The organism is Flavobacterium sp. CECT 9288 (assembly GCF_918731615.1).
Classification (GTDB): Bacteria; Bacteroidota; Bacteroidia; order Flavobacteriales; family Flavobacteriaceae; genus Flavobacterium.
This window is the reverse complement of the sequence record NZ_OU957226.1, coordinates 865,072-922,742: the sequence shown is the minus strand read 5'-3', so window position 1 is coordinate 922,742 and position 57,671 is coordinate 865,072. Positions and strand designations below refer to the sequence as shown.

Here is a 57,671-nt window from a genome sequence, read left to right as displayed (position 1 = left end):
CAAGAAGAAGTAAAAAAACACACCAAAAAAATTTACAAAACCATGACAAATAAAGAACACACTTTGGGAGAGAAATCAAAAGAAATCATAATGGAAATTTTCATAATTGTTTTTGCTGTAACACTTTCAATATGGTTACACAGTTGGAGTGAACACAGACATCAACAAGAAGAAGTAGCCGTGTTTCTTGGTAATTTAAAGAATGATATTAAGAATGACATAAAAAATATCGACATTGAAAAGAAAGGATACCAAAATTCAAACAAAGGCTATGAAAAAATTTTAGCACTAACTACTCTCCAACTTGACAGTATTTATAAGTCTAAAAATGTGGTTGATTTTCCAATTTATTCACATGGACAAATAATGAGTATTGGTAATTATGAAGGTTTTAAGTCAAGTGGCAAAATAGGCTACATTGAAGACGAAAAATTAAAACAGAAAATCTTAAATTATTACCAAATATATCTACCGGCAGTTAACGAAGTTAATAAAATTTATAATGATTTTCTGTTTAAGTGTTTTGACAAAATGATAGAAAATGCAGATAAGCCTGAAGAAAAAATGTATGCAGACCCAAAATTTAAAAAGACAATAGAATTTCTTGTCAAACTAGGTAAGAATAACATAAGGGTTTATGACCAAAACACAAAACCAGAGGCATATGAGCTTATTAAAGAAATTGACAATGAACTTCAAAAATAATAACGGCACATAACCGCCGTATGGCAATATGGCGGGTGTAAAATTAATATGAAGTTGGCTTTGCCTTTAGGATAATTTTTTTTGGATGTTTGCTATCGATTGGGTGGCAAAACCCAATGTTGCGGCTAAAAAAATCATCTCATACACGCATAACGCTACATTGCATTAGTTGCCCAAAAAACAAGTAACCGCCCTTCGGAAATGAAATAGTTCTTCCTTATACTACGCAAATATCCAACTTTTCGCTCACAAACATACTCACAAAGAAAAACTCAACAAACCCCACCCCAAGTTCATAATCGTAACTTGGGATGGGGTTTTTCGTATGGATACATTAACAGAAAATTAGCACAATTATACTACTTGAGTATTGAAATAACGTATACATTTGACAATCAATTTCAATCATCAAACTGTAAATCAACTCAAATGAACGTAAAATCTGCAAACGCAACCATCAAAAAAAAATCTAAATTCATACCATACCTGCTCTTGTTGAGTACGATTATGTTTTTTCAATATTCTTGGTCACAAAATATTTCAGTAAAAATAATTGATGCCACTACTAAAGAGCCCATACCTTACGCCACCATCAATATTGATAAAAAAGAACATTTGATCTCAAATGCCGAAGGTTTTTTTAACTTATCTGAAACTGCAATTCAAGACGAAAATACACTAACCATTACCTATCTAGGCTACAAAAATCTTGAAGTTAAAGTAAGTCAATTATCAAAACTAGATTACATAATAGCCATGACTCCTACTATTTTTGAATTAGATGATGTACAAGTAAATGGTGAAAAACCAAATCCTTATTCAATCATGGCTACCGTTAAAGCAAATCTTTCTTTGAATTACAGCAATACCGATAATCCCATCAAAGACATGCTATTTGTGCGAAAATCAACAGCGACCAATCCTCAGGAAATTGTAGTTGATGTAAATAAGTCTACAGGTTTTTCAAAACAAGCGCTCAAACAAGTAAATAGTGATATACAAAACTTCACAAATACCTTAGTTAAATCACCTCCAAAAGAGTACACAGACATGTTGTGTAATTTATTTACTCATACTATTAAAAAAGACAGTAAGTCATTTGTATCACATAAAATGAACGTTCTCAAAGCAACGGTTCTCAAAAATGAAGGAAGTGCAACCTCATCAGAAGAGTTGAAACAAATAGGCATAAAAACAATGCTAAAACACTTAGATTCTACTAAGTATTACCGCATTAAAAGTGGACTTTTTGGTTCCCAAGACACCATTTCATTGCGGAAAGATTTCAATAAAAAGAAAACAAAAAATAAAAAAACAGATCAAAGTACGCTGCTTACAACCACAAAATACAATTTAACACAATTCATCCAGAACAATAATTTAGGGAAATCTTCTGAGCATGATTTTATCAATAACCCAGAACTGTACCGTTACAAGTTTGAAGGAACTACTTTTACAGAGGATAACGATTATGCATTTGTACTTTCATTTTCACCAAAAAAAGGCAATGCAAAATTTACAGGTAAACTCTACATTAATGAGTCTGACTATGCCGTTCTTAGAGCTGAATACCAACTTGATGAGGGAGAGAAACTTAACAATGTTAATTTAAAATGGCTTTTAGGCATTAAAGTAGCTCAGAATACTAAAAAAGGAATTTTAATGTTTCGCAAAAAATCTGAAAACAAGAATTACTACTTGCATTATGCCTCTGAAGAAAATGGCAATTATTTTTATGTAAACCGACCTTTGAAATTTATTGAAATCACAAAAGAGGACAAAGACATTCTATCATTAGACATAAAATTTGAAGGCAACTCTTTAACTAAAACTGAATTTTTAAATCTATCACATTCCCTTGTAACAGATGCTGATGTTGCAAAAGTTGTTGAGAATGAATTCAACATTGTAGCCTTAAAATCATACGACCCTAAAATATGGAAAGGCTACCATGCAATTGAACCAGTAGCTGAATTAAAGCGATTTAGAGTAAACGATTAATTTAATAATGCAACTTTATGTTTTTATGCTCTAACAGTAAATAATTTTAAAAATAAAATGGCTGTACAACAATACAGCCATTTTACTAACTAACTAAAAAAAAAAAACTAACTAAAAACTATTTAACAAAATCACTTAACAATTATTTTTACAACTTCATAGGATGAAGTAGAGCTGATTATTTTACTAAAATAAATACCTGAAGTCAACATTGATTTTGAAATCTGAACTTCATTATTTCCTACTTGAGTATCGTGGTAAATGGTGGAAACTAACTTTCCATTTATATTATAAATTTCTATTGCAACTCTTTCTGCATCCGTTGCTGTAAAACGCAGTTTCGAATTATCATCTATTGGGTTTGGCGATATCGACACTTTGTTTCCTTGTGATGCCAAATCAAATTCTGCTGTGTCTAATGTGAGATTCTTAGAAAATTGAATGGTTTGTAAATCCATCTCTTTTACTGTTGGTTTCCCATCAAGAGTAGTCATTTTAAACACTATTGTTTTTATGTCATTCAAAACTAATGGATTTCCTGTACTAGAAACAAATGCTGTAAACGGTATGGCAAAATCCTGTAAATCTCCAGTAAGAGTAATTGTTGCTTTGTACTGTTGTTCCCAGTTTGCAATACTATTTTTTACAAAAACTATTTCTAGGATACCTGTACCTTTACCACGCAAATGCAAACTTTTATATGTTGATAAATCTACTGCTTTAAACCTAGGAGTTAGCGCTCTATAAGCTGAAACATAATCTGTAGTGGTAGCTGTAAGGCTTATATTGCGCTCTACAGGAAAACTTCCAGCATCATACTCTCGTGTATTTACGCCTACAGTATAATTAGTTACGGTCGTTGTACTTGCTGGTGCGTCAATTCCCCAAGGTCCATCAGACAAGAATAAATCATCTGGAGTGGCAACCCCATCCCCTATTCTAAATCCAATGTCAAACAAATTACCCGTTGGCACCACAATATCCGTTACATATTTTTTATTCAAATTAATAGAACTGTTTATTTTTTGCTCAATACTGGTTTCTGTTTTTCTCAAACCTCCATCAAAAGTTACGGCGCTTGTAGCATTTGTATTGATAACTTGTAACTCCAAGTTTCCGTTGCTATATCTTCCTTTTTTGACGAATACTGTTGGTGGCTCTGATAAGGTATAACCAATAATTGGTTTTTGTTTTTGAATTAAATTAACAACTTCTTGCCCTATTTTAAACAAATCATCGATTGAATTTGTCCAAATTTGAAAATTATAAAAGCCAATATTCTTTTCATATTTATCAAGATTCCAATGGCTTTCTAGCGCATAATTCGCATCTGTATTTACTTTCTTAGCAGAGAAACTCAATACATACTCAATACTATTATCTGCATTTTTTATAATCGTTTTGATAAAAGGCTGCTCGTTAATTTCTATAGTTGATACTGAAAGAATTTGTGCTCCTAACAATCTATCGCAAATAAACTTAGTATGTTCATACACGCCATTATTTGTTTTCAAGGCGAGAATAGAGGCAATTGTTTTATTATTTTTAATGTAATCTACTGAGTATACTTCGGATGCATTGGTAATAGAAAGTAAATCTGTAGGAGTAGACTCTACTACTGATTGCTCATTAATAACACCAAATGGAATAAAATCTTTGAGTACTGTACCCGATGCCTTTCTAGAAAATAAACTTGGTTTTGTAACTTTTCTTGCTGTGGCAACATCAAACTTGTACGCTGTTTTTACTCTATTAAAATTTCGTTTGTTAATTTGTTCTGCCAATCTATTGTTACTCTCTAATCCACCTTCATTAGCTCCAGAAATTGAAGCATTATAAACAGGACAACTAGCATATCCTGAACAAGATGGATCATCGCAATCAATCAAATTATCGCCATCATCATCAATCCCGTTATCGCAAATTTCTTGCGGTACTGGAGCAGTTGGGCATCGTGCTCCATCATTACTTGAACTTGATGGACCAAAGGCAAATAAATTAGAATTCATCCCAATTACACCATCTAAATCTTTAACATCACGGATCACATAAACGGTCCCTGTTTGATTAGCAGACACATAAAAACTTCCTGCTAAATCAAAATATACAGCTCCATAGGTATAATTATTACCTAACATTGCCGGTACAACTCCTAAATTTGTAACTACTCCATTTAATGGATTAACACGATACAATATATTAGTAGCTTGTTCCACAGTATATAAATTACCGTCAACAGCATTGAAAGCCCAATCGTGAACATTGATGCCTTGTGATAATTCAAAAGAACCTAAATACTGCAAATAAGATTGTGAGGCTGGATCCAAATCAATTTTGTAATAGGTACTCCCACCAGATTTAAAAAAATAAATACCATCTGGACTCACATCACCTACAAATCTACTCGCATCAGGTAATGCGCTAATGGTGTAAATGGTGGTGTTAAAATTTTTACCAATCCTAACTATAGATTTAGAAGGAGAGGTTAAATAGCCCCAAATATATCCATCCTTAGCATTATAACCTGCTCCATTTATACTTCCAGTTGTAATATTTTGTGCTACCGAAATAGAATTTCCCGAAGCCAAATCAATAGCAAACACATCATTATTTTGAATCAAATACGCATTGAAATCACAATTAAAGGGTATATCTTGTGCACTTGATGTAGTGGTTAAAAGTAGCAAAAAAAACAAAAATGCTCTTGGTCCTTGACAATGTAGAATTTTAATCATATCTATTTCCTTTTAAATAATCAACATTGTAAAATTAATTCAATGATCTACAAGAAAATAAATATTTAGATATAGGATGGAGTAACTATCGATGAATGGTCTATTTCTATAGACCATTCAAAAAAAATACGTAAACCACTATCTACCAAGGAATAGGATTGTAATCTTTTAAAAACTTACCGCACCAATGTTTACCGGTATTGATGCCGTCAAATAGCGGATCCATAACTCTTGCAGCGCCATCTACAATATCTAAAGGAGGTTGGAAATCTTGCTCTTCCTGTTTTCTTTTGGCCAATTCAGCGGGATCTTCATCGGTAACCCAACCGGTATCAACTGCATTCATAAAAATTCCGTCTTTTGCCAAAGTTCCAGAGGAAGTGTGCGTCAGCATATTCAAAGCGGCTTTTGCCATGTTCGTATGCGGATGTCGGTCTTCCTTGAAAAAGCGGTGGAATTTCCCTTCCATAGCCGATACATTAATGATGTGTTTTTTACCCGTATTGTCTTTCTTCATGACTTCCGAAAGGCGATTACACAATACAAATGGTGCTACGGAATTCACCAACTGCACTTCGATCATTTCAGTAGTTTCTATTTGTCCCAATCGCAAGCGCCAGCTATTGGTTTTTCGCAAATCTACTTGCTGTAAATCGGCATCGAGTTCTCCTTCCGGAAAAACTTCTTGTGCTACCAAGGCATTGTCAAACGAATACGGAATCTGCGATAATTTGGCGGATGCCCGCAACCCAATTCCAGGTTCTGGTCCGTGCCAAGTTACAGGCATATTCTCATTAGATGAAAAACCAGTAGTCAACACTTTTAATTCATCCAAACAATTAATATGATCCAGCAATAACTCCTGTGCGTGTTGCGGTAAAGTGTCTATGGAACGCTCCTCGTTTTCCATTAAATGCGTATAGAATCCAGCAGGACGTCTCACGGTTTGGGCTGCATTATTAATTAAAATATCCAAACGCTCGTACTTTTGCTCTATAAAATTACAAAAAATCTCCACACTCGGAATATGTCGTAAATCCAATCCATGAATTTTCAACCGATGTCCCCACTCCATAAAATCGTCTTCCTTAGAAAAACGCAAAGCCGAATCAACTGGGAAACGAGTGGTAGCAATAACGGTTGCGCCTCCTCGTAAAAGCATCAACGTAATGTGATAGCCTATTTTTAAGCGAGAACCAGTAATTACAGCAACTTGCCCCTTTACATCGGCGGTTTGGAAACGTTTAGCATAATTAAAATCACCACAATCCGTACACATGGTATCATAAAAATGGTGCATTTTAGTAAACTCCGTTTTACATACGTAACAATTTCTTGGCGTTTCCAGTTCTAATTGTTCTTTGTTTACGAGATCATTGTACGCCAATAATTTGGGCGCCATAAACACACTGGCCTCTCGTGCATGTCGGATTCCGGTCTCTTTCCTTGCGATTCTATCTTGCTTTTCTTTTTTACGTTTGGCTACTAATTTTCCATCTTTTTTTCTTCGAGATAGTTCGTCACGATCCGGTCTGGAAAACATTCCAGCCGCTTTGATTAAAGCCGTTCGTTGCTCTTTTGGGATATCAAATATTTGGTCGGTATCAGTATTCAGTTGTGCTAAAATAGCGATACATCGGTCAATTTCTTCTGAGCTTATAGCCGTTTTATGTTCTATTTGTTCCATCATCATCGTAAAAAAGGGATATTATTCTTGTGCAAATTTCAAGGGCGCAAATATAGCCTTTTTAAAGTCGGAACGTCTCAAGATAAAACAGTCGAAAATCCAAGTGCCAAGATGGTAGTTTTGCATTTTGGGTTTCGGCTTTAATCTTACTATCTTCGCACCTACGATGTTCTTTCACAAAGACGCACGAAGCACCCCAAAGCGACACAAAATTTCAGAAAAACTGCGTCCTTTTGTGTTTTATCTTTGAGAATCAATGTGTAAAAAAAAAGTACTATGCTGTTTCAACTCCAATCATATTTAAAATTTCTTTGGCACTCCAAAAATGAGCATGCAGTACATTCTCCGTTTGTATTTAGTTTATTGACGAAATGTTTTTATGATAAAAAATCAAAATCCGAATATGCAATTTTAAGAAAATACAGAAACACGCTTTTAGCAAATAGTAATTCGATTGAAGTAACTGATTTTGGTGCAGGATCCAAAGTTTTCAAATCGAATACAAGAGTCGTTGCAAAGATTGCGAGAACAGCAGGAATTTCTTCAAAACGAGCCGAATTATTATTCCGAATTACCCATTATTTTCAACCTGAAACTATTTTAGAAATTGGAACTTCATTAGGATTAGCGACTTCGGCAATTGCTATGGCAAATCTAAAATCAAAAATCATAACGCTCGAAGGTTGTTCAAGTACAATGGCAATTGCAAAAAGTCAATTTCAGGTATTCCATTTTGATAATGTAAATCCAATTGTAACAGAATTTAGTAATTATTTAAGTGACTTTCGACTTCAAACTTTAAACTTTAAACTCATTTATTTCGATGGCAATCACTCTAAGAAAGCAACTTTAGATTATTTTGAAGCCTTACTTCCAACTATAACAAATGATACACTTTGGATATTCGATGATATTCATTGGTCGCCAGAAATGGAAGAGGCTTGGCAAATCATAAAAAACCATCCAAAAGTAACGGTAACAATTGATACTTTTCAATGGGGATTGGTTTTTTTTAGAAGAGAACAACCCAAACAACATTTTATAATTAGAACCTAAAAAAAAATGACAGCCAATACTGACTGTCATTTTCAACATTGAATTAATTATTCCTTACTCTTTAGCACTCTTCATTTCACTTGTTTTTGCTCCCATACGGTTTAACGTATACATAGGTGCAAATTTTAATTTTAAACCTGCAATTTTATTATTATCTGCACTGGTAAGACCTTCTTTTTCAACAGTGTTTTTACGGCTATCAAGTGCTTCATACATCAATTTTACTTCATCCCAATCCTCACGAGAGTAGGCATCTTTATTGCTTTCAACAGTATCCACAAATTGTTGGTACACATTCAATATATTGTTTTTATTAACCCATACAAAACTCATGTCATCACCTACTTTTCCTTCGCCAAAAAGTGCATTACGCATTTGTTGTTTTTGATTTACTGGCATTGCAGCAAGTGCTTCGGCTCTCATTTTTTCAAGATTCGCTCTCATCGTTTCATACTTAACTCTACTTGCCTCAATTCGCGCTTTAGCTTCAGCGTCATCAGCCATGTCTGCTAGAGCTGCTTCGGCTTCGGCACTTTTTAATTTAAACTCAGATTCTATTTCCATCCAGTTGTCCTTAGTGTCCTCTGCAGCTACATTGCTCAAAGAGTCTACATACATTACATAATTGTCTACTTTACCTTTAGCTTGCTCTGTTTTTTCATCTTTACAAGCTGTAAATCCTATTGCAATTACAGCAAGTCCTAATACTAGTTTTGTATTTTTCATTTTTTTATGTTTTAGTGGTTAATACGTGACAAATGTATAGGCAAACATTTCATTTTCAATTTAAAACAAAAAATTATGCAACTAATTACTATAATTGTGCAAAACCGACTAAAATAATGAGAATGCTTTACAAACAGTAATTATAGAGATTGTCTTGCAAAGTTTTAGCTGAGGATTTCATGTCATTGTATAAGGTACTGATTCCCGCATTTAGACATCCTAGTTTATAAAAACGAAAACCAAAACAAATTACTACATCAATTCGTGTAACAAATAAAAAAAACTGCTACTTATTACTCAAATAAAACTTTTATACCTTTATATCTCAACTTAACAGCATCTTTCAGGTAACGAAAGAATAAAATTTAATAAAGAATGGCAAACCCACTAATTCAGATCACCGATATTAAGCGAAATTTTGTTCTAGGAAATGAAATTGTATATGTACTTAAAGGAATTAATTTACAAATCAATAAAGGAGAATATGTTGCATTAATGGGACCTTCAGGATCAGGTAAATCTACTTTAATGAATTTATTAGGCTGTCTTGACACTCCTACATCTGGAAATTATATTCTTAACGGAAAAGATGTGAGCCAAATGCGTGATGATGAACTAGCCGAAATTAGAAATAAAGAAATAGGTTTTGTGTTTCAAACCTTTAACCTATTACCAAGAACGACTGCCTTAGACAATGTAGCCTTGCCTATGATTTATGCTGGTTTTTCAAAATCAGAAAGAAATAAGCGTGCCACCGAAGTACTAGAACAAGTAAACCTTTCTGACAGAATGGACCACCAACCCAATCAACTCTCTGGAGGTCAAAGACAGCGTGTGGCCATTGCAAGAGCATTGGTAAACAAACCTTCTATTATTCTTGCTGATGAGCCTACAGGAAACTTAGATAGTAAAACCTCTGTAGAAATCATGAAGCTTTTTGGCGATATTCACGCACAAGGAAACACCGTAATATTAGTAACGCACGAAGAGGAAATTGCTGCTTATGCACACCGTGTCATTCGTTTACGTGACGGCCTCATAGAAAGTGATATTTCAAAGTAATCAGTATTCTGTTGTAGTTTACAGTTTTATTCAATAAAAAGTAGGTCCTTACCAAACAATGATCCAGTATTATTTTGACAGTATTTTTTAGAAAAAAACTTAAATTCAATTACAGTAAAACGAATTAGAAATTCCCCTACGAGTGCTAATCTAGAGTAGAAAAATATAATTTCAATTTCTTTTTAATGCACCGTATAAACTTTCCCATACATGAAAATCGCTTTACTTACCTGCGAAAAACTTCCTGATTTAAATCTGGAGGACCAAAAACTAATTCCAGCACTGGCACAATATAACATTCAGGCAGTTGCTGCAGTTTGGGACGATGCTAGCATCAATTGGTCTCAATTTGACTGCTTGGTATTTAGAAATACTTGGGACTATTTTGAAAAAGAACAAGCGTTTATACTTTGGCTTGACCAGATTAAAAAATTAGGCGTTAAAACACTAAACACCATTGATACGGTAAAAAATAACATCCATAAATTTTATTTAAAAGAGCTAGAGCAAAAGGGAATTCCCATCATTAAAACTATATTTATTGACAAAACCCAACAGCTGGATCTTGCAAAACTTATCCCAAATCACTGGAATATAGCAGTCATAAAACCCGCTTTTTCGGCAGGATCTTATCTCACCGAAGTGTTTGACCGAACACAAATTCAAGCTATAAACAATCAATATCAATCTATAGCTGCAGATAAAGAATTACTCCTTCAGGAATTCATGCCAGAGATTCAAACATTGGGTGAAACATCATTCATTTTTTTTGACAAGAAATTCTCTCATGCAGTGAATAAAAAACCCGTTTCTGGTGATTTTAGAGTACAATCACTCTACGGAGGAAAGTATACGCTGGTAGAACCATCAGCAGAACTCATACAAAAAGCACAAAAAGTAGTTAACACTTTTCAAGAAGATTTACTATATGCCCGTGTAGATGGAATTGTCATTGAAGAGGAACTTTATTTAATGGAAATAGAATGCATAGAACCTGATTTATATTTTAACTTAAGTGCTAATTCATTAGACCAATTTGTTGCAGCATTAATAAAATTAATAGCTTAAATTTGTTTTTTTTATAAAACTAAGATATCATTAATGAAAGTATATACAAAAACTGGCGATAAAGGTACTACAGCCCTTTTTGGCGGTACACGAGTAGCCAAAGATCATGCTCGTATAGAAAGTTACGGAACTGTTGACGAATTGAACTCTCACATAGGTCTTATTCGGGACCAAGACATGAATGCCCATTACAAAGATATTTTAATTGAAATTCAAGACCGTCTTTTTACGGTAGGTGCCATTCTTGCAACGCCGCCAGAAAAAGAAGTTAAGAAAAACGGTGAATTACGTTTGCAAAACTTAGGCATTATTGAAACGGATATAGAATTATTAGAAAATGAAATAGATGCTATGGAAGAAGCACTCCCACCAATGACACATTTTGTATTGCCTGGTGGTCATACCACTGTGTCATATTGTCATATCGCACGCTGTGTATGCCGGAGAGCAGAGCGCCTAGCCGTACATTTAAGTCATGACGAACCTGTAGTTGAAATCGCAATTAAGTACTTAAACCGACTTTCTGACTACCTTTTTGTGTTGGCACGAAAGTTGTCCTACGACTTAAAAGCGGATGAAGTTCAATGGATTCCTAGAAAGTAATATTCAGTTTACAGTCGCAATTTTTTCATAAAAACTTCAAACTTTAAACCTGAAACTTTAAACTAAAAAAAACGTTCTTAACTTTAACTAAAAATAAATCGTTTTTTACTTGTATTTTTCAGTAAAAAATTTATTTTTGCACAAAACTAAATCGACAACAGATGTATTGGACATTAGAATTAGCATCGTATTTAAGTGATGCACCATGGCCTGCTAACAAAGACGAACTTATTGACTACGCTATTAGAGCTGGAGCTCCATTAGAAGTAGTAGAAAACCTTCAATCTATTGAGGATGAAGGCGAAATATATGAATCAATGGAAGAAATATGGCCAGATTATCCCACAGACGAAGATTATCTTTGGAATGAGGATGAATATTAAAAAGCAAACCAATTAAAAAGTCTCAAAAGAGGCTTTTTTTTGGTTTAAATTTACAGAAATACACAATTAGAAATATAAAAATATCATGAGTTTCATAAACAGCATAATCAAGGTTTTTGTGGGCGACAAGTCTCAAAAAGACGTCAAAGCACTACAACCCTATCTCACTAAAATTAAAACATTCGAGGAACCCCTTAAAGCTTTATCACATGATGAGTTAAGAGGTAGAACTGTTTTTTTTAAAGAAAAAATCAAACAAGATCGCGCAGACAAAGACGCTAAAATTGCTGCTCTAAAGGTAGAAGTAGAAAACATTGTAGATATTGACAAGAGAGAGGATATTTACGTGGCTATTGACACCCTTGAAAAAGAAGCTTACGAAATTTCAGAAAAAACATTAATGCAAATCCTTCCTGAGGCTTTTGCAGTGGTAAAAGAAACAGCTAGACGTTTTAAAGACAACACCCAAATTGAGGTAACTGCTACCCCAAAAGACCGTGAACTATCTGCCACAAAAACATACATAACGCTAGACGGAGACAAAGCTATCTGGGCTAATTCCTGGAGCGCTGCAGGTAAAGAAATCACCTGGGACATGATTCACTATGACGTGCAACTAATAGGTGGAATGGTATTGCACGAAGGTAAAGTTGCCGAAATGCAAACCGGTGAAGGAAAAACATTAGTAGCTACATTGCCTCTTTACTTAAATGCCTTGACTGGAAACGGAGTTCACCTTGTAACGGTGAATGATTATCTTGCAAAAAGAGATAGTACTTGGAAAGCACCATTGTTTGAATTTCACGGTATGACGGTGGAATGTATTGACAATTACCAGCCAAGCTCTGAAGGTCGTAAAAAAGCCTACGATGCAGATATCACGTATGGTACCAATAATGAATTTGGTTTTGATTATTTAAGAGACAACATGGCTCATTCTCCAGATGACCTTGTACAAAGAAAACACAATTACGCTATTGTAGATGAGGTCGACTCCGTATTGATTGATGATGCTAGAACACCTTTGATTATCTCTGGACCAGTTCCACAAGGAGATCGTCACGAGTTCAATGAATTAAAACCAAAAATTGAAAACCTAGTAAGTCTTCAACGTCAATTAGCAAACGGATTCTTATCTGAAGCTAAAAAACTAATCAAAGAAGGAAACACTAAAGATGGTGGATTTCAATTGCTAAGAGCTTACAGAAGTTTACCTAAGAATAAAGCATTGATTAAATTTTTGAGTGAAGAAGGTATCAAACAACTGCTTCAAAAAACCGAAAATCAATACATGCAAGACAACAAAAGAGAAATGCACAAAATTGATGAGGCATTGTATTTTGTTATCGAAGAAAAAAACAATCAGGTAGAATTAACAGATAATGGAATCCAGTACCTCTCTGGAGATACAGATGCTGACTTTTTTATCCTACCAGACATTGGAACTGAAATTGCCAATATCGAAAAGAAAAAATTAGAGAAAGACCTTGAAGCCGAAGAGAAAGAAAAATTATTTCAAGACTTCGGGATCAAAAGTGAGCGTATCCATACATTAACACAGCTTTTAAAAGCCTACGCTTTATTCGAAAAAGATGTAGAGTATGTAATCATGGACAACAAAATCATGATTGTAGACGAGCAAACAGGTCGTATCATGGACGGTCGCCGTTATTCTGACGGATTGCACCAAGCCATCGAAGCCAAAGAAAATGTAAAAATCGAAGCAGCTACACAAACTTTTGCAACGGTTACTTTGCAAAATTATTTCAGAATGTACAACAAGCTAGGTGGAATGACTGGAACTGCAGTTACAGAAGCGGGTGAGTTATGGCAAATATACAAGCTTGATGTAGTAGAAATCCCTACTAACAGAGGCATTTCTAGAAAAGACAAAGAAGATTTCATCTACAAAACAACTCGTGAAAAATTCAACGCTGTTATTGAAGATGTAACCGAATTGTCTAAAGCCGGTAGACCAGTACTTATTGGAACAACATCGGTTGAAATTTCAGAATTACTAAGCCGAATGTTGAAAATGCGTGGCGTAGCACACAATGTCTTGAATGCAAAAATGCACAAACAAGAAGCACAAATTGTGGAGGAAGCTGGAAAACCAGGCGTAGTAACCATTGCTACAAACATGGCTGGTCGTGGTACCGATATTAAATTATCTCCAGAGGTAAAAGCTGCTGGCGGACTTGCCATTGTAGGTACAGAGCGTCATGACTCGCGTCGTGTAGACCGTCAATTACGTGGTCGTGCAGGACGTCAAGGTGATCCAGGAAGCTCTCAGTTTTATGTTTCGCTTGAGGACAACTTAATGCGTTTGTTTGGTTCTGAACGTGTAGCCAAAGTAATGGACCGCATGGGATTACAAGAAGGCGAAGTGATTCAGCACTCTATGATGACCAAATCTATAGAACGCGCTCAAAAGAAAGTAGAAGAAAACAACTTTGGAGTACGTAAGCGTTTGTTAGAATATGATGATGTAATGAATGCACAGCGTGAAGTAGTCTACAAGCGTCGTCGTCACGCCTTGTTTGGCGAACGCTTAAAGCTTGATATTGCAAACATGCTTTATGACACCTGCGAATTAATTATTGATCAAAATAAAGCAATAAATGATTTCAAGAACTTTGAGTTCGAATTAATACGCTATTTCTCGATCACATCACCAGTAACCGAAAGTGAGTTCGCTAAAATGAACCCAATGGATCTTACCGGAAAAGTCTACAAAGCAACATTAGATTATTATACCGAAAAAACAGCACGTAGTGCCCGTGAAGCGTTCCCGATCATCAAAAGCGTTTATGAAGATCAAAACAACCAGTTTGAGCGCATCGTAGTTCCATTTACGGATGGAATTAAATCTTTGAACGTTGTTACCGACTTAAAAATGGCTTACGAGTCTCAAGGCGCACAACTAGTTGCTGATTTTGAGAAAAACATTACACTAGCCATTGTAGACGAAGCTTGGAAAAAACACTTGCGCAAAATGGACGAACTAAAACAATCTGTTCAACTAGCCGTACACGAGCAAAAAGATCCGTTGCTAATTTACAAACTAGAGGCCTTTAACTTGTTTAGAGCCATGATTGATAATGTAAACAAAGAAGTAATTTCATTCTTGTTCAAAGGAGATTTGCCAGCACAAGAAAACCAACGCATTCAAGAAGCCATTGATGTAACTCCCGTTGAGGATTACACCACTTCAAAAGATGAAATTGTAAGCAGCGAAAGTGCAAATCAAGAAGCCATGCAAACACAGCAACGTCAAGTTACAGAGACCATCACTCGCGACATGCCAAAAATCAATCGCAATGACAACGTAACCATTCAAAACGTGGCCAACGGTCAAACACAAGAAATGAAATACAAAAAAGCCGAAAGCTTAATCGCCTCAGGACAATGGGTATTAGTGAACTAAAACCTTTTATTTAAAGATTCATAAAACTCCGCTGCGCAAGTAGTGGAGTTTTTTTATACACATTTTTTTTCGGGAGCTATTCCCGCCATACGCTGCAAGCTATTTGGTTTCAAACCCTTTTTCTAGGCACTTTCAGGAGCTTCCTGCGGTCGCTCTGCCAGCGCTATAAAAAGTGGTTTTCAACCCGCATAGGCTTTACGCTGCTGTCAGGGCTATACTTACATTACCCATAACTGAAGAGACAATATACAAAGACGAAGCTCCTTAAAACAAGTACAGAAATTCCTAATTTATAAAAAAATATTACTTCACGATTCCTGATTAAAAAGCAGATACATAAGAAAAGTACACAACAAAATAAAAATCCGTTTGATGATTTATAAGAGAAATTTATTATATTTGAAATTAAATAAAACCTGACTCTTGTCAGACAAAGCCAACCAATAGAGGTGTGATATGTCTGATTTTGTCAGACCTATATACAAGTTGGTGGCAATAATCCAGAAAATCGTAACTAAAAAGAAAAAATATGTTTTCATTTTTTAATAAGAAAAACATCAAGACAGAAATACCAAATTGGGCTTCGTTTTTTGTAAATTCTGAATATTCTACATTCATATATGAAATTGAAAATTATTTTAGAAAGCTAAATATTGAAATTGAAATTTCCGATGGAACTATACTTGTAACTGAAAACGAATTAGGATTTAGTAATTTAGGATTAAGCAATGTTGCGCAAAATTGCAAACAAGACAAACCAAAAAATTATAAGGATATAATTAAGGATCACTTCAGTTTATTGATAGAAGCAAACAAATTTGAAATAGAATTTGAAAAAATTGCGGATAACTTTGAGGAAGTTAAAAAATATATCGGAGTAAGATTATACAACGATGAATATATTGATTATGTTGGAAAAGAGTTCGCAATTGGAAAAGAGTTTGAAGGAGATATTTATTCTATGCTTGTATTTGATTTTCCGCACAGCATAGCAAATATAAAACCAGAACAAATAAAAAAATGGGAGAAATCTATTGATGAACTTTTTGAAATTGGATTGCAGAATATTAAAGACAAATATCCACTAACAATAACAAAAGAAAATTTTAATGTTTTTGACATTTGGTTTGCAAATTCCGACCATTTCTTTACGCCAAATATAGTTTATGATTTAGAAAATCGAAAAGAACTAACCGGAAGTAAAGGTTTGTTAATTGGAATTCCGCACAGACATTCAGCAATAATATATCCAATTGAAAATTTAGAAGTTGTAAAAGCAATAAATGGAATTTTTCCTGCAATTTATAATATGAATGTAGAAGGTCCTGGTTCACTTAGCAATAAAGTTTTTTGGTATAATGACAGAGTTTTTACTGAAATTCCATATAAAATGGAAGATGGAAAATTGCAATTATTTCCACCAGATAATTTTCTGAAATTATTAAACGAACTAACTTGATAAATAAAATTACTGCCACCAACACACGCTACAAGCAATTTGGGGATTTGGCTTAATGGAAAAATTGGTTTTGTATTTGGAAGATTTGGCAAATCCGAATAATGGGCTTAATTTAGTCCCAAACTGCTTGTAGCGCGGGGACGTTGGCAGTAATTTTATGACCGAAAAACCGAAAACAAAAATATGACTATTAGATCTTTATCAATCTTATTTATCACACTATCTTTATTCTCTTGTAATGCACAAGAAGATATACCAAAAGAACTAAAATTCTCATTTGAATATCTTAATAAAAATTGGGATTCTAAAGAAATTGAGATTTTTAAGAATATCACAGAAAAGGACACAACAACACCGAGAAATTATCATTTTGGAATCGGAATGTATTTACGAAATAACTTATTGAGACATAATAAAAAATCAGAAGAAATAACTAAATTTTTCAACTCACTTGGAATTCATCATTTTGATGATATGTCATCAATTATTTTGACTTCTTATCATAGATATCTGAATGGTGAAAATATAGAATTGCAATCTCAAGTAAATAAATATTTGGAATATTGGAAACCTATAATTGACTGTGAAAAAAATCAGAAAATAAAAGCAGTTGAAATTTATAATAAATTTAAGATTGGAGACACTCTAAGCATAAAAATGCCCGTTAGTGAAAATAACAGTGTCATTGATTATCCATGCGACAATCGAAATTTAGAATGGAAATTCGATGAATCAAAAGACTTGTTCATAACAGGAATAATTATCGACAAATACAAAATTAATAGTGAGTCAAATGTTTTTTTTAAAGTCAAGGTTATAACTAAAAATCATTCGGAAACTGAAATTATGATGGAAAAAGTAAATATTGGAGACGAATTTGATTTTAACCTTTCAACTGCTTGGAAAATTGAATAAAAAAACTACTGCCAACAGGCGTTTGGCAAGATTGCGAATTTTGTAGTAAATTCACGTTTATTTTTCGCAAGAAATTTTATCTTTGATAGAAAATAATCGGTTCCGAACTTCGCAACCTCGCCAAGCGCCGGAACGTTAGCGATAATTTTAAAGAACATTCGATTTCAAATCAAGTTATAAAATGAAAGAAAAAATAGTAGATTCTTTAAAAATCGCACAGCCAATAAAAGTTAAAATTATTGAAGAAAGTGACAAAATTGATTGGAATATTTGGTTTCTTTTTATTGCAGTACTGTCTCTAATTTCCGCTGTTCTAATTCCTTTTGCCCAAAAAAAATATGAAGAAAGCAAAAGTAAATATGCGTTTCACCTTTACGTGAAAAAGAAAATAGGAATTGTTTTTAATTTACTTACTTACGACCGTTTTTCATACAAACAACCTAAAAATGCTGATGATTTAGATGATTTAAGCTTAACTTTTGACAAAGTAGTTTACCGATTCGAAGAGGATTATCACAAGCATAAGAATACAATCCATCCCCTATTCGCATTTGGTATTTTATTGAATTTTCAAAACCTTCTTTTTACTACTAAGAGAATTCAATATGCTTTAAAAGCAATTGATTTGAAAAATCTTGACGAAAAATCTTTAGAATTTGGAGACAAACTTTCAAAAAAAGAGCATACAAAACTTACTGCTGTATTTTTATTATTGGAACATTATTACACAATTACAACTTTTCACGATAAATTTGATTCTCTACAGTCAGTTAAAAGAGAAATTAAGGATAAACAATGGATTGGCTTAAAGGTCGAACATTCCGTATTGAAAAATCAAAATTTAATTCTTGAGGATTTGGCATTTATCAGAGAAAATGAGATTAGTTTGGAAGAAATTCTGAAAATAAATAAGTTACTAATTCAAGAACTAAAATCATATTTCAATTTTGAAAAATTGGAAAAGAAAAAGCGTAAAAACAATTAACAGAAAAAACTATCGCTAACACACGTAGCTGTTGCGCAACTCTCTAAAAAAAGTAAAATTTCAAGATAAGGATAAAAAACAACCTCGTTTAAGGATATTTAAGCGAGGTTTATTTTTAGTTTTAGGTTGTAGTTTGTAAACATAAAATGCCTTAAAAAGTCGGTTTTCAAGTCTATGAAAGCTGTTTTTAAAGAAGTTGGTACTTTTGCTTGTATTTCACTTACAACTCCGGCTTTTGTTTTTGTTTTTTTGGTGATAAACTTCAAGTATTTCTTAAGATTATAGGTCAATGCTGCCATCAAAACGTGTTTGTTGGCTTGCTTGATTCCTCTTGTGTTTACGCGATTACTCACAAGTTTTTATTGATTTTAAATGGTGTTCGTGAATGCTTCGCATTTCATATTGGTAAAATTGACCAATGTTCCTATGACTGGTTCTACGGTTTTACTTCTCACTCGCACCATTTGCTTGGCATAGCGTGCGTTTTGAGTTAGTTTTTGGTGCATGCGATCGTAGTGTTCTTTGTGGATGCTGTGATCTATCTTTTTATACTTAGTGCTTTTTCCGCAGCATTGCTCTCGTAGTGGACAGTTTTTGCAATCGCGCTCACTACTTCGATAACTGTATTTGGTGTAGCTTTTGCTATCGTTCTTTTCGCCTTTAAATAGTAAAATGGCTTTGTTGGAACCTTCTTTGATGCATTCGTATTGGTTCAATTCTTTATTGAAAATAAAACCTTCTCGCTCGGGTTTGTACTGTCCGAAGTTTGGAATATAGGCATCGATGTTTTTTTGGTGCAAATACTTTAACGCTTCTCCACTACTGTAGCCTCCATCGGCTAAAAGTTCTTCTAATTCAATGCCGTTTTCATTTAGGTTTTCCTCTGTTAATTCTACTATTTTTTGCACACATTATCTCATTATAATTTTATTTTCATAGGTATTCGATGAATCTCCTTCGTCGATTTGACTATCGCGTTTGTCTGCAAAATCAGAACAGGCGCCTGTTATTACATGATGCGCATCGTCTACAGCTATTTGTCCAAAATAGTTTAACTGTCTTGCTTTTCCTGGTTTTACACTTACCCTAGCATCTAAATCTGTGGGAGAATAATGCGTATGATTCGATACAAATCTCGGACGTATTGAATTGCCGTGTTCATCTACTTTATCAATGTTGAAGTTGGGATTGGGTTGGCTCTTGTAAGCTTCTTTTTTCCAATTATGGTGCTGTTCTACTAGTTTCTTTCTGGTGCTGGTAGTTTTAAATTCGCTGTTTTCTTCTAATTCATCTACAAAGGCACTGGCATCTTCCAATACTTCTTTCTCTACCAAACTATCCATAGAGGCATTGGCTTTGATAAAAACGCTGTCTACGGCTTGACGCTTGCCGCGAATCATACCTTTGGAAACACATAGCTTTAAAACGGCTTTAAACAAACTTAAAAACACTTCTTCACCATACAACCCACGCGTGCGACTAATGGTGCTGTGCCAAGGTAAAGCCTCATCAATGTCATATCGAATAAAAAGGCGAACATCTAAACAATTTGAGCAATACTCGATGAGTTTCCTGTCCGAATTTAAGTTGTTTAAATAGCCAACCAAACAGATTTTGAAAAACACAACAGGATCAATACTCTCCTGTCCTTCGTCTCCATAATACTTTGCAGTAGATTTATATAAAAAATGAAAATCGATAGCTGTATCAAGCAATCGATAAAAATTATGCTCAGGAATCAGGTCCTGTAAATGAACTTGATAGAGCATTTTTGGCGTGAGTTCTTTTCTTCCTTGCATAGTTAAAAATATAATTTCTTTTACTTTTTTGCAAGTTTTTTTTGATATATTTGTTCGAGTTGTGCAACAAGCACACACGCTACAAGCAATTTGGGTATTAGGCTTAATTTGAAGTTGGTTTTGTATTTGGCAAATTTGGCAAATCCGAAAAATGGGCTTAATTTAGTCCCAAACTACGTGTAGCGCGAGAACGTTGGTGGCAAGTTGAACCAAAATTGCGCAGAAAAGCCAAATTTTGCTGAATCCTAAAAAAGTAAATAAAACAGAGTTCTAATTATGAAAAAAATATTGGTTTTAGGTGCATTTGTTATTCTCGTTTTATCAGTACTTTACTATCGTGAATTTGAAAATTATTACGAAAGCGGAGAAAATGATTCTTTTGAAATTAAAGTTGGTCAAGAATTTCATATTCGACTTTATGAAAATGGTTCGACAGGCTATTCAAATTGTTGGCTAAATGAAAAGGACAATACATTATTAAAAAAAGTAAAAGAACAATACTCTAAAAGTTTAAATGCCCGATTAGGATATGTTGGTTCGGGCGCTTTAATTGAAATGACATTTAAAGGATTAAAAGTCGGTGTAGACACAATAAAAATTGCAAATTGTTCATTTAGAGATGGACAAGAATGCGCAGATTACAACACTGAAAATACAAAAGCTGAAAACGAATTCATAATTAAAATAACTAACTGAAAACAGAAACTTGAAAAGTTTACAGTAAAAACATAATTCCGCCTAAATAACCTGCCTGTAACACACGTAGCTGTTGCGCAACTCTCTTAAAAAAGTAAAATTTCAAAATAAGCATAAAAAACAACCTCGTTTAAGGATTTTTAAGCGAGGTTTATTTTTGGTTTTAGGTTGTAGTTTGTAAAAATAAAATGCCTTAAAAAGTCGGTTTTCAAGTCTATGAAAGCTATTTTTAGAGAAGTTGGTACTTTTGCTTGTATTTCACTTACAACTCCGGCTTTTGTTTTTGTTTTTTTGGTGATAAACTTCAAGTATTTCTTAAGATTATAGGTTAATGCTGCCATTAAAACGTGTTTGTTGGCTTGCTTGATTCCTCGTGTGTTTAGGCGCTTCATATTGGTAAAATTGACCAACGTTCCTATTACTGGTTCTACGGTTTTACTTCTCACTCGCACCATTTGCTTGGCATAGCGTGCGTTTTGAGTTAGTTTTTGGTGCATGCGATCGTAGTGTTCTTTGTGGATGCTGTGATCTATCTTTTTATACTTAGTGCTTTTTCCGCAGCATTGCTCTCGTAGTGGACAGTTTTTGCAATCGCGCTCACTACTTCGATAACTGTATTTGGTGTAGCTTTTGCTATCGTTCTTTTCGCCTTTAAATAGTAAAATGGCTTTGTTGGAACCTTCTTTGATGCATTCGTATTGGTTCAGCTCTTTGTTGAAAATAAAACCTTCTCGCTCGGGTTTGTACTGTCCGAAGTTGGGAATATAGGCATCGATGTTTTTTTGGTGCAAATATTTTAACGCTTCTCCACTACTGTAGCCTCCATCGGCTAAAAGTTCTTCTAATTCAATGCCGTTTTCATTTAGGTTTTCCTCTGTTAATTCTACTATTTTTTCCACACACTGACTATCGCGTTTGTCTGCAAAATCAGAACAGGCGCCTGTTATTACATGATGCGCATCGTCTACAGCTATTTGTCCAAAATAGTTTAACTGTCTTGCTTTTCCTGGTTTTACACTTACCCTAGCATCTAAATCTGTGGGAGAATAATGGGTGTGATTCGATACAAATCTCGGACGTATTGAATTGCCGTGTTCATCTACTTTATCAATGTTGAAGTTGGGATTGGGTTGGCTCTTATAAGCTTCTTTTTTCCAATTGTGGTGTTGTTCTACTAATTTCTTTCTGGTGCTGGTAGTTTTAAATTCGCTGTTTTCTTCTAATTCATCTACAAAGGCACTGGCATCTTCCAATACTTCTTTCTCTACCAAACTATCCATAGAGGCATTGGCTTTGATAAAAACGCTGTCTACGGCTTGACGCTTGCCGCGAATCATACCTTTGGAAACACATAGTTTTAAAACGGCTTTAAACAAACTTAAAAACACTTCTTCACCATACAACTGACGCGTGCGACTAATGGTGCTGTGCCAAGGTAAAGCCTCATCAATGTCATACCGAATAAAAAGGCGAACATCTAAACAATTTGAGCAATATTCGATGAGTTTCCTGTCCGAATTTATGTTGTTTAAATAGCCAACCAAACAGATTTTGAAAAACACAACGGGATCAATGCTCTCCTGTCCTTCGTCTCCATAATACTTTGCAGTAGCTTTATATAAAAAATGAAAATCAATAGCTGTATCAAGCAATCGATAAAAATTATGCTCAGGAATCAGGTCCTGTAAATGAACTTGATAGAGCATTTTTGGCGTGAGTTCTTTTCTTCCTTGCATAGTTAAAAATACAATTTCTTTTACTTTTTTGCAAGTTTTTTTTGATATATTTGTTCGAGTTGTGCAACAAGCACACACGCTACAAGCGATTTGGGCATTTGTCTTGACGGGAAAATGGTTTTGTATTTGGGAATTTTGGCTAATCCGAAAAATAGCGCTAATTTAGTCCCAAACCGCTTGTAGCGCGGGAACGTTGTATGCTATACTAAAAAACGAAATGAAAAAAATATCTATCCTGTTTATTGCAATTTTTCACATCTCATGCAGTAAAAAAATAACCACGGAACTCTCCGATAAAATGACAGAATTAAAATCTGAAAATGGAATTCCCACTAATTTTAAAAAACTAGATCAATACATTGCCAACAAAGAAATAATACTTCTTGGTGAAGCAGCTCATGGTGAAGGAAAAACGTTTGAAGTAAAAACTCAAATTGTTAAATATTTGGTTGAAGAAAAAGGGTTTAATACAATTGCTATGGAAGGCATGGATTTCCTTCAAATGGAATTTATTAATGGACGAAGTGTTTTAAAAAATAATTTACCTGACAATTTTGAAAATGAATGGTATAACTTCTGGAATCCATGGAATCCAGCCAAACAATTAATATCTTTTGAAAGTTTTATTAAAAATAGTAAAATTTCATTTGCAGGAATAGAACCTTACGAAAATATTACTGCGATGATAAACATTAGTTTTATCAAAAATGAACTAGAAAAAAGTAAATGGGCAATTTTAAATAAAAAAGAATGGCTGAAATTAGCTCCAATTTTCGAAAAAATCAACACAAATAAATCAAAATTATCAATTGAAGAATTTGATCATATCACATTACAATTAGAAAATTTTATTAAAGAAAATGAACTTATTCATTTCCAAGATAACTTTTTCACACAAATGGTAGAAAATCTTATTACTCATGTTAAGATGAATTTCAATCCTAATACTTTTAGTAATGAAGATGAAGAAACAGCCTATTATGTTAATACTAGAGACCATCAAATGGCAAGGAATTTAATCTACTTTAAAGAAAGAAATCCAAAGGCTAAAATTATAGTTTGGCTTGCCAACTTTCATGGAGCAACAAACCTAAGCGAAGTGACTTATGCGGACGGTGACCCAAATATGTATTCTAAATTAAAGGTTTTCGGCGAACATGTTAAGAAAAAATATTCTGAAAAAGTATATAGTATAGCAACTACTTCATCTAAAGGTTTTTCAAAAATGCCTTATAATCTTAAAGGCATTGAAGAAACAAAAATTATATCACCAAAAGAATCTTTAGAATTTGAATTAGACAAACAAAAATATAATTTTGGCTTTATAGATTTTAATAAAATAAATAAAAATAATCCTAAAAAATTAGAAGAAAAATTTAATAGCATCATGTTAGGACACAAAAATCAAAACGGAAAGTGGTTAAAAGTTTTTGATGGTCTATTATTTATCAAAGAAAACGAAATAGCAATACCCAGGGAATAAAAGTACAGCATACAACAGCAGTTACACAAGATGCAAGGATTTATTGGAATTGCCGTTTCGCATTGAACTTTTTACTTAAATAGAAAATATGCAGTCACGAAGCCTTGCACCTCGTGTAGCTGCGGAACGTTGTGCGTAATGTTACCCAAAAAAAAACAGAAAACTATATGAATTTAAACAGAAAAGAAATCTACTGGCTAATTGGAACAATGCTCTTTATTCTGATTTTTAATATTACTTTTTTAGGAATTGATTGTTTAAGTGACGCTACAATTGACATAAATGTGCATGATACTTACTTCGTAATTGCGAAAGTTCATTTTTTCGTATTATTCACTTTTTTAATATTCTACTCAATATATTTTATACGAATGTTGAGAAGAAATTTTAAAAATCTCACAGCAAATTTATTTTTTTTGACTGTTAATATCTTTGCCATTATACTTATTACTCAAATAATATCTTTTATAAATTCAATCTCTGAAATCGCAGGAAAAACTGAATATCCACCATTAAGTGGCGGAGCAGTCGAACACAAAGGAAATGAATTTGGTTTCTTTTTAAATTCATTATTAATTTTTCAAATTCTTTTAATAATTTTCCAAAGTTATGTGTGTTACAAAACTTCAATAAATCATAAACAAAAAAACTAAATAGAAAACACTACGCACAACACACGTAGCTGTTGCGCAACTCTCTAAAAAAAGTAAAATTTCAAAATAAGTATAAAAAACAACCTCGTTTAAGGATATTTAAGCGAGGTTTATTTTTGGTTTTAGGTTGTAGTTTGTAAACATAAAATGCCTTAAAAAGTCGGTTTTCAAGTCTATGAAAGCTGTTTTTAAAGAAGTTGATACTTTTGCTTGTATTTCACTTACAACTCCGGACTTTATTTTTGTTTTTTTGGTGATAAACTTCAAGTATTTCTTAAGATTATAGGTTAAAGCTGCCATCAAAACGTGTTTGTTGGCTTGCTTGATTCCTCGTGTGTTTACGCGATTACTCACAAGTTTTTATTGATTTTAAATGGTGTTCGTGAATGCTTCGCATTTCATATTGGTAAAATTGACCAATGTTCCTATGACTGGTTCTACAGTTTTACTTCTCACTCGCACCATTTGCTTGGCATAGCGTGCGTTTTGAGTTAGTTTTTGGTGCATGCGATCGTAGTGTTCTTTGTGGATGCTGTGATCTATCTTTTTATACTTAGTGCTTTTTCCGCAGCATTGCTCTCGTAGTGGACAGTTTTTGCAATCGCGCTCACTACTTCGATAGCTGTTTTTGGTGTAGCTTTTGCTATCGTTCTTTTCGCCTTTAAAGAGTAAAATAGCTTTGTTGGAACCTTCTTTGATGCATTCATATTGGTTCAGCTCTTTGTTGAAAATAAAACCTTCTCGCTCGGGTTTGTACTGTCCGAAGTTTGGAATATAGGCATCGATGTTTTTTTGGTGCAAATATTTTAACGCTTCTCCACTACTATAACCTCCATCGGCTAAAAGTTCTTCTAATTCAATGCCATTTTCATTTAGATTTTCCTCTGTTAATTCTACTATTTTTTGCACGCACTGACTATCGCGTTTGTCTGCAAAATCAGAACAGGCGCCTGTTATTACATGATGCGCATCGTCTACAGCGATTTGGCCAAAATAGTTTAACTGCCTTGCTTTGCCAGGTTTTACACTTACCCTAGCATCAGAATCTGTGGGAGAATAATGCGTATGATTCGATACAAATCTCGGACGTATTGAATTGCCGTGTTAATCTACTTTATCAATGTTGAAGTTGGGATTGGGTTGGCTCTTGTAAGCTTCTTTTTTCCAATTATGGTGCTGTTCTACTAGTTTCTTTCTGGTGCTGGTAGTTTTAAATTCGCTGTTTTCTTCTAATTCATCTACAAAGGCACTGGCGTCTTCTAATACTTCTTTCTCTACCAAACTATCCATAGAGGCATTGGCTTTGATAAAAACGCTGTCTACTGCTTGACGTTTACCGCGAATCATACCTTTAGAAACACATAGCTTTAAAACGGCTTTAAACAAACTTAAAAACACTTCTTCACCATACAACCCACGCGTGCGACTAATGGTGCTGTGCCAAGGTAAAGCCTCATCAATGTCATATCGAATAAAAAGGCGAACATCTAAACAATTTGAGCAATACTCGATGAGTTTCCTGTCCGAATTTAAGTTGTTTAAATAGCCAACCAAACAGATTTTGAAAAACACAACAGGATCAATACTCTCCTGTCCTTCGTCTCCATAATACTTTGCAGTAGCTTTATATAAAAAATGAAAATCGATAGCTGTATCAAGCAATCGATAAAAATTATGCTCAGGAATCAGGTCCTGTAAATGAACTTGATAGAGCATTTTTGGCGTGAGTTCTTTTCTTCCTTGCATAGTTAAAAATATAATTTCTTTTACTTTTTTGCAAGTTTTTTTTGATATATTTGTTCGAGTTGTGCAACAAGCACACTTGCTACTAGTGATTTGGGCAATTGGTTTAATTTGGAAATGGTTTTGTATTTGGGATGTTTAGGCAAATCCGAAAATAAGGCTTAATTTAACCCCAAACCACTTGTAGCAAGGGAACGTTACCTGCTATTTTATAACACAAAAACCGTACATCTAAAGTAAAACTATTGCAAATGAAATATTCACCTAAATATCTATTCATTCTATTAATATTTACTATTTCTTTGACTTCATGTCACTCAGGTTATGAAGAAAAGGATGGTAAGATTTACTTCAAATGGATACATGGTGGCAATTGGACAAGAGAAAACGCACTAGTAAAAGGCGCAGACGCTGAAACATTTGAAACCATAGACAATGACATAAACATTCATTTAGGAAAAGACAAAAATCATGTTTACAAAGACGCTTCAATATTAGAACATGCCGACCCGAAAACATTTGAGCAAGTGAAAGAATATTATTGGAAGGACAGAAAAAATGTTTATTTACTTCAATTTGGCGGAACGGACTGTAGAATAAAAAATGTAGACCCAAAGACATTTAAAGTTCTTAAAGACAATAATTGGACACTTGACAAGAATAATGTTTACTATGAGTTTGAAAAACTCAATGCTGTGAACCCAAAAACATTTGTCCAACTTAACGAAATATGGGGTAAAGACAATCAATACTATTATTTTAAAAACTTAAGACTTGACGCATTAGATTATGAATCAGCAGAGATTGTAATTGCTTATTTTATGGATGAGCCAGCAAGTCCTTCTGAATACATTAAAGATAAAGAAAATGTTTACTTTCAAAATAAAATTGTAAAAGGCGCAAATCCAAAAACATTTAAAGCAGACGGTGTTGGTTCATTCGGACATGATGATAAGTTTATGTTTAACTGCGAGAAAAATGAAGGACCAATAACAGTAGAATATAAACAGACATACATTGACAGCGAAAATAAAAACAGCAGGTAACAGGCGTAGCTGTTGCGCAACTCTCTTAAAAAAGTAAAATTTCAAGATAAGGATAAAAAACAACCTCGTTTAAGGATTTTTAAGCGAGGTTTATTTTTGGTTTTAGGTTGTAGTTTGTAAAAATAAAATGCCTTAAAAAGTCGGTATTCAAGTCTATGAAAACTATTTTTAGAGAAGTTGGTACTTTTGCTTGTATTTCACTTACAACTCCGGCTTTTGTTTTTGTTTTTTTGGTGATAAACTTCAAGTATTTCTTAAGATTATAGGTCAATGCTGCCATCAAAACGTGTTTGTTGGCTTGCTTGATTCCTCTTGTGTTTACGCGATTACTCACAAGTTTTTATTGATTTTAAATGGTGTTCGTGAATGCTTCGCATTTCATATTGGTAAAATTGACCAATGTTCCTATGACTGGTTCTACGGTTTTACTTCTCACTCGCACCATTTGCTTGGCATAGCGTGCGTTTTGAGTTAGTTTTTGGTGCATGCGATCGTAGTGTTCTTTGTGGATGCTGTGATCTATCTTTTTATACTTAGTGCTTTTTCCGCAGCATTGCTCTCGTAGTGGACAGTTTTTGCAATCGCGCTCACTACTTCGATAACTGTATTTGGTGTAGCTTTTGCTATCGTTCTTTTCGCCTTTAAATAGTAAAATGGCTTTGTTGGAACCTTCTTTGATGCATTCGTATTGGTTCAATTCTTTATTGAAAATAAAACCTTCTCGCTCGGGTTTGTACTGTCCGAAGTTTGGAATATAGGCATCGATGTTTTTTTGGTGCAAATACTTTAACGCTTCTCCACTACTGTAGCCTCCATCGGCTAAAAGTTCTTCTAATTCAATGCCGTTTTCATTTAGGTTTTCCTCTGTTAATTCTACTATTTTTTGCACACATTATCTCATTATAATTTTATTTTCATAGGTATTCGATGAATCTCCTTCGTCGATTTGACTATCGCGTTTGTCTGCAAAATCAGAACAGGCGCCTGTTATTACATGATGCGCATCGTCTACAGCTATTTGTCCAAAATAGTTTAACTGTCTTGCTTTTCCTGGTTTTACACTTACCCTAGCATCTAAATCTGTGGGAGAATAATGCGTATGATTCGATACAAATCTCGGACGTATTGAATTGCCGTGTTCATCTACTTTATCAATGTTGAAGTTGGGATTGGGTTGGCTCTTGTAAGCTTCTTTTTTCCAATTATGGTGCTGTTCTACTAGTTTCTTTCTGGTGCTGGTAGTTTTAAATTCGCTGTTTTCTTCTAATTCATCTACAAAGGCACTGGCATCTTCCAATACTTCTTTCTCTACCAAACTATCCATAGAGGCATTGGCTTTGATAAAAACGCTGTCTACGGCTTGACGCTTGCCGCGAATCATACCTTTGGAAACACATAGCTTTAAAACGGCTTTAAACAAACTTAAAAACACTTCTTCACCATACAACCCACGCGTGCGACTAATGGTGCTGTGCCAAGGTAAAGCCTCATCAATGTCATATCGAATAAAAAGGCGAACATCTAAACAATTTGAGCAATACTCGATGAGTTTCCTGTCCGAATTTAAGTTGTTTAAATAGCCAACCAAACAGATTTTGAAAAACACAACAGGATCAATACTCTCCTGTCCTTCGTCTCCATAATACTTTGCAGTAGCTTTATATAAAAAATGAAAATCGATAGCTGTATCAAGCAATCGATAAAAATTATGCTCAGGAATCAGGTCCTGTAAATGAACTTGATAGAGCATTTTTGGCGTGAGTTCTTTTCTTCCTTGCATAGTTAAAAATATAATTTCTTTTACTTTTTTGCAAGTTTTTTTTGATATATTTGTTCGAGTTGTGCAACAAGCACACACGCTACAAGCAATTTGGGTATTAGGCTTAATTTGAAATTGGTTTTGTATTTGGAAGATTTGGCAAATCCGAAAATAGGGCTTAATTTAGTCCCAAACTACTTGTAGCGCGGGGACGTTGGTGGCAAGCCTATAGAGACCTTACTATTTCTAAAGTGAATAAAACAGAGTTATATAAATCATCTGGTATGGACAGCTTTTTTGAAGGCGGTTCTTTTGTACTTGAAATCAGTAATAGCAACATAAAAACAGAGTCTGATATTTTTAATTTACTTGACACTATTTGTACGAACGAGAAATTAAATCCTTTGAATGAGAATTGGAATAAATTATCTTATGAAGATTGCAAAGAATTGCTTTTAAATACTCTAAATTTTGATTTAGCATTTACAATATGTGAAAGTATGACAAGGGACAAAGCAATATATTTTCTGAATCATATACTCTCGTTCATAAATAAAGACGAATGTAGATGTTTTACAAATTCATATGGGAACCCTTGGAAAAGCGCTCAATACAGTTTCAATTCGATTACTGAAAGCACGTTTGACATGGCGATTGTTTTTTTAGATTCAAATAAGTTAGTTTTCACATATAAAACAGGAGAGGATTAACTTGAATAGTGAGGAAATATTTCCAACAAGGCCTGCCACCAACATGGTATTGCAGCAAGTGGGGCTGGACAAGCAAACATCAACTATTGTACAAAAATTCAACAAAATAATTTTAATTTAGCTGCAGCAACAGGCTGGACGGAATACTAAAACCCCACCTGCAGCAATACTTGGCCGTTGGTGGCTAGTCGTGCCGAAATTACGCAGATTAAAATCGATGAGAAAACAAGCATTTGTTTACGCAAGAAATTTATAAAGCAGACGCCTGAAAATCTGAACGGAATACTAAAATATAAAATCATATTTTTGAAAAACGAAGCGTTAAAATTATAACTTGACGGCAGAAGCGTGAATTTTTTTTCGAAATTTATAGCTAGAAAATTAAGCGGTTGAAAAGAAAATAAGACGCCGAAATTGACGAATCCTTAATTGAATTTTAACGGTAGAAGCGTGAAAGTTTTGCGTTAAAATTGTAATTTCGACAAATCAACCAGCCACCAACACACGTAGCTGTTGCGCAACTCTCTTCAAAAAGTAAAATTTCAAAATAAGTATAAAAAACAACCTCGTTTAAGGATATTTAAGCGAGGTTTATTTTTGGTTTTAGGTTGTAGTTTGTAAAAATAAAAAGCCTTAAAAAGTCGGTATTCAAGTCTATGAAAGCTGTTTTTAGATAAGTTGGTGCTTTTGCTTGTATTTCACTTACAACTCCGGCTTTTGTTTTTGCTTTTTTGGTGATAAACTTCAAGTATTTCTTAAGAGTATAGGTCAATGCTGCCATCAAAACGTGTTTGTTGGCTTGCTTGATTCCTCGTGTGTTTACGCGATTACTCACAAGTTTTTATTGATTTTAAATGGTGTTCGTGAATGCTTCGCATTTCATATTGGTAAAATTGACCAATGTTCCTATTACTGGTTCTACGGTTTTACTTTCTAGCTGCTCAAAATATTCCTAAAATCAAATACATTTTTAGTGAATGCAGCGCAAATGTCTCTGGCTTTAAACATTTTTTATAATAACAAAATGTTAAAAAAGAAGCTGTATTTCATCTACATTTAAAGAATGTGAAGTAGTAGAATTTAAAATACACTTCAATCAATTAACATTTAAAAACTGTACAGCCCATCTATTGGTAATCTCGTTGGTTTTTATTCTTGTGTGTACTCTTGAAATCATTGAATTTAAATATAAAAGAAAGAATAAAATTTTAACTTCAATTGGTTTTCTTTCCCAGGCGATATACTACAGAAGAAATGTTTTGAAAGTTTTCCAAAGCTAAGTTTTCGATTGGGACAGCCTACTCCAACTTACAATTGCTAGCGGTTTCAGAACACGTTTCAAACCAGCCAATCAATTTATTATAAAAACATATGTGCGTGAGCCCATTTAAAATTTCAAAAAATAAATATTTTTCAAAAAAATTAATCAATTATTTGATATATCAATTATATTTGTATCAAATAATAAAAAATGAAAAACAAAAACCCCACTGGCACGGTGCTTTACTCCTTAGAGCAAACAATAAAAGAATACCGAAAAATGGCTCAAAAAAATATAAGCTCCATTGTACATGATATCACCGTTGACCAATGTTTGGTGCTCATAATTCTTCACAAAAATCCTCAGTATTCCCAAAAAGAAGTAGCAGAAATGATTTTTAAAGACAATGCTTCTATAACAAGAATTATTGATTTGATGGTAAAAAAGGACTACATCAGTCGGAAAATTCATGAGACGGACAGACGCAAATTCAATCTTGAAATCACAAAAAAAGGAATTGAAACCATTGCTATACTCACTCCCACTATTCAAAAAAACAGAACAGATGCTCTAGCCGGATTGTCTGAAAATGAAATAGTTCATCTGGACCAACTATTAACTAAAGTAATCATCAACTGTAAAACGGATCATGAAAAATAGAAATCAAACTAGTATAAGTCTCTCACTGCTCCTATTCACAATTCTGCCAACGGTTCTTTTTTGTCAAAAAAACACATCCGCAGCTATTGAAAAATACATGCAAGCACAGCTTGAAATTAATAACTTTAGCGGTACTGTTTTAGTATCAAAAAACGATACTGTACTTTTCAAAAAAGCATATGGATTTGCCGATTACGAACAAAAAATTAAAAACACGATCGACACTAAATTTCAATTGGCATCGGTTACTAAACAATTTACTGCGGCGGCAATCCTTCAATTGGTGCAGGAAGGAAAATTATCTCTAAATGATCCTCTAAGTCGTTTCATACCTGACTACCCCAAAGCAAATCAGGTTACCGTACACATGCTATTGTCTCATTCTTCTGGACTAGCCATGGGTTTCAAAAATATTGCAACAAGTACCATGTCTGCTGATTCAGCCTACAACGAAATTAAAAAAATGCCCTATGAATTTGAACCCGGCACAAACACAGCCTACAGCAATATTGGCTATTATTTGTTAGCTAAAATTATAGAATCTGTTTCTGGCGAAAAGTACAGCACCTATCTTCAAAAACATGTATTTGAAAAAGCAGGTATGTACAACTCTGGTGTAATTAGGAATGACGCATTAATTCCTAACAAAGCAAAAAATTATATCAAAGAACAGGACCGCTACATTAGTAACCCTTACATCAATTGGGACATCAATTATGGACATGATGGCGTATACTCAACTGTTGATGATTTGGCTCTTTGGGACAAAGCGCTTTACGGCACAAGCCTTTTATCCGAAAAAATGAAACAACTAATGTTCACACCCTACAATACACAAAATTGGGGATATGGTTTTGTAATCAACCCATTTTACAATCACGGTCATGAACTGATTGCGCATGACGGTGGCTTTTTTGGTGCTATGACATCCTTCAATCGGTTTACAAAAGATCGCCTTTTGGTCACTTTGCTTTCCAACAATGAATCTCTTTCACATATCATTGCCTACGGACTTTCGGCTCTGGTTTTTCAAAAAGAGGTTTCACTACCCTACAAACACAAAAAAATAAAGGCAAACCTATCTAATTATAAGCATTACACAGGGCAATTTGGTACAATTGAAATCATAAAAATGGGTACCAAACTTTATTACAATAGTATGGAACTAGAGCTTATCCCTGAATCAAAAACAAAATTTTTTAGATCAGATGACAATGACAGAACAGTAGAATTTTTAGCGGACAAAAATGGCAATTACAATTCGATTGTGGTCACAAAAGGAGGCGTAAAAGAAATCTTCACAAAAAATAACCCAAACTAACAACTTTAAAGAACAAAAAATTAAGGTGTCGAAAATCAAGGAAAATGCAACACTTGGTTATATTATTTGGAAATACAATGACAAGAAATTAGATACTATTTTTCTGTTTGGTGCCAGTAAAACCGAATTTTTGAACTTACTTGTTTACACCAAACTGTGGGAAGAAAAAGAAAAAATCGCTTTTTTAGAAAACCTCCTTGAATTAAACCAATAGATTTCTGATTGCTAATTCCTTATGAACCTAAATTTAACCAAAAGGTAACGCAACCAAAAAAACCTTTAGTTATCTTTAAGGAAACATTTGACTATGAAAAAAACAGTACTTCTATTGCTGGGTTCAATTTTGTTTGTTTCCTGCTGGCCAACAACCGATCCCAATGACTTTCCGAGACAAGAATACCAACCTGTCATTATCTCTCGGAGCGCCCTAGAAACTTCGATCGTTTTTCAAAACACACAACCCATTGTTAAATCAGGAAAAATTTACATTAAAGGAGATTTAATGTTTATTAATGATGTCAACAAAGGTTTTCATGTTTACGATTACTCAAATCCAAGTAAACCTGAACGACTCTATTTTATAAAGGCGCCAGGAGCCACTGATCTAGCCATCAAAGGCAATACGGTGTACATTAATCAAGCTGTAGATTTAGTCACCGCCACGTTCGATCCAACGACAAAAATTTTTAAGGTTACCAACCGAAATAAAAATGTTTTTCCGCAAAAGCAAGCACCAAACGGGACATTTGGCTACACAAAAGACAATGAAATTATAATTGACTGGAATTTAAAAAAATAATCATGAAAAAAATTATATTCTTCTTCCTATTGATAGTTACAATCGGTTGTTCTAACAGTGATAGCGCATCAAACGATAGCATCGGACAAGGCGGTTCACTCGCTGTTTTTGCTCTAAAAGGCAATTATCTATATAGTGTAGACCATATGAAATTAAATGTATTTTCGTTAATAGACGGCGAAAAACCTGTTAAAGTGAACGATATTCCTATTGGCTTTGACATCGAAACGCTGTTCTCTTATGGAGACAACTTATTTATTGGTTCCAGAAATGGAATGTTTATTTATTCTATTAGCAATCCTGAAAACCCAACCAAATTATCAAGTGTACGACACTTTACCGCTTGCGACCCTGTCATTGCCAATAGCACACATTCCTATGTAACTTTGAACTCAAATACTACCTGTGGCAATAATATTAACGTTTTGCAAGTTTACGACACGAAGGATCTTACAAATCCAAAATTAATTCACAGTCGGAATCTCATGCAACCCAAAGGAATTGGTTTTTATACGGCAAAATACCTAGTAGTTTGCGACGATGTTCTCAAAATATTTAATATCGAAAATCCGGTAGAACCGGTTTTGGTTCACTCAATCGACAAAAATTGTTTTGATGTAATTATTCGAGACAACACCTTATTTGCAATTGGGAACAAAGGGGTTTACCGCTATAAAATGAATCCAAACGACATCAAAGACATACAACTTGAGAGCGAAACAAATTTTTAATTTTCTCTTTTGAGTAATAGATAAAACGCCTTTTTAGTAACTAAAGACCTTAGTAACTAATAAGAAATGTTTTTTTTTATAGTTTTATTCTGCTATTTTTACATTAAAATAAAAATCTATTTAATTACCAACCACTATTATGAAAGAATACAAAGTAGAAAGTTTGATTTATTACTCTAAGTTAACACTTGATTCAAAGCACATTGCTAATGACTCAAAAAAAGAAATTCAAGAAAAACTAGATGAGTACTCCGCCAAAGGATACAGGTTTACAACCTCAACTTCAACAAATTTTGGAGCTGCGATATACATTCATTTGTATTTTGAGAAAGATATTTAATCCTTGTTAGAAACATACTTTATTCAAATTATACAGATATATTACTAAAAACCATTTCAATAGCAAGCTGTTGAAATGGTTTTTTTATTTCATACCCGAGGATTCTCTTCAAAATACCGTTTTTCAATTCTTTTAATATCTTTAATAGAATTTTTGGCCCAAGCCAAACGTTTTTCTAGGATTTCGTTCTCGGTTAAGTGCCAATCAATAGTAGAACTTCGCAATCTATTGGTTAGGTTTTGAATGATGATTGCTGCCGAAACGGAGATATTCAAACTTTCGGTGAAACCCACCATGGGGATTTTTAAAAAACCATCAGCACGTTGCAAGATTTCCTCAGACAAACCGTCGCGTTCGGTGCCAAAAAATAAGGCGCTTGGTTTAGATATATCAAAATCTTCCATCAAACAATCGTTGTCGTGTGGCGTGGTAGCAATGATTTGATACCCTTTATTCTTTAAAGTGTCAACACAAGTTGTTACACTATCAAACGTGTTAATGTCAACCCATTTTTGGGCTCCCATGGCAATTTCTTTATCGATACTTTTTCCGTAACGCTGTTCAATTACGTTCAGTTCTTGAATACCAAAAACCTCGCAACTGCGCATAACAGCACTCGTATTGTGCATCTGGAACACATCTTCAACAGCTATGGTAAAATGTTTGGTTCTGTTTTGCAATACTTTAAGGAATTTCTCTTTGCGATTATCTGTGAGGATATTTTCAAGAAACTCGAGATATTTTAAATCGATCATGAGGGATTATTTTTTGGCAAAAATAGTAAAAAAGAGTAGTTTTATGTTTTAAAGAACAGCGAGTATTGATCTCTTACGAATTGTGCTTTGAAAGTTAAACGAAGTACGCTTACGGGATTTGCGTGAGGGATTGACGCGGCATCCTTTATGGGCTTTTTTTGCCCATAAAGATAGAGCAGAAAGCCCGGTCGCCTCGGCGAACACGCCCAAAAAATTAGAACATGAAAAAGAAATTAGTACTTTTGACTGGCGCTGGAATTAGTGCGGAAAGTGGTATTAAAACGTTTCGGGATAGTGATGGACTCTGGGAAGGGCATAACGTTCAAGATGTGGCCACGCCCGAAGGTTGGCATAAAAATCCGGCTTTGGTACTTGATTTTTACAACCAAAGGCGCCGACAGCTCAAAGAGGTTACTCCTAACGCAGCTCATTATATTTTAGCAGAACTGGAGTCGGAATTTAATGTGCATATCATCACTCAAAATGTAGATGATTTGCACGAGCGTGCTGGCAGTACGCAAGTATTGCACCTGCACGGGGAATTGTTGAAAGTGCGTAGTACGCGCAACCCTGATTATATATTAAACTGGACCGAAGATTTGAATTTTGGCGACTTTGATGAAAATCAAAATCAATTGCGCCCGCACATTGTATGGTTTGGCGAAGAAGTTCCTGCACTTGAAGAAGCAGTTTCGATTACAGAAACTGCTGATTATTTTGCCGTGATAGGCACCTCTTTACAAGTGTATCCAGCGGCAGGTTTGATTGATTTTACCAAAGTAACAACTCCATTATTTTACATTGACCCCAAACCGATTAAGATTCCGAATTTGAGAAATCAGCTGCAAGTGATTCCTGAAATGGCATCAAAGGGAATGGAACAATTAAAAGCAACACTCTTGAGGGATATTTAAAAAAATATTCCTTTTATAAATTGCCTTTAAAGGTTTATATTTGTGCTTTTCCAACAAATAACACAACAATGACTACTTTAAACGAATTGAATGCTATTTCTCCAATTGATGGAAGATATAGAAGTAAAACCCTTTCTTTAGCTCCATTTTTCTCTGAAGAAGCTTTAATCAAATACCGCGTACTGGTTGAAATTGAATATTTCATTGCTTTGTGCGAAGTGCCTTTGCCACAACTTGCTGGGGTGAATTCGGATTTATTTGAAAGTTTACGCAACATTTACCAAAATTTTTCGACAGAAGATGCCCTTTGGATTAAAGAAACAGAAAAAGTAACCAACCACGATGTAAAAGCGGTAGAATACTTTATCAAAGATGCTTTTGAAAAACTAGGTTTGTCACAATACAAAGAGTTCATTCATTTTGGGTTAACTTCCCAAGACATTAATAATACTGCGATTCCGTTATCGACTAAAGAAGCTTTTGAAAAAGTATACATGCCCTCGTTAATCGCTTTGACAGCAAAGTTGAAAGAATTAAGCGTAGAATGGAAAGACGTACCTATGTTGGCACGCACACATGGACAACCTGCTTCACCTACTCGTTTGGGTAAAGAAATTGGAGTTTTTGTAGAACGACTAGAGGAGCAAATGCGTTTGTTATTCAATATCCCTTTTGCAGCTAAATTTGGCGGTGCTACTGGAAATTACAATGCCCACCATGTAGCTTACCCTCAAATTGATTGGAAACAATTTGGAGGGAAATTTGTCGAAGATATTTTAGGATTACACCACTCCTTCCCAACCACACAAATAGAACATTACGATCATTTTGCAGCGTTTTTTGATGCGTTAAAAAGAATAAACACAATCATTATTGACTTGGATAGGGACATTTGGACGTATGTTTCTATGGAGTATTTCAAGCAAAAAATAAAAGCAGGCGAAATTGGATCATCAGCCATGCCGCACAAGGTAAATCCAATTGATTTTGAAAACTCAGAAGGGAACTTAGGGATTGCCAATGCTATTTTTGAACACCTTTCGGCAAAATTACCGCTGTCAAGATTGCAACGTGATTTAACAGATAGTACTGTTTTAAGAAATGTGGGCGTACCAATCGGTCATACCATCATAGGATTTGAAGCTACTTTGAAAGGATTGAATAAATTACTCTTGAACGAACCTAAATTTCACGAAGATTTAGAGAAAAACTGGGCTGTTGTAGCGGAGGCTATTCAGACTATTTTACGTCGTGAAGGATATCCAAATCCATACGAAGCCTTGAAAGGATTGACTAGAACTAATGAAGCCATTGATAAAAATGCCATTCATGGTTTTATTGCAACACTAGATGTATCTGAAGCGATAAAAGCCGAATTAATGCAAATTACACCTAGTAATTTCTTGGGAATCTAAACCTCGATATTGTTATACTTTTCTAAAATCTGCTTTTGTCACTTGATAAAAGCAGATTTTTTTGTTATTTTAGTCAAAATTCAAAATTTATGTTTCCCTTTTTATCCGCTTCAATAGTTCATTTACCCGATTTAATTACTGATTTAGGTTTAATCCTAATCACTGCTGCTATAGCTGTATTGTTATTTCGAATTATGAAACAGCCTTTGGTTTTAGGGTATTTGGTTGCAGGATTTTTAGCCAGTTCTGAATTTGATTTTTTCCCAACAGTAAAAGATGTTAATAGTGTAAAAGTTTGGGCCGAGATAGGCGTTATTTTTTTGCTATTCAGTTTAGGACTCGAATTCAGTTTTAAAAAATTGGTAAAAGTGGGCGGTACGGCTTCTATCACTGCGTTTACACAAATAATTACATTAGTAACCCTGGGATTTTTTACCGGTCAATTTTTGGGATGGAGTAAAATGAACAGTATTTTTCTTGGCGTAATATTATCCATTTCTTCCACGACCATAATTTTAAAAACCTTTGATGAACTGGGCGTAAAATCTCAAAAATTTGCTGGAAACGTAATTGGCTCTCTTATTGTTCAAGATATTATTGCCATTTTAATGATGGTTTTGCTCTCAACAGTTGCGGTGAGTCAGCAGTTTTCTGGAATGGAATTGGTGCAATCCGTTTTAAAACTGATTTTCTTTTTGACCATCTGGTTTGTAGTAGGTATCTTTTTTATACCAACATTATTAAAAAAAGCCAAACATTTATTAACCGATGAAATGATGTTGATCATTTCGTTAGCCTTGTGTTTACTAATGGTGATTTTTGCAGCAAACGTTGGATTTTCACCTGCTCTTGGCGCCTTTATTATGGGATCTATCATTGCCGAAACCACTCAAGCGGAACACATAGAACATCTTGTAAAACCTGTAAAAGACTTATTTGGCGCTGTTTTCTTTGTATCCGTTGGAATGTTAATTGATCCGAATACACTGCTAGAATATGCTTTCCCTGTCGCTGTTTTAACATTGATTGTAATCTTTGGGCAATCCATCAGTTCTACCATAGGTTCTTTGCTATCGGGACAACCGCTTAAACAATCCATACAATCCGGAATGAGTTTGTCTCAAATTGGAGAATTCTCATTTATTATTGCCACATTGGGAACCACCTTAAAAGTAACTAGTGATTTTTTATATCCTATTGTAGTCGCCGTATCTGCCATTACCACTTTTACCACACCTTTCATGGTCAAGTTTGCCGAACCGTTTTCGGTTTTTGTTGAAAAGAAACTGCCTAAACGATGGGTAAAAAGAATTCAACTCTACAGCTCAAATACCGAAGAAATAAAGTCATTAAGCAATTGGCAAATTGTAATGCGAAGTTATCTCACACAAGTAGTACTACACTCTATCATTATTGTTGCTATTATTTTACTTTCGTCAAATTTTATTCTTCCGTTAGTAGAAGATTCAAAATTTGGAAATGCTATTGCGGCACTTATCACATTGATTATATTATCACCCTTCTTGTGGGCGCTATCTTTAAGAAGAGTAGCGGTCAAACAGGTTCAAATTTTATTGGAGCAAAAAAAGCATTATGGCCCAATTATCATGCTAGTGCTTTTTAGAATTGCTCTTTCACTATTTTATGTGGGTTTTATTTTAAATACTTTTTTCTCTGCAGGGATTGCTGCAATTGCGTTTTTAATTGCCATAGGTGCTTATATCTTATTCCCAAAAAAATTACATGCCGTTTATCATAAAATTGAAGATCATTTTATGACTAATTACAATGATCGAGAAATTAAAAAAGAAAACAAACGTCAAAATACGCTCTCTCCTTGGGATGGTCACATGACAGAGTTTGAAATTGCCAAAGAATCTAATTTAGCTGGAAAAACTCTTGAAGAATTAAAAATTAGAGAACAGTTTGAAATCAACATCGCCTCAATTAAAAGAGGAGAAGTAGTTATAAACATTCCATTGCGAACCGAAAGATTATTTCCTGGTGATGAAATAAGTGTAATAGGAACAGACAAACAGGTAAAGGAATTCAAAATTTACTTGGATAAAAATGAAATTGATGTTGCCGAAAAAGTGGTTGAGACTGACATTATCCTTCAAAAATTGGAATTAAAAAACCGAGTTTGTATAGGCAAAAGTATTCGAGAATCGCAAATTCGAGAAAACACACATGGGATTATTGTTGGTATTGAACGCAATGGAAAACGTATGTTAAATCCGGAATCTCATCTCATATTAGAGGAAAGTGATATTTTATGGATTGCCGGCGAGAAGAAAAAAATCGCCGCCTTTTTGAGAGCTTAGTTTAACTTCAATAAAAAAACCATTAAGTAAATTAAAATACATTAAGTTTTTTTATCCTTGAATTCCTTAACTTTCTTAATGGTTTAAATTATTAAGATTCCGGGAGAATAACAAATTGAATTTACATCTTTCAAAGATACACCTTAAGGATTGCAGGCGAGAAGAAAAAGTAGCCGCCTTTTTGAGAGCTTAGTTTAACTTCAATAAAAAAACCATTAAGTAAATTAAAATACATTAAGTTTTTTTATCCTTGAATTCCTTAACTTTCTTAATGGTTTAAATTATTAAGATTCCGGGAGAATAACAAATTGAATTTACATCTTTCAAAGATACACCTTAAGGATTGCAGGCGAGAAGAAAAAGTAGCCGCCCTTTTAAGAGCTTAGTTTAACTTCAATAAAAAAACCATTAAGTAAATTAAGACACATTAAGTTTTTTAAATCCTTAATTCCCTTAACTTTCTTAATGGTTTAAATTATTTAGATTCCAACGGAATGAGAAACTGAAAAAACTAACGAGAGTAATTCGGAGCTTCTTTTGTAATGGTCACGTTATGTGGATGACTTTCATTGATACCACTAGCAGTAATGCGAACAAAACGACCAGTTTCTTGCAAAGTAGGAATGTCTTTTGAACCACAATATCCCATTCCGGCACGAAGACCACCAATGAATTGTTGCATACTTTCGTTCAATTCTCCTTTGTAAGGTACACGACCAACGATTCCTTCAGGAACTAATTTTTTAACATCATCTTCTACATCTTGAAAGTATCTGTCTTTTGATCCTTCTTGCATGGCTTCAACAGAACCCATACCGCGGTAGGATTTGAATTTACGGCCTTCAAAGATAATTGTTTCTCCTGGAGACTCCTTTGTACCTGCTAATAAAGATCCTAGCATCACACAATCAGCACCAGCAGCAATCGCTTTTGGAATATCACCAGTATAACGAATTCCTCCATCAGCAATAACTGGAACTCCTGTTCCTTTGATAGCAGCAGCTACCTCAAGCACAGCAGAAAATTGAGGAAAACCAACTCCGGCAACGATACGAGTGGTACAAATTGAACCAGGTCCAATTCCTACTTTTACACCATCAGCACCATTTTCGACTAAATAACGTGCAGCTTCGGCAGTAGCAATATTACCAACAATTACGTCAATCTGCGGGAATTTTGATTTTACTTCTTTTAAAGTATTTACTACACCTTGTGTATGTCCGTGAGCGGTATCAATAATAATGGCATCTACACCTGCATTTACAAGTGCTTCTGCTCTTAAAACTGCATCACCGGTTACTCCTATAGCTGCAGCAACACGCAAACGTCCGTATACATCTTTGTTGGCGATAGGTTTTTGAGTTAATTTGGTAATGTCTCTAAAAGTGATTAAACCTACCAATTTATAATCTGCATTTACAACAGGTAATTTTTCAATTTTATATCCTTGTAAAACTACTTCGGCTTGTTCTAATGAAGTTCCTTCGGCAACAGTAACTAGATTTTCGCTAGTCATTACCTCAACAATTGGTCGAGAACCGTTTTTTTCAAAACGTAAATCTCTATTGGTAACAATCCCTTTTAATGTTTTATTTTCATCAACAATTGGAATACCACCAATACCAAATTCTTTCATGGCATTTTTAGCATCTGCAACAGTAGAACTTAATGGTAAAGTTACCGGATCGATAATCATACCCGACTCCGCACGCTTTACTTTTCTAACTTTTGCAGCTTGTTGCTCAATAGTCATGTTCTTATGTAAAACACCAATTCCACCTTCTTGAGCCATAGCTATTGCCATAGCACTTTCAGTTACTGTATCCATAGCAGCAGATACAATTGGTACATTAAGCGTAATATTTTTAGAAAATTTTGATTGAATACTTACTTCGCGTGGAAGAACGTTAGAATAGTTTGGAACTAATAGAACATCATCGTAAGTCAATCCTTCACCGATAATCTTAGAGTTGTGTGCGATCATTGCAATTGTAGTTGGTGTTTAATTGCGTGCAAATATACATTTTTTTTCGCAAAAAAAGAACAGATTATTTATAAATCAATAAACAAGAACCTCATAAATACAGATTTGGTCACAAATAAATCTACAACTATTGATTTTAATATAACTATTAAACACATTATCTAATCTGATAAATGACTAATAAGAATCAACTAAACATTGCAAATTGCACTTATAAATTGGAAATAATTATTTCACAATTACATTAAGTCCTAGTTGAAAAGACAAACTATTTGCTTTTGTAACATCTCTGTATTCCAATAGATTATCAGCTATAAGATAAAAGTTTACGGGGCCAGCCGTAGTAAACAAGCCTAAACCAATGTTTCTACTTGAAAAAGAATCGATAGTATAGGTAGCCTTTGCTTGCAATCCTTTCAAAATTTTTCTTGAAAAATAAGTGGTAAAAGCTGCCATAGGCATTCTAGGTGTTGACATGACAAATAATTGTGCTCCTACGGCACTTTTATACACTACATCACTACCATTACCATCGCAGTTACAATCTTCTTCGCTATCCTCGTCAAACGAATATTGAAAGGAAGTATTCAACTTGATAGGGCGCCAAGTTGTGAATTTTGTATTTATCGTGTCTAGTGGAATAGCGTCTTGAAATTCTTTGTAAATATTTTCGGCTGAAGCTCCTGAACTAAAGCTAGGAACAACTCCTCTATAGTTGTACCTTCCTTTTAAGGTGTAATTTTCTACATCCTTAGTATGGTTTATAAATCCTACATCCAGAATGCTTCCTGTTATTTGAATGTTTTGTGTGGGATAATAAGTGAAACCCGCATCAAAGCCAAAGCCTAAATTTCCGCCTAACATTACACCTTTTGTGATGTCTTTAACCACATCTGAATCATTATTTTCATCATCATACTTTGCCAATCCAGAAGTATTTAGTTGCATATTAGCATAGATACTTTGATCATAAACCCCCAAATTTGATGGGCCTGTATAAATATAACCCGAGTTCTTTGTAGAATTTGCATTGAAAATACTAGAATATATTTTAGCTCGAGCACCCACAATAAAATTTTTGGTAATATTTTTATGTGCCCCAATGTGCCAAACAGATAAAAGTTCAGCTTTTGTATTCAAATCTCCTAAATCGAATATTTTACCTAAATAATTACCATTGCCTTCCAAAGCTAGAATAGCTAAGTCCTTAGGCATAAAATTCATCATATCAAACTCCTGGTATATCCCAAAGGAAACATACGTATTTGAAGCATCACGGTCAGCACCCGGGATTTTAAATCCACCACTAAAAATTTCCATTTGTTGGTTAACTGCCAATTTATCATTTCTGTTAGTAGTCATCACCACATTACGCAACTTGGTGTTAAAATCTATGCCATCATTAGCAAAAAGGTCGTAAGCAGCAAAACCACTTGAACCTACATTAGCTGAAATTCCAGATAGTAACGGTATTCCTGCATACCAATTATATTTAAAATCCGCACCGGGATTTGTCATCATAGATTGAGGAACAGCTGTAAAATTATATAAAACTTGCTTGTTTTGAGCAAAACCACAAAAAGCAAAAAGGATTATTAAAAGGTAAAGTCTTTTTTTCATTCTACAACAAGATAAGCGGTTACACCTGAACGCAATATAAGTTTCCCTGTACTTGTCTCAGTCAAAGGTTGACCTGGTAACATGCGTAAAATGAAAGCTATTTTAGTAGTTCTTTTTAATAAATCAAGTTGTACATTTTCAAATACATCCGTTCTACTCACTTTATTTGCCGTTCCTGAATAAGCAGGTACATTAAAATCAGCAGTATAAACAGTAGCATTATTATTGTCTAAAAACAAAAGCTCTACTTGATAAGCTCTGTTGATTGTGTTTTCCATTTCAGTAAAAATGGAAGCCTTTCTTAAATTATCTTTAAAAAACTTATCCGAAAAAACATCTACCGCTGGAATATCAAAAACAAAATTTTGTTCTTGGCCATTAGTTACAAAATCAGGAGCAGGGACTTCAAAATACGCTAGATTTGCTATAAAAACTGGCTCTAATTTTATATCATTAACTTGATCAAAATCAACATCACTGGCACAGGATGAAAAAAGCAAAACAAGAGCAATGCAAGAATATAGAGATTTAAAGATGGCTTTTTTCATGTACTTCAAAAATTAGGTTGCTATAAAAATACATACTTTTTGTTAAAAAACGAAAATAAATTAAATCTAGTATGGCAATTCGTTGCAAAAACGCTAATGCACTTATTAATGAAACTCGCCAAATAATTTAGAAGCCTCATTGTATGCACTTTCAAAACTCATGGGACTCATGCCTGCATATTCTTTTTTGGCAGTGAAATAAGAAAGTAACTTTTCTGTTGGCATGTTTCCAGTAAGATTATCTGTAGCCATAGGACAGCCACCAAAACCTTGTATAGCGCCATCAAAACGCCTGCAACCCGCTAGGTATGCAGCATCAATTTTTTCAAACCATTTATCAGGAGTAGTATGCAAATGAGCTCCAAACTCAATAGTAGGATATTGTGGTATTAAATTTGAAAACAAATACGAAATCACATCTGGGGTTGAACTGCCAACGGTATCCGAAAGTGATAAAATTTTAACACCCATAGTAGCTAATTTTTGAGTCCATTCGCCCACAATATTTACATCCCATGGATCGCCGTATGGATTCCCAAAACCCATTGACAAATAAGCAACAACCTCTTTTTTTGATTTATCAGCAATTTCTAAGATTTCTTGCAGTGTTACTAGAGATTCGGCTATGGTTTTATGCGTATTTCGCATCTGAAAATTTTCAGAAATAGAAAAAGGAAAACCTAAATATTGAATTGCGTCATGAGTCGCAGCCTGAGACGCTCCCTGAGTATTGGCAATTATTGCCAGTAATTTACTTTTTGTTTGTGACAAATCAAGTTGTTCTAATACTTGGGCTGTATCCTGCATTTGTGGAATTGCTTTTGGAGAAACAAAGCTTCCAAAATCAATACTGTCAAACCCCACTCTTAATAAAGATTGAATGTAAGCTACCTTTCTGGCTGTGGGAATAAATGGTTTTATGCCTTGCATGGCATCACGTGGGCATTCTATAATTTTTATTGGCTCCATATGAAGTCAAAGATACTAAAGTAATTGTTTTTACGAAATCGTTTTTTCTGTTTAATACAAAATTTGAAAATTCCGAAAATTAGCAGTAATCAATTCCATTTTTCTTAAATTACAATTACAAAAAAAAAGCTTCGTTTATGGACATTTATTTTATTTAAGATTTTGACTTTCGTTTTAGCAAGGCTCTATTAATTGCAACAACAAGTGCTGGACCTTCATATATAAAACCAGTGTATAGCTGAATCAAACTGGCTCCAGCATCTAGTTTTTCAAGAGCATCGGCAGCGGAGTGAATACCCCCTACTCCTATTATTGGAAAAGCTTTATTACTTTTTTCTGAAAGGAAACGAATCACTTCTGTAGAGCGTTTTGAAAGTGGTTTCCCTGAAAGCCCACCCATTTCATCACGATTCTCAGATTGTAAACCTTCGCGAGAAATAGTGGTATTTGTTGCTATTACTCCTGCAATACCAGTTACACTTATAATATCTATAATGTCAAGCAATTGATCATCAGTTAAATCCGGAGCAATTTTAAGCAAAATTGGTTTTTGTTTTGGCTGAGCCAAATTCTTGGTTTGCAAGGTCTGTAACAACAGTGTTAACGGTTCTTTATCCTGAAGCGCTCTTAAATTTGGCGTATTAGGTGAACTTACATTGACAACAAAATAATCTACATAATCATACAAAGCATCAAAACATAATTCATAATCTAAGGCAGCATCTTCATTTGATGTGATTTTATTTTTACCAATATTTCCGCCAATTAAAACCTTATCATTACTTTTCAATCTATTAACGGCATCATAAACACCTCCGTTATTAAAACCCATACGATTGATAATAGCACTGTCTTCTTTTAAACGGAACAATCTTTTTTTAGGATTTCCTTCTTGTCCCTTGGGAGTTAGTGTTCCAATTTCGATAAATCCAAAACCAAAATTAGAGAGTTCTTTATAAAGCTTAGCATCCTTGTCAAACCCTGCAGCAAGTCCCACGGGATTTTTAAATTTTAATCCAAAAACTTCAGTTTCTAATTTTGGATTATCTACTAGATAAAGTGATCTAAACAAAGAAGGAAAACCTGGTAATTTAGATAAAAATCTAATGCAAGAAAAAGTAAAATAATGAACCTCTTCTGGATCAAACCAAAAAAGAATAGGACGTAAAAGTAATTTATACATGATTGTGTAGTTGTGTGATGCAAAAATAGAACTATCTCATCGATAAATAAATTTTTAGAAAAAAAAATATAAAATGATACGTGAATAGTTATAAATGCAAAACAAAACAGAAGTCTTGAAAAGACTAAAAGACAAACTTTTTACAGTACTAGAACACAAAACAAAAGCTTTGTTTATAAATTTTTAGACTCATTCAACTTGTTTTTTGCTCAAAATGGCATAATTTTAGCAAATTGAAAAATATCTCTAACAAATGGATGAATAATAATTTAAATTAAAATCTATGAAAATAAAAATAATAACAACAGCAATATTGCTTTGCACTGTTCAAGTATTCTTTGCTCAAGATGTAAAAAAAGACACGCAATTACCAAACACTAAATCCTCTGTAGAAGCCACTAAAAATGACAGTATAAAAAAAGCTACTGAAGCAGTAAATAAAGCTTTGAAAGCCGATGAAAAAATGCTCAAAGAAAAACTGAGAAATGATAAAAAAGCACTTAACCAAGCATTAGAAACAGAAAAAGAAAAACATAGAGCAGATAAAGAATCCCGAGAATTTTCTTTAAAACAAAGTAAAATACTTGCCGCTGAAAAGTCAGTTCAAAAAAGCAAAGAAAAGCTTGCTACTACCGAGAAAAACTTGCTAGACAACATGGAAAAATTCGAAAAGAAAAAAGACAAAGGAAAGCTAGATCCTACTCAAATAGAAAAAGAGAACATTAAAATTAGCAAGCAACAAATCAAAATCAATAATTTAAAAGAGGATGTTGTAAAAGCTGAAAAAAAATTAAGTAAAGCAAGAGATTAAATTTAAAACCACTTTCGAGTGGTTTTTTTTTCGTGAAAAAATTAAATTATTTGAGCCATAAAAATCTAATAAAAAATCAAAAAATGTTCTTAATGAAAATCAGAATCCATGTGGAAAAAATTATATTTGCATAAAACAAATTAAACCATGCAACATATCATTGACCGCTTCATCAGTTATGTTATAATTGACACAGAATCTGATGCTAACTCACCAACCACGCCAAGCACTGCAAAACAATGGGACTTAGCCAACAAACTGGTTGAAGAGTTAAAAAATATTGGAATGCAAGATGTAACTATTGATGACAAAGCATATATCATGGCTACGTTACCTAGCAATGTAGATTATGAAGTCCCTACAATAGGCTTTATATCACACTTTGATACCTCACCTGATTTTTGTGGTGCAAATATAAAACCGCAAATAGTTTCCAATTATGATGGTAAAGACATTATACTAAATGCTGAAAAAAACATCGTTTTATCCCCAGATTATTTTAAAGATTTGTTACAATATAAAGGACAAACCTTAATAACAACAGATGGAACTACATTATTAGGAGCAGATGACAAAGCCGGAATCACTGAAATTGTAACGGCAATGGAATTCTTAATCAACAATCCTGAAATCAAACACGGGAAAATTAGAGTTGGTTTCACACCAGATGAAGAAATAGGTCGTGGCGCTCACCATTTTGACGTTGAAAAATTTGGAGCAGCATGGGCATACACTATGGACGGAAGCCAAGTAGGAGAACTCGAATATGAGAATTTTAATGCGGCTGGAGCTAAAATAACTTTCAAGGGAAAAAGTGTTCATCCTGGATATGCCAAAGGTAAAATGATCAACTCCATGCTAATTGCCAATGATTTTATCAATCAATTACCATCAGACGAAACACCTGAGCAAACAAAAGGCTACGAAGGTTTTTTTCATGTTCACCACCTTTCTGGAAATATCGAAGAAACAGTTTTAGAATTGATAATCAGAGACCATAACAAGAAAAAATTTGAGAAAAGAAAAGAACTCATTGAAAAAATCACGGTAAAAATCAATAAAAAGTACGCTAAGCAATTTGGTGAGGACATTGTAATTACTGAAATAAAAGATCAGTATTACAATATGAAAGAAAAAGTATTGCCCGTAAAATACATTGTTGATATTGCTGAGCAAGCAATGAGAGAATTAAACATAAAACCATTAATCAAACCTATACGCGGTGGAACTGATGGATCACAACTTTCATACAAAGGACTTCCATGCCCTAATATTTTTGCTGGTGGTCATAATTTTCATGGAAAATATGAATACGTACCGGTAGAAAGTATGCAAAAAGCTGTTGACGTAATTGTCAAAATAGCTGAATTGACAACAAAACTATAAAGAAACATTTATTTCTTAATTCAAAAGTCTCCATCTCTGATAGGAGACTTTTTTTTTGAATACAAATCAATAACAGTATTCTGCTCTAGAAATACATCCTTGTAAAAAAAAACACCTAAAACAAAAGCTTAACATTGGGCAATGAATAAAATCATTACATTTGCTAACATAAAAATAACAATTTATTAATATTAGAATATAATTTACAATAAACAATAATTAACTACTTACTTTATGACATCACACGAAGAGGAAACAAACCTCACACCAGAATCTACTCCTACACCAGAGCCTATCAAACCCGTAAGAGCAAGACGCACACCTGCAGCAAAAAAACCAACACCTTCTCCAGATTTAGAAATAACGTCAGAGAATGTAACTCCCGAAATTGAAACTACAGACATTCCTGTTGAACAAACAGAAGATGAAATTGCACCGGCCATTACAGAAGAAGAAGATATGACCAATGTGGTAGACAAAAAAGAAAAGAAAGACAAAAAAGAAAAGAATAAAAACAAAGTAAAAATGAAAGATAAAGAAAAGAAAAAAGTAGCAAAGGCGAATGCCAAAGAGAAAGCTAAAGCTAAAGCTAAAAAAGCAAAGAAAACTAAAAAAGATAAAGCAAAAAAAGCTAAAGTAAAAGCAAAACTAAAAGCGAAAAAAGCTAAAGCTAAATCAAAAAAAGCTAAAAAGAACAAGAAGAGTAAAAAATAAAAATATTTTTTAAATACAAAAAGTCCCAAAATACAATGTAATTTGGGACTTTTTTAGTTACCGTTTGGCATCTTATTTTTTAACTAGAGCTGCGCTCATTTCCATTGAAATGGCAGAACGCTCCATTTTTAATTTACCTGACATAGTCTCAATTACCACTGTAGTTTCTGCTAGTTCAGCTACTTTTCCGTGCAATCCGCTTTTGGTAATGATTTTATCGCCTACTTTCAATGCACTTTCAAATTCTTTTTCTTGTTTTGCTTTTTTCTGTTGTGGTCTAATCATAAAGAAATAGATTACTACAAACATTAAAATAAAAGGGGCAAACTGCTGTAATTGTTCCATGTTTTTTTTATATTTTTATTACATCAAACCGCGACCGGCTTTGATAATTCTTTTATTTGTATTTAATTCTTTTACTAGGTTATCTAGAATACCATTGATAAATATACTACTTTTAGGTGTAGAATATTCTTTGGCAATTTCAAGATATTCATTCAGAGTCACTTTTACCGGTATAGATGGGAATTTTAGAAACTCACAAATTGCCATTTTCAAGATTATCGTGTCAATTTCTGCTATTCTTTCACTATCCCAATTAGGTGTCTTATCCAAATACTCTTTGGCTAGTTCTTTTTCGTTTAAAACTGTTTTACGAAATAACTCTTTTACATAATCTCTATCCTCATTATCCTTATACAATTTTGGAACTCTAAAATTGTCATCTTCACCATCTTTGATTGCTTTTAACTGCTTAATGATATGCGTGTTAACCAGCGGAATATCATCAACCCATGTTAATTTATCATCTTCAAGGTAATCATACAGTTTTTCATTTGGAACAATCACTTGCATGAATAAGTCCACAATAAATTGTCGATCTTCTTCAAATGTGTTTATACCACTTTGCATGTAGTCCAGATATAGCTTACTAGCTTTAATTTCGTTAAGTAGCAAAACAATATAATCATCATTTAATGACCAATTGTTAATTTTACGATTCTCAAGTGCTATGCTTAATGAATTATTATCAGAGAGGATTTGAAAAATTTCATTTTTAATAAATTTTTCATTTGGATTGCGTTCTGCAGGGGTAGCTAAATGTTTTAAGCTTGATTTATGCAAATAAACAGTTTCAGTCTTACAAATTTCAATCAATGAAGATAGCATTATAAGGTACAAATCTTGGATACTATCTATACTGTAATAAAGGAATTTTTCCTCTTTTTCCAAACTATCTGAACCGCTTTGATGCATTGCATAAATGGATTGCATGACCTTTACGCGTATGTGTCTTCTATTTACCACCTTGTAAGAACTTTAAATTTATTAGGGTGCAAAAATAAGAATTTCATTTTTTAAAATAAAATATATGATTGCTTATTTTGAAGTATTCAGCAATCAGTATTTAGTGATATCAAATAATACATCACTAAATACTGGCAGCTGAGTATGAAAACTATTTTTTACTGTTCTCTAATTTTCTTTGATCAATTCTATTTTGTGCAATAGTAAGTGCCGCCTTGTGTGTGGTACATCCATTTGCAATAGCATAATCAAATATTTCTAACGTAGTGTTATAAATATTTTCGGTTTTACGCATGATTTCAGCCTTGTCATAATGTGCTAACTCTGCATATACATTAATAATTCCACCCGCATTAATCAAGAAATCAGGAGCATATAAAATTCCTTTTTCTTGTAACAAAGCCCCATGAATATTCTCATCAGCTAGTTGATTGTTTGCTGCACCAGCAACAACTTTTGCTTTCAATTTAGAAATTGTTACGTCATTTAATGTAGCGCCCATAGCACATGGTGCGTAAATATCTACATCAGCAGTGTACAGATCTTCACCTCTATAAATTTCGGCGTTATACTTTGCTCCTACTTCAGCAAGTTTTTCTTCATTTATATCAGCAATAGTAACAATGGCTCCTTCTTTGGTTAAATAGTCAACCAATGTTTCGCCTACGTGTCCTATACCCTGTACTAATACTTTCTTACCACTTAATACATCGGTACCAAATTGTTGTTTAGCAGCCGCTTTCATTCCTAAATACACCCCGTAAGCCGTAACTGGAGATGGATTTCCAGCACCACCTCTAGATTCAGAAATCCCAGTGACATAAGGAGTTACATCTCTTACAATATCCATATCTGCAGTTTCCATTCCCACATCTTCTGCAGTAATGTAACGCCCACTTAATGAATGTACAAACTCTCCAAATTTACGCATTAATGCAGGATTTTTTTGAGTCTTAGCATCACCTATAATAACCGCTTTACCACCACCTATATTTAGGCCTGTTATAGCTGCTTTAAAGGTCATACCGCGTGAAAGACGCAAAACATCATTTAGTGCTTCCCACTCATTAGCATAATTAAACATCCTTGTACCACCTAATGCGGGTCCCATTACCGAATTATGAATACCAATAATTGCTTTTAAACCCGTATCTTTGTCATTACAAAATACAATTTGCTCGTGATCATCAAATGATAATTGACCAAAAACAGGATCCATTTTTTGAAGTTCTTTTCCAGTTGTAAAATCTGCTTTCATTGTGTAAGTTTTAATAGTGAGACATTTATGAATTTGTCAAAAAGACTAGCCAAATCTACATAAAATTTAAATATGCAATAGCATTTCTGGAAAAAATCATTAATTTATCAATAACTTTCACTTGATATTCAGCAATATAATCTTGTAAAAAGTTAGCAAAACATTATAAAAAAGTTACAAAACACAGAATACCTTACTAAAAATGAAAGAATTACGTTATTTAAATAAATATTTCGTTAAATACAAATACAGCTTTTTACTTGGAATTGTGTTCACCATCATTGCGCAAATTTTCATGCTATTTACCCCTAAGTTGATCAGTCAATCTTTTATGGTAATTGAGGCTTTCGCCAAAGATACATCAGTTGCTAAATCCGTTATTAAAGACGAATTGATATCTAATATATTACTGATTATTGCAACTACAATTATAGCCGGTTTTTTAACCTTCTTGATGCGACAGACGCTTATTGTGATGTCTAGACATATTGAATTTGATTTAAAAAATGAAGTATTTAGACAATATGAAAACTTAACTCAAAATTTTTACAAACAAAACCGAACGGGAGATTTAATGAACCGCATTAGCGAGGACGTTTCTAAAGTGCGCATGTATGTAGGACCCGCTGTGATGTATACCATAAACACAATAATTAGGTTTGCAATAGTAATTGTATACATGTACAACGTCTCTCCTATATTAACTTTGTACACCTTATTACCGCTTCCTATTCTATCTTACGCCATCTTTAAATTGAGCTCTGAAATAAATTCTAGAAGTACCATTTTCCAACAGTATTTATCAAAAATTTCTAGTTTCTCCCAAGAGATTTTCTCTGGAATTAGAGTTATAAAAGCCTACTCTCTTGAACAGCAACACCAACAAAATATGGTAAACCTGGCCGAGGAAAGTAAAAGCAAAAGCTTAAACCTAGCCAAAGTACAATCCTTATTTGGTCCTTTAATGATGGCTTTAATTGGCATAAGTAACTTAGTTGTAATTTATTTTGGTGGTCTCATGTACATCAACGGCACAATAAAACATATCGGTACTATTGCTGAATTCATCTTGTACGTTAATATGTTAACTTGGCCAGTTGCCTCACTGGGTTGGGTTTCATCTATGGTTCAAGAAGCGGAAGCATCTCAAAAGAGACTTAATGAATTTCTTAAAATAAAACCCGAGATTAAAAACAACAATCCTAACAAATCTGTTATTGAAGGCAGTATTGCATTTCATAACGTGAGTTACACCTATGAAGACACCAATATTCAAGCCTTAAAAGACATTTCATTTACCGTTAAAAAAGGAGAAACATTGGCCATTTTAGGCAAAACGGGATCTGGTAAATCAACTATTTTATCATTAATTTCTCGTATGTATGATGTATCAAGTGGTCAAGTCACAATTGATTCAGCTGAAATTAGTACTCTAAATCTTTTTGACCTTCGTAACAACATCGGTATTGTTCCTCAAGATGCTTTTTTATTCTCGGACAGTATTAAAAACAACATCAAGTTTGGTAAAGAAAACGCAACGGATCAAGAAGTACAGGCTGCCGCCAAAAGTGCCGTTGTTCATGACAATATTATGGGATTCAACAAACAATATGAAACCGTACTAGGAGAACGCGGTATCACACTTTCTGGAGGTCAAAAACAACGTGTTTCTATTGCAAGAGCTATCATAAAAAACTCGCCTATTTTATTGTTTGATGATTGCCTTTCTGCTGTGGATACCGAAACCGAAGAGGCCATCTTAAACAATCTAAATGCTATTTGTAAAGACAAAACAACAATTATTGTTAGCCATAGAATTTCATCAGCAAAAAATGCCGATAACATAATTATTATAGACAACGGACAAATTATCCAACAAGGTTCTCATAATCAATTGATAAATCAAAACGGGTATTATGCCGACTTACACTTGAAACAACTTTCAGAAAAAGAAATGCTTTAATTGTTGTATAATACATATTTTTTGTAGATTTTTGAATGCTAGTTAACAACCATAAATTGACTGAAAGGAATATGAGAGAACATGACATGTTAGAAAAAGAAGAAATATTTTCTAAAGTTTTAAGAGCTGGAAGAAGAACTTATTTCTTTGATGTGCGCGCTACTAAGGCTGATGATTACTACATTACCATTACCGAGAGTAAAAAATTTACAGAAGAAGACGGATCGTTTCACTTTAAAAAACATAAAATCTACTTGTATAAAGAGGATTTTGCTGCTTTTGCAGAAATTCTTGACGAAATGACTTCTTATGTATTAAATCACAAAGGTGAAGAAGTAATCTCTGAAAGACACCAAAAAGATTTCAAAAAAGAATATACATTAGAGAAACAAGACGACGATAGCTTACCACAAACATCAACATTTACAGATATAGATTTTGATGATATTTAATTTTTAGTTCCTTACTTACCCCAAGAAAGTCCAAAAACTATACGTTTTTGGACTTTTTTTTATCTTAAAAACCAAGAAGTTTTATTTCTTTGTCAAAATAAAAAACATGACCTCAACAATAGTATCGGTAGATTGGCTATACAATAATCTTGATTTACCAAATCTGATAATATTAGACGCTAGTCTTAAAGAAAATCAGGCTAAAGCACTGTCTAATTTTGAAAATCTCAGAATCCCAAAAGCTCGATTTTTTGATTTAAAAACTGCGTTTAGTAATATAAATAATCCGTTACCCAATTCCCTACCGAGTCCGAGTCAATTTGAACAAGAGGCCACAAAACTTGGTATCTCAAAAAACAGTATTCTGGTAGTATATGACAATTTAGGAATATACTCGAGCCCAAGAGTTTGGTGGTTATTTAAAGTTATGGGATTTAACAATGTAGCAGTGCTTGATGGCGGTTTACCACAATGGATTAAACACAATTATACTGTAGAGGCCATTCCAGAGAATGAAATATATAATCTTGGTAATTTTAAAGTTGATTTTCAACAAGAACTGGTAAAAACCAAACATCAAGTTGAAAGAAACATTATTGACCAAAAATATCTTGTAGTTGACGCCCGTATTGAAAATCGCTTTAATGGTACTGTTAAAGAAACTAGAGTTGGTTTACAAAGCGGACATATTCCAAAAGCGATAAACATTCCCTACACAAGCGTGTTAAACAACTACACTTTTTTACAACCAGAAAAACTTAAAGCCATTCTAAAACCAAGCTCTAAGCCAATTATAGTTTATTGTGGATCTGGGGTTACCGCTTGCATAATCGTTTTAGCGTATGCTTTGATTGAAAGTGACAATTGCTCTGTTTATGATGGCTCTTGGACTGAATGGGGTTTAAAAAAGAATATATAGCAATTTTATAAATCAATGTTTCAACCCCCTTTAAACAAAGGTTAATTAACTGAAAATCAATATTTTTTAAATGTTTATTTACTACTTTTAATTCTTAATTACTATCATGAAACAATCTTACACTATTTTTCAGTTTTTGTATCGCTTGCTTTTATCCGAAGAAACTAAAAAAAGAGCTGAAAAGTTTTTTGTTTCCATGGCCATTATTTTTTTCTTGATACATCTTAGTATCATTGTCATTATTGATCTAGGCTGGATCGATACCCCAAAATATTCTAAGCTATTGAGTAATCCTATAGCTGCAATTTACACGCCATTTTCATTTATTTTGATCTATGAGGTCTATCTTTTAATTTATTATTTGCCAAAATCAACCACTATATACATTGGTAAACAATATGAAATCATTACGCTTATTATCATCAGACGTATCTTTAAAGATTTGACTAAACTCGACTTTAAAGACAACTGGTTTGACTCTGCTGCCAATGTAAATTTCACATTAGACATTCTGGCTACCATAATGCTTTTCTTATTGCTTTTTTTCTTTTACAAGTTAAGTAAGGAGAATGAAATCAACCAATCTAAAATTCAAAAAACTACCGCAATTGCTTCGTTTATCAAATTAAAGAACATTTTTGCTATCATATTAATCCCTGTCTTTTTAAGTTTATCCATGTACAGCTTGGGACATTGGATTTATGAAAATTTCTTTTCGATTGCAGAAATTGTAACAAAAATGAAAGACATTAATAAAATTTTCTTCGATGATTTTTTCACCATCTTGATTTTGATTGAGGTGCTATTGTTGTTGTTTTCATTTTTCTTATCGGATAAGTTTAACAAAGTCATTCGCAACTCTGGCTTTATCATTTCAACAATATTGATCAAACTTTCTTTTGGCACTGAGGGATTTCTAAACACTATTTTAATTGTCTCGGCAGTATTATTTGGAGTAATTATATTAGCCATTCACAACAAGTATGAAACGCTTGATGCTAAGGTTCAAACTTCATTTAATGAATAAATTAACCTATTCGTAACCCATTTTCAACCTTAAAATCTGGTGCGAGCAAAACAATATCGCCCTCAGCTCCTACTGATCCTAAAACCAAACATTCGCTAAAAAACTTCCCAATTTGTTTTCTAGGAAAATTGACAACAGCAACAATTTGTCGGTGTAATAAATCTTCTTTTTGGTATCGCTTAGTAATTTGTGCAGATGATTTTTTAATTCCTATTTCAGTCCCAAAATCCATTATCAATTGATAGGCTGGTTTTCGGGCTTCGGGAAAATCATGAACTTCTAAAATGGTACCCACACGCATTTCTACTCTTTCAAATTCGCTCCAGTTAAGGTCTTCCATAATTATTTATTTTTTAAAATACTGAATAACAAACCTATAAAATTTACAACTATTTAAACTAATTCTGTAAAACTTTTTTTGTAAAACAGTTCTAGATTTACAAAAGACGAATACTAAATTCATCTTTTAAATTGTAACTATTATGGAAATGAGTCAAATGAACAACAACGAAGCCAGAAAAAAAGAAACAATTGGCATTGACCAATACATACAAACAGCGCCAAATGTACAA

57 protein-coding genes (2 of these 57 only partly in view) are annotated in these 57,671 nt (G+C 33.7%); 33 read left to right on the top strand and 24 right to left on the bottom strand.

Annotation, left to right across the window (positions count from 1 at the left end; all coding sequences use genetic code 11):
• A protein-coding gene (locus tag LQ189_RS04180) for a DUF6090 family protein (protein WP_230154473.1) crosses the window boundary here: on the top strand, window positions 1-705 show its 3' portion. Its footprint begins 3 nt before the window's first position; the window shows 705 of its 708 coding nt (coding positions 4-708); its start codon lies beyond the left edge, outside the window; it ends in the stop codon at window positions 703-705.
• Window positions 706-1,068: 363 nt separating this feature from the next.
• Window positions 1,069-2,706 (top strand): carboxypeptidase-like regulatory domain-containing protein, encoded by a 1,638-nt coding sequence (locus tag LQ189_RS04175; protein WP_230154471.1) that lies wholly within the window; start codon window positions 1,069-1,071, stop codon window positions 2,704-2,706.
• A 131-nt stretch (window positions 2,707-2,837) separates the two neighbouring features.
• Here LQ189_RS04175 and LQ189_RS04170 read toward each other — a convergent pair whose 3' ends face one another.
• Both LQ189_RS04170 and LQ189_RS04165 read right to left on the bottom strand, forming a co-directional pair.
• A complete protein-coding gene (locus LQ189_RS04170; RefSeq protein ID WP_230154470.1) occupies window positions 2,838-5,441 on the bottom strand; it encodes a T9SS type A sorting domain-containing protein in 2,604 nt (867 codons plus the stop codon).
• Window positions 5,442-5,583: 142 nt separating this feature from the next.
• Window positions 5,584-7,134 (bottom strand): SDR family NAD(P)-dependent oxidoreductase, encoded by a 1,551-nt coding sequence (locus LQ189_RS04165; protein WP_230154469.1) that lies wholly within the window; start codon window positions 7,132-7,134, stop codon window positions 5,584-5,586.
• 270 nt (window positions 7,135-7,404) lie between these two features.
• On the opposite strand from LQ189_RS04165, the gene LQ189_RS04160 reads away from it, so the two are divergent.
• Window positions 7,405-8,184, top strand: coding sequence for a class I SAM-dependent methyltransferase (locus LQ189_RS04160; RefSeq protein ID WP_230154468.1), 780 nt, complete (start codon window positions 7,405-7,407; stop codon window positions 8,182-8,184).
• 54 nt (window positions 8,185-8,238) lie between these two features.
• Here LQ189_RS04160 and LQ189_RS04155 read toward each other — a convergent pair whose 3' ends face one another.
• Window positions 8,239-8,910, bottom strand: a complete 672-nt coding sequence (locus tag LQ189_RS04155) for a DUF6565 domain-containing protein (protein ID WP_230154467.1) — start codon at window positions 8,908-8,910, stop codon at window positions 8,239-8,241.
• A 375-nt stretch (window positions 8,911-9,285) separates the two neighbouring features.
• On the opposite strand from LQ189_RS04155, the gene LQ189_RS04150 reads away from it, so the two are divergent.
• The 8 genes from LQ189_RS04150 to LQ189_RS04115 all read left to right on the top strand — a co-directional run bounded on the left by LQ189_RS04150 (window position 9,286) and on the right by LQ189_RS04115 (window position 18,812).
• Complete coding sequence (locus LQ189_RS04150) at window positions 9,286-9,972, top strand: ABC transporter ATP-binding protein (RefSeq protein WP_230154466.1); 687 nt, start codon at window positions 9,286-9,288, stop codon at window positions 9,970-9,972.
• A 210-nt stretch (window positions 9,973-10,182) separates the two neighbouring features.
• Entirely contained in the window at window positions 10,183-11,040 is an 858-nt protein-coding gene (locus tag LQ189_RS04145) for a RimK family alpha-L-glutamate ligase (RefSeq protein WP_230154465.1), read from the top strand.
• Window positions 11,041-11,073: 33 nt separating this feature from the next.
• Window positions 11,074-11,643, top strand: a complete 570-nt coding sequence (locus LQ189_RS04140; RefSeq protein ID WP_086454012.1) for a cob(I)yrinic acid a,c-diamide adenosyltransferase — start codon at window positions 11,074-11,076, stop codon at window positions 11,641-11,643.
• Window positions 11,644-11,804: 161 nt separating this feature from the next.
• Window positions 11,805-12,026 (top strand): DUF2795 domain-containing protein, encoded by a 222-nt coding sequence (locus LQ189_RS04135; protein WP_007138072.1) that lies wholly within the window; start codon window positions 11,805-11,807, stop codon window positions 12,024-12,026.
• Window positions 12,027-12,111: 85 nt separating this feature from the next.
• A complete protein-coding gene (secA, locus tag LQ189_RS04130) occupies window positions 12,112-15,453 on the top strand; it encodes a preprotein translocase subunit SecA (protein WP_230154463.1) in 3,342 nt (1,113 codons plus the stop codon).
• A gap of 529 nt (window positions 15,454-15,982) precedes the next feature.
• Window positions 15,983-16,912 (top strand): hypothetical protein, encoded by a 930-nt coding sequence (locus LQ189_RS04125; RefSeq protein WP_230154461.1) that lies wholly within the window; start codon window positions 15,983-15,985, stop codon window positions 16,910-16,912.
• Between the two features lie 183 nt (window positions 16,913-17,095).
• Window positions 17,096-17,827 (top strand): DUF6794 domain-containing protein, encoded by a 732-nt coding sequence (locus LQ189_RS04120; RefSeq protein ID WP_230154459.1) that lies wholly within the window; start codon window positions 17,096-17,098, stop codon window positions 17,825-17,827.
• A 181-nt stretch (window positions 17,828-18,008) separates the two neighbouring features.
• Complete coding sequence (locus LQ189_RS04115; protein WP_230154458.1) at window positions 18,009-18,812, top strand: hypothetical protein; 804 nt, start codon at window positions 18,009-18,011, stop codon at window positions 18,810-18,812.
• 98 nt (window positions 18,813-18,910) lie between these two features.
• On the opposite strand, the gene LQ189_RS04110 is transcribed toward LQ189_RS04115, so the two are convergent.
• The 3 genes from LQ189_RS04110 to LQ189_RS04100 are packed head-to-tail and all read right to left on the bottom strand — an operon-like array spanning window position 18,911 to window position 20,611.
• Window positions 18,911-19,165, bottom strand: coding sequence for a transposase (locus LQ189_RS04110; RefSeq protein WP_230154457.1), 255 nt, complete (start codon window positions 19,163-19,165; stop codon window positions 18,911-18,913).
• A gap of 15 nt (window positions 19,166-19,180) precedes the next feature.
• Window positions 19,181-19,720, bottom strand: a complete 540-nt coding sequence (locus LQ189_RS04105; protein ID WP_230154442.1) for a transposase — start codon at window positions 19,718-19,720, stop codon at window positions 19,181-19,183.
• A gap of 3 nt (window positions 19,721-19,723) precedes the next feature.
• The gene (locus LQ189_RS04100) at window positions 19,724-20,611 is read right to left on the bottom strand and encodes a transposase (RefSeq protein WP_230154456.1); all 888 of its coding nucleotides are present in this window, start codon (window positions 20,609-20,611) and stop codon (window positions 19,724-19,726) included.
• 276 nt (window positions 20,612-20,887) lie between these two features.
• On the opposite strand from LQ189_RS04100, the gene LQ189_RS04095 reads away from it, so the two are divergent.
• Window positions 20,888-21,307, top strand: coding sequence for a protease inhibitor I42 family protein (locus tag LQ189_RS04095; RefSeq protein WP_230154455.1), 420 nt, complete (start codon window positions 20,888-20,890; stop codon window positions 21,305-21,307).
• A 140-nt stretch (window positions 21,308-21,447) separates the two neighbouring features.
• Here LQ189_RS04095 and LQ189_RS04090 read toward each other — a convergent pair whose 3' ends face one another.
• Entirely contained in the window at window positions 21,448-23,043 is a 1,596-nt protein-coding gene (locus LQ189_RS04090) for an IS1182 family transposase (RefSeq protein ID WP_230154454.1), read from the bottom strand.
• Between the two features lie 217 nt (window positions 23,044-23,260).
• On the opposite strand from LQ189_RS04090, the gene LQ189_RS04085 reads away from it, so the two are divergent.
• On the top strand, window positions 23,261-24,526 hold the full coding sequence (locus LQ189_RS04085; protein ID WP_230154453.1) for an erythromycin esterase family protein: 1,266 nt from the start codon (window positions 23,261-23,263) through the stop codon (window positions 24,524-24,526).
• 167 nt (window positions 24,527-24,693) lie between these two features.
• Window positions 24,694-25,179, top strand: a complete 486-nt coding sequence (locus LQ189_RS04080; RefSeq protein ID WP_230154452.1) for a cbb3-type cytochrome c oxidase subunit I — start codon at window positions 24,694-24,696, stop codon at window positions 25,177-25,179.
• A 99-nt stretch (window positions 25,180-25,278) separates the two neighbouring features.
• On the opposite strand, the gene LQ189_RS04075 is transcribed toward LQ189_RS04080, so the two are convergent.
• The 3 genes from LQ189_RS04075 to LQ189_RS04065 all read right to left on the bottom strand — a co-directional run bounded on the left by LQ189_RS04075 (window position 25,279) and on the right by LQ189_RS04065 (window position 26,925).
• Entirely contained in the window at window positions 25,279-25,533 is a 255-nt protein-coding gene (locus LQ189_RS04075; protein ID WP_230154448.1) for a transposase, read from the bottom strand.
• A gap of 15 nt (window positions 25,534-25,548) precedes the next feature.
• Window positions 25,549-26,088 carry a transposase gene (locus tag LQ189_RS04070; protein ID WP_230154446.1) on the bottom strand — a complete coding sequence of 180 codons (540 nt, stop codon included), beginning with the start codon at window positions 26,086-26,088 and terminating at the stop codon, window positions 25,549-25,551.
• 195 nt (window positions 26,089-26,283) lie between these two features.
• Window positions 26,284-26,925 (bottom strand): transposase, encoded by a 642-nt coding sequence (locus LQ189_RS04065; protein ID WP_230154445.1) that lies wholly within the window; start codon window positions 26,923-26,925, stop codon window positions 26,284-26,286.
• Between the two features lie 248 nt (window positions 26,926-27,173).
• On the opposite strand from LQ189_RS04065, the gene LQ189_RS04060 reads away from it, so the two are divergent.
• Entirely contained in the window at window positions 27,174-27,968 is a 795-nt protein-coding gene (locus tag LQ189_RS04060; protein ID WP_230154444.1) for a DKNYY domain-containing protein, read from the top strand.
• Window positions 27,969-28,047: 79 nt separating this feature from the next.
• On the opposite strand, the gene LQ189_RS04055 is transcribed toward LQ189_RS04060, so the two are convergent.
• The 3 genes from LQ189_RS04055 to LQ189_RS04045 are packed head-to-tail and all read right to left on the bottom strand — an operon-like array spanning window position 28,048 to window position 29,748.
• On the bottom strand, window positions 28,048-28,302 hold the full coding sequence (locus LQ189_RS04055; RefSeq protein ID WP_230154443.1) for a transposase: 255 nt from the start codon (window positions 28,300-28,302) through the stop codon (window positions 28,048-28,050).
• A 15-nt stretch (window positions 28,303-28,317) separates the two neighbouring features.
• Window positions 28,318-28,857 carry a transposase gene (locus tag LQ189_RS04050; protein WP_230154442.1) on the bottom strand — a complete coding sequence of 180 codons (540 nt, stop codon included), beginning with the start codon at window positions 28,855-28,857 and terminating at the stop codon, window positions 28,318-28,320.
• Window positions 28,858-28,860: 3 nt separating this feature from the next.
• The gene (locus LQ189_RS04045; protein ID WP_230154435.1) at window positions 28,861-29,748 is read right to left on the bottom strand and encodes a transposase; all 888 of its coding nucleotides are present in this window, start codon (window positions 29,746-29,748) and stop codon (window positions 28,861-28,863) included.
• A 230-nt stretch (window positions 29,749-29,978) separates the two neighbouring features.
• Here LQ189_RS04045 and LQ189_RS04040 point away from each other — a divergent pair, with 230 nt between their 5' ends.
• On the top strand, window positions 29,979-30,437 hold the full coding sequence (locus LQ189_RS04040; protein ID WP_230154433.1) for a hypothetical protein: 459 nt from the start codon (window positions 29,979-29,981) through the stop codon (window positions 30,435-30,437).
• Between the two features lie 580 nt (window positions 30,438-31,017).
• Here LQ189_RS04040 and LQ189_RS04035 read toward each other — a convergent pair.
• Window positions 31,018-31,272 carry a transposase gene (locus LQ189_RS04035; RefSeq protein ID WP_230154432.1) on the bottom strand — a complete coding sequence of 85 codons (255 nt, stop codon included), beginning with the start codon at window positions 31,270-31,272 and terminating at the stop codon, window positions 31,018-31,020.
• A gap of 636 nt (window positions 31,273-31,908) precedes the next feature.
• On the opposite strand from LQ189_RS04035, the gene LQ189_RS04030 reads away from it, so the two are divergent.
• The 6 genes from LQ189_RS04030 (at window position 31,909) to LQ189_RS04005 (ending at window position 35,549) form a co-directional block, all read left to right on the top strand.
• Window positions 31,909-32,358 carry a MarR family winged helix-turn-helix transcriptional regulator gene (locus LQ189_RS04030; RefSeq protein WP_230154430.1) on the top strand — a complete coding sequence of 150 codons (450 nt, stop codon included), beginning with the start codon at window positions 31,909-31,911 and terminating at the stop codon, window positions 32,356-32,358.
• On the top strand, window positions 32,348-33,679 hold the full coding sequence (locus tag LQ189_RS04025; protein WP_230154429.1) for a serine hydrolase: 1,332 nt from the start codon (window positions 32,348-32,350) through the stop codon (window positions 33,677-33,679). Before LQ189_RS04030 ends, LQ189_RS04025 begins: the two co-directional genes overlap by 11 nt.
• Before the next feature lie 25 nt (window positions 33,680-33,704).
• Window positions 33,705-33,893 carry a hypothetical protein gene (locus LQ189_RS04020; protein WP_230154428.1) on the top strand — a complete coding sequence of 63 codons (189 nt, stop codon included), beginning with the start codon at window positions 33,705-33,707 and terminating at the stop codon, window positions 33,891-33,893.
• Between the two features lie 93 nt (window positions 33,894-33,986).
• The gene (locus tag LQ189_RS04015) at window positions 33,987-34,478 is read left to right on the top strand and encodes a hypothetical protein (RefSeq protein WP_230154427.1); all 492 of its coding nucleotides are present in this window, start codon (window positions 33,987-33,989) and stop codon (window positions 34,476-34,478) included.
• 2 nt (window positions 34,479-34,480) lie between these two features.
• Window positions 34,481-35,209 carry a hypothetical protein gene (locus tag LQ189_RS04010; protein WP_230154426.1) on the top strand — a complete coding sequence of 243 codons (729 nt, stop codon included), beginning with the start codon at window positions 34,481-34,483 and terminating at the stop codon, window positions 35,207-35,209.
• A gap of 139 nt (window positions 35,210-35,348) precedes the next feature.
• The gene (locus tag LQ189_RS04005; RefSeq protein ID WP_158729867.1) at window positions 35,349-35,549 is read left to right on the top strand and encodes a DUF4177 domain-containing protein; all 201 of its coding nucleotides are present in this window, start codon (window positions 35,349-35,351) and stop codon (window positions 35,547-35,549) included.
• Window positions 35,550-35,638: 89 nt separating this feature from the next.
• On the opposite strand, the gene LQ189_RS04000 is transcribed toward LQ189_RS04005, so the two are convergent.
• Entirely contained in the window at window positions 35,639-36,304 is a 666-nt protein-coding gene (locus tag LQ189_RS04000) for an RNA methyltransferase (protein ID WP_230154425.1), read from the bottom strand.
• 221 nt (window positions 36,305-36,525) lie between these two features.
• Here LQ189_RS04000 and LQ189_RS03995 point away from each other — a divergent pair, with 221 nt between their 5' ends.
• The 3 genes from LQ189_RS03995 (at window position 36,526) to LQ189_RS03985 (ending at window position 40,957) form a co-directional block, all read left to right on the top strand.
• Window positions 36,526-37,218, top strand: a complete 693-nt coding sequence (locus LQ189_RS03995) for an NAD-dependent deacylase (protein ID WP_230154424.1) — start codon at window positions 36,526-36,528, stop codon at window positions 37,216-37,218.
• Window positions 37,219-37,286: 68 nt separating this feature from the next.
• On the top strand, window positions 37,287-38,633 hold the full coding sequence (gene purB / locus LQ189_RS03990) for an adenylosuccinate lyase (protein ID WP_086454331.1): 1,347 nt from the start codon (window positions 37,287-37,289) through the stop codon (window positions 38,631-38,633).
• Between the two features lie 89 nt (window positions 38,634-38,722).
• Window positions 38,723-40,957, top strand: a complete 2,235-nt coding sequence (locus tag LQ189_RS03985) for a cation:proton antiporter (RefSeq protein WP_230154423.1) — start codon at window positions 38,723-38,725, stop codon at window positions 40,955-40,957.
• Between the two features lie 511 nt (window positions 40,958-41,468).
• Here LQ189_RS03985 and guaB read toward each other — a convergent pair.
• From guaB to LQ189_RS03960, 5 genes are all read right to left on the bottom strand, one after another.
• Window positions 41,469-42,941, bottom strand: coding sequence for an IMP dehydrogenase (guaB, locus tag LQ189_RS03980; protein WP_086454329.1), 1,473 nt, complete (start codon window positions 42,939-42,941; stop codon window positions 41,469-41,471).
• Window positions 42,942-43,169: 228 nt separating this feature from the next.
• Window positions 43,170-44,561, bottom strand: a complete 1,392-nt coding sequence (locus LQ189_RS03975) for a DUF5723 family protein (protein WP_230154422.1) — start codon at window positions 44,559-44,561, stop codon at window positions 43,170-43,172.
• Complete coding sequence (locus LQ189_RS03970) at window positions 44,558-45,109, bottom strand: hypothetical protein (protein WP_086454327.1); 552 nt, start codon at window positions 45,107-45,109, stop codon at window positions 44,558-44,560. Before LQ189_RS03970 ends, LQ189_RS03975 begins: the two co-directional genes overlap by 4 nt.
• Window positions 45,110-45,214: 105 nt before the next feature.
• The gene (locus tag LQ189_RS03965) at window positions 45,215-46,078 is read right to left on the bottom strand and encodes a hydroxymethylglutaryl-CoA lyase (protein ID WP_230154421.1); all 864 of its coding nucleotides are present in this window, start codon (window positions 46,076-46,078) and stop codon (window positions 45,215-45,217) included.
• Window positions 46,079-46,232: 154 nt separating this feature from the next.
• Entirely contained in the window at window positions 46,233-47,261 is a 1,029-nt protein-coding gene (locus LQ189_RS03960; protein ID WP_230154420.1) for a quinone-dependent dihydroorotate dehydrogenase, read from the bottom strand.
• A 283-nt stretch (window positions 47,262-47,544) separates the two neighbouring features.
• Here LQ189_RS03960 and LQ189_RS03955 point away from each other — a divergent pair, with 283 nt between their 5' ends.
• The 3 genes from LQ189_RS03955 (at window position 47,545) to LQ189_RS03945 (ending at window position 50,172) form a co-directional block, all read left to right on the top strand.
• Entirely contained in the window at window positions 47,545-48,072 is a 528-nt protein-coding gene (locus LQ189_RS03955; protein WP_230154419.1) for a hypothetical protein, read from the top strand.
• Between the two features lie 147 nt (window positions 48,073-48,219).
• A complete protein-coding gene (pepT, locus tag LQ189_RS03950) occupies window positions 48,220-49,458 on the top strand; it encodes a peptidase T (RefSeq protein WP_230154418.1) in 1,239 nt (412 codons plus the stop codon).
• Between the two features lie 234 nt (window positions 49,459-49,692).
• A complete protein-coding gene (locus LQ189_RS03945) occupies window positions 49,693-50,172 on the top strand; it encodes a hypothetical protein (protein ID WP_140344625.1) in 480 nt (159 codons plus the stop codon).
• 72 nt (window positions 50,173-50,244) lie between these two features.
• Here LQ189_RS03945 and yajC read toward each other — a convergent pair whose 3' ends face one another.
• From yajC to LQ189_RS03930, 3 genes are all read right to left on the bottom strand, one after another.
• Window positions 50,245-50,517, bottom strand: coding sequence for a preprotein translocase subunit YajC (gene yajC, locus LQ189_RS03940; protein WP_086454491.1), 273 nt, complete (start codon window positions 50,515-50,517; stop codon window positions 50,245-50,247).
• Window positions 50,518-50,535: 18 nt separating this feature from the next.
• Window positions 50,536-51,447, bottom strand: a complete 912-nt coding sequence (nusB, locus tag LQ189_RS03935) for a transcription antitermination factor NusB (protein ID WP_230154417.1) — start codon at window positions 51,445-51,447, stop codon at window positions 50,536-50,538.
• A gap of 184 nt (window positions 51,448-51,631) precedes the next feature.
• Window positions 51,632-52,738, bottom strand: a complete 1,107-nt coding sequence (locus LQ189_RS03930) for a Glu/Leu/Phe/Val dehydrogenase (protein ID WP_086454490.1) — start codon at window positions 52,736-52,738, stop codon at window positions 51,632-51,634.
• A 202-nt stretch (window positions 52,739-52,940) separates the two neighbouring features.
• Between LQ189_RS03930 and LQ189_RS03925 the strand changes: the two genes are divergently transcribed.
• From LQ189_RS03925 to LQ189_RS03910, 4 genes are all read left to right on the top strand, one after another.
• A complete protein-coding gene (locus LQ189_RS03925; RefSeq protein WP_230154416.1) occupies window positions 52,941-54,701 on the top strand; it encodes an ABC transporter ATP-binding protein in 1,761 nt (586 codons plus the stop codon).
• A 71-nt stretch (window positions 54,702-54,772) separates the two neighbouring features.
• Window positions 54,773-55,153 (top strand): PUR family DNA/RNA-binding protein, encoded by a 381-nt coding sequence (locus tag LQ189_RS03920; protein ID WP_086454494.1) that lies wholly within the window; start codon window positions 54,773-54,775, stop codon window positions 55,151-55,153.
• A 106-nt stretch (window positions 55,154-55,259) separates the two neighbouring features.
• The gene (locus tag LQ189_RS03915; protein ID WP_230154415.1) at window positions 55,260-56,072 is read left to right on the top strand and encodes a sulfurtransferase; all 813 of its coding nucleotides are present in this window, start codon (window positions 55,260-55,262) and stop codon (window positions 56,070-56,072) included.
• 106 nt (window positions 56,073-56,178) lie between these two features.
• Window positions 56,179-57,099: a hypothetical protein gene (locus LQ189_RS03910; RefSeq protein WP_086454487.1), complete on the top strand. Its 921-nt coding sequence runs from the start codon at window positions 56,179-56,181 to the stop codon at window positions 57,097-57,099.
• A gap of 1 nt (window position 57,100) precedes the next feature.
• Here LQ189_RS03910 and LQ189_RS03905 read toward each other — a convergent pair whose 3' ends face one another.
• Window positions 57,101-57,439 carry a tRNA-binding protein gene (locus LQ189_RS03905; RefSeq protein ID WP_230154414.1) on the bottom strand — a complete coding sequence of 113 codons (339 nt, stop codon included), beginning with the start codon at window positions 57,437-57,439 and terminating at the stop codon, window positions 57,101-57,103.
• A 142-nt stretch (window positions 57,440-57,581) separates the two neighbouring features.
• On the opposite strand from LQ189_RS03905, the gene LQ189_RS03900 reads away from it, so the two are divergent.
• Window positions 57,582-57,671, top strand: partial view of an alpha/beta fold hydrolase gene (locus LQ189_RS03900; protein WP_230154413.1) — the beginning only. 789 nt of this gene lie beyond the right edge of the window; 90 of the gene's 879 nt are visible here — the first part of the coding sequence; it begins with the start codon at window positions 57,582-57,584; its stop codon lies off the right edge, out of view.

Bases quoted from the DNA above. Each gene is read 5' to 3' on its own strand.
- LQ189_RS04100 (WP_230154456.1), bottom strand. From the start codon at position 20,611: ATGCAAGGAAGAAAAGAACTCACGCCAAAAATGCTCTATCAAGTTCAT.
- LQ189_RS03995 (WP_230154424.1), top strand. From the start codon at position 36,526: ATGAAAAAGAAATTAGTACTTTTGACTGGCGCTGGAATTAGTGCGGAA.
- LQ189_RS04010 (WP_230154426.1), top strand. From the start codon at position 34,481: ATGAAAAAAATTATATTCTTCTTCCTATTGATAGTTACAATCGGTTGT.
- LQ189_RS04115 (WP_230154458.1), top strand. From the start codon at position 18,009: ATGAAAGAAAAAATAGTAGATTCTTTAAAAATCGCACAGCCAATAAAA.
- LQ189_RS03910 (WP_086454487.1), top strand. From the start codon at position 56,179: ATGAAACAATCTTACACTATTTTTCAGTTTTTGTATCGCTTGCTTTTA.
- LQ189_RS04065 (WP_230154445.1), bottom strand. From the start codon at position 26,925: ATGCAAGGAAGAAAAGAACTCACGCCAAAAATGCTCTATCAAGTTCAT.
- LQ189_RS04095 (WP_230154455.1), top strand. From the start codon at position 20,888: ATGAAAAAAATATTGGTTTTAGGTGCATTTGTTATTCTCGTTTTATCA.
- LQ189_RS04165 (WP_230154469.1), bottom strand. From the start codon at position 7,134: ATGATGATGGAACAAATAGAACATAAAACGGCTATAAGCTCAGAAGAA.
- LQ189_RS03945 (WP_140344625.1), top strand. From the start codon at position 49,693: ATGACATCACACGAAGAGGAAACAAACCTCACACCAGAATCTACTCCT.
- LQ189_RS03970 (WP_086454327.1), bottom strand. From the start codon at position 45,109: ATGAAAAAAGCCATCTTTAAATCTCTATATTCTTGCATTGCTCTTGTT.
- LQ189_RS04150 (WP_230154466.1), top strand. From the start codon at position 9,286: ATGGCAAACCCACTAATTCAGATCACCGATATTAAGCGAAATTTTGTT.
- purB (WP_086454331.1), top strand. From the start codon at position 37,287: ATGACTACTTTAAACGAATTGAATGCTATTTCTCCAATTGATGGAAGA.
- LQ189_RS04045 (WP_230154435.1), bottom strand. From the start codon at position 29,748: ATGCAAGGAAGAAAAGAACTCACGCCAAAAATGCTCTATCAAGTTCAT.
- LQ189_RS04000 (WP_230154425.1), bottom strand. From the start codon at position 36,304: ATGATCGATTTAAAATATCTCGAGTTTCTTGAAAATATCCTCACAGAT.
- LQ189_RS03925 (WP_230154416.1), top strand. From the start codon at position 52,941: ATGAAAGAATTACGTTATTTAAATAAATATTTCGTTAAATACAAATAC.
- LQ189_RS03965 (WP_230154421.1), bottom strand. From the start codon at position 46,078: ATGGAGCCAATAAAAATTATAGAATGCCCACGTGATGCCATGCAAGGC.
- LQ189_RS03985 (WP_230154423.1), top strand. From the start codon at position 38,723: ATGTTTCCCTTTTTATCCGCTTCAATAGTTCATTTACCCGATTTAATT.
- LQ189_RS04170 (WP_230154470.1), bottom strand. From the start codon at position 5,441: ATGATTAAAATTCTACATTGTCAAGGACCAAGAGCATTTTTGTTTTTT.
- LQ189_RS04025 (WP_230154429.1), top strand. From the start codon at position 32,348: ATGAAAAATAGAAATCAAACTAGTATAAGTCTCTCACTGCTCCTATTC.
- LQ189_RS03955 (WP_230154419.1), top strand. From the start codon at position 47,545: ATGAAAATAAAAATAATAACAACAGCAATATTGCTTTGCACTGTTCAA.
- pepT (WP_230154418.1), top strand. From the start codon at position 48,220: ATGCAACATATCATTGACCGCTTCATCAGTTATGTTATAATTGACACA.
- secA (WP_230154463.1), top strand. From the start codon at position 12,112: ATGAGTTTCATAAACAGCATAATCAAGGTTTTTGTGGGCGACAAGTCT.
- LQ189_RS04080 (WP_230154452.1), top strand. From the start codon at position 24,694: ATGAATTTAAACAGAAAAGAAATCTACTGGCTAATTGGAACAATGCTC.
- LQ189_RS03960 (WP_230154420.1), bottom strand. From the start codon at position 47,261: ATGTATAAATTACTTTTACGTCCTATTCTTTTTTGGTTTGATCCAGAA.
- guaB (WP_086454329.1), bottom strand. From the start codon at position 42,941: ATGATCGCACACAACTCTAAGATTATCGGTGAAGGATTGACTTACGAT.
- LQ189_RS03915 (WP_230154415.1), top strand. From the start codon at position 55,260: ATGACCTCAACAATAGTATCGGTAGATTGGCTATACAATAATCTTGAT.
- nusB (WP_230154417.1), bottom strand. From the start codon at position 51,447: ATGCAATCCATTTATGCAATGCATCAAAGCGGTTCAGATAGTTTGGAA.
- LQ189_RS04005 (WP_158729867.1), top strand. From the start codon at position 35,349: ATGAAAGAATACAAAGTAGAAAGTTTGATTTATTACTCTAAGTTAACA.
- LQ189_RS04155 (WP_230154467.1), bottom strand. From the start codon at position 8,910: ATGAAAAATACAAAACTAGTATTAGGACTTGCTGTAATTGCAATAGGA.
- LQ189_RS04030 (WP_230154430.1), top strand. From the start codon at position 31,909: ATGAAAAACAAAAACCCCACTGGCACGGTGCTTTACTCCTTAGAGCAA.
- LQ189_RS04140 (WP_086454012.1), top strand. From the start codon at position 11,074: ATGAAAGTATATACAAAAACTGGCGATAAAGGTACTACAGCCCTTTTT.
- LQ189_RS04160 (WP_230154468.1), top strand. From the start codon at position 7,405: ATGCTGTTTCAACTCCAATCATATTTAAAATTTCTTTGGCACTCCAAA.
- LQ189_RS04085 (WP_230154453.1), top strand. From the start codon at position 23,261: ATGAAAAAAATATCTATCCTGTTTATTGCAATTTTTCACATCTCATGC.
- LQ189_RS04060 (WP_230154444.1), top strand. From the start codon at position 27,174: ATGAAATATTCACCTAAATATCTATTCATTCTATTAATATTTACTATT.
- yajC (WP_086454491.1), bottom strand. From the start codon at position 50,517: ATGGAACAATTACAGCAGTTTGCCCCTTTTATTTTAATGTTTGTAGTA.
- LQ189_RS03905 (WP_230154414.1), bottom strand. From the start codon at position 57,439: ATGGAAGACCTTAACTGGAGCGAATTTGAAAGAGTAGAAATGCGTGTG.
- LQ189_RS03975 (WP_230154422.1), bottom strand. From the start codon at position 44,561: ATGAAAAAAAGACTTTACCTTTTAATAATCCTTTTTGCTTTTTGTGGT.
- LQ189_RS04145 (WP_230154465.1), top strand. From the start codon at position 10,183: ATGAAAATCGCTTTACTTACCTGCGAAAAACTTCCTGATTTAAATCTG.
- LQ189_RS03920 (WP_086454494.1), top strand. From the start codon at position 54,773: ATGAGAGAACATGACATGTTAGAAAAAGAAGAAATATTTTCTAAAGTT.
- LQ189_RS03930 (WP_086454490.1), bottom strand. From the start codon at position 52,738: ATGAAAGCAGATTTTACAACTGGAAAAGAACTTCAAAAAATGGATCCT.
- LQ189_RS04125 (WP_230154461.1), top strand. From the start codon at position 15,983: ATGTTTTCATTTTTTAATAAGAAAAACATCAAGACAGAAATACCAAAT.
- LQ189_RS04090 (WP_230154454.1), bottom strand. From the start codon at position 23,043: ATGCAAGGAAGAAAAGAACTCACGCCAAAAATGCTCTATCAAGTTCAT.
- LQ189_RS04135 (WP_007138072.1), top strand. From the start codon at position 11,805: ATGTATTGGACATTAGAATTAGCATCGTATTTAAGTGATGCACCATGG.
- LQ189_RS04015 (WP_230154427.1), top strand. From the start codon at position 33,987: ATGAAAAAAACAGTACTTCTATTGCTGGGTTCAATTTTGTTTGTTTCC.
- LQ189_RS04120 (WP_230154459.1), top strand. From the start codon at position 17,096: ATGACTATTAGATCTTTATCAATCTTATTTATCACACTATCTTTATTC.